Origin of the sequence: Streptococcus infantis (assembly GCF_047464215.1) — a bacterium.
GTDB lineage: Bacteria > Bacillota > Bacilli > Lactobacillales > Streptococcaceae > Streptococcus > Streptococcus infantis_P.
On the sequence record NZ_JASHCG010000018.1, the window covers coordinates 1 to 40,950 of the forward strand.

A 40,950-nucleotide genomic window follows, 5' to 3' on the forward strand; every position below is an offset into this window, starting at 1 on the left:
TTCACCAGATTTGAATCCTATTGAGCAGGCTTGGGCTATCTTGAAAAAGAAAGTGACAGATTTATTAAGGGAAGTCCCCAATATCTTTGAATCATTAGAGTGCTTTTTTAAAACTAAATAACTATATCAAGCATATGGCAAATTCCATTTTGCCTACTATTAGCGAAAAAGTTTGGTTTTTCTACTAGTCTTATGATAAATGGTTTACTAGGTGTTGTACTTGGAATTATGTTTTCTGCTGGAGATTATTGGTTGTTTTCCCCATATAGTTGGAGTATAAGAGCTATGGTTCCAATGCTGAAAATTATGCCAAATGGACTACCAGCAGATGCAGGAAATATGATGTTAAACACATCAATTTTGCTTCCATGTATCTTCTCAATTCTGTTATTTCTTCTATTATCTTACTTATCATCTATTTGGTTTGCAAAACAGGAGGTGGGATAGTGATAAATATTTTAAAGTCTGAACTATATAAGATAAAACATACTTGGTTACCCTGGTTATATCTGTTTCTCCCAATACTATTTGTGATTATGATATATGCTGGTTTTAAATTTACGAGCCTAAGTAGGTATTCAATTGAGGATGTCACATTAAATTATTTGATTACGTTAGGTGCATTGTTCCCGATTATTATTGGTTTTATTACTGCAAAGGTAATAGAAATGGAAGCAGAAGCAGGTTGTTTTCAGATAATGTTAACTGGTTCGCAATCAAGAACTAGTATGTATATTGGTAAGTTATTATCCTTATTGTTGTGTGCATCTCTATCACTTGTTTTACTCCAAAGTAGTTTTTTGATGTTTTTTAATTATCAAGAATTTTATGATTTGATATTGGAATTAGTCTTAATGATTATCGGAGTTGTTCCGTTATATTTAATACATCTGGTTATTAGCCTCAGATTTGGGAGTGGTGCCTCTATTGGTCTTGGTTTCTTTGAAACATTGATAGCTCTGCTTGCTGTTACAAGTATGGGGGATAAGATTTGGTATTACATACCAAGTTCTTGGTCTTCAAGACTTTGTGGTCTTTACTTTGTAGATAAAATATCTGGTGAAAACTTATTTTATTATGAATTTTTTAAATGGTCTTTAGTTGCAACACCAATGATAGTTGTAATTTTATTTGTAAGTTTGATTTGGTTTAATAAATGGAACGGCAGAACTAATATGGAATAGAAATGAAGGTGGTAATAGGATGGTGAAAATATTAGCTATAGATGATGAAATGGATCTTTTGATCTTAATCAAAAATATTTTAACGCAAAAATTATATCATGTAGATATTTTTCAGAATCCAACAGAAGTACCTATTTCTAAATTAACAGAGTATGATTTAATTTTATTAGATATAATGATGCCAAAGATAGATGGTATATCTTATTGTAAATCTATTAGAGATAGAGTAGACTGTCCCATCTTATTTTTAACTGCAAAATCTTTGGAAAGTGACATTGTTTCGGGTTTATCAACAGGAGCTGATGATTACATTCTAAAACCTTTTGGAGTAAATGAATTAATTGCGAGAGTTGATGCCCATTTACGTCGAGAAAACCGAGAGAGACATTTAAGTTTAAATCTTGGAGAAATTAGATTTGATTTATCAGCAAATATAATTTATGTGAATGATAAGAAAATTCCTTTTACAAAATCTGAGTATCGAATTTGTGAACTTCTAGCTCGTAGGCGTGGGCAAGTATTTTCAAGAGAACAGATTTATGAGATGATATTTGGATATGATGGAATAGGTAATTCTTCAGCTATTTCAGAACATATAAAGAATATTCGCGCAAAATTACAGAAGGAAGGTGTATCTCCAGTTGTAACTGTATGGGGGATTGGATATAAATGGGAATAAAATTAAAAGGGCAATCGCTAAAAATAATATTTTTAGAATATCTAATAAGTGTAGGAATTGTACTGTTTCTTTCAGTTGGTTTAGTAATTCTGATGTTCACCACCATGTATTCATTAGGATTTATTTTACCTGCCGATTACACAGAAAATCAAATTTATGAGAGGAAGAATGCGATAGCCAATACAGAGACTTTTGATAAAAATCTTATACCAGATAATGCTTCATATCTATTAATTTCAAAGGATGGAAATATCATTTCTAGTTCAATGAGTAAAGATGAAGAAGATAGAGCAATTCGATACTATAATAATGAGAAAGTATATAATACCCCATCTTATAGCTATATAGAAATTTTACGAAATGACGGTTATTGTATTATTCAATATTCAGTAAAACCCTATTTTACAAATAACTTCATGGCAAAATATTTTCCTAATGTCAATACAGTGTATGTCAGTATTCTTATTTTAGTTAGTTTACTAAATACATTGATTGTTACAATAGTATGGGCTAAATATCTTGTAAAACAGCTTTCACCTATATTAGCCGCTTCCGAAAAAATATCAGAACAAACTTTAGATTTTGAACTGCATTATTCAAGAGTCAAAGAATTTAATGAAGTTCTATTTAGCTTGGAGAAAATGAGAAATGCTTTGCAAGAATCATTAATCAAAGAGTGGATACAGGAAGAAAATAAGCAAAAACAGATTTCTGCCTTGATACATGACTTGAAAACCCCAGTATCTATTGTTCAAGGAAATGCTGAGTTGCTTAAAAATACATCTGTAACAGCGGACCAGAGTATTTATATAGATTATATATTGAGGAACAGCAATAGAATATCTGAATATATAAAAACACTTCTAATCATGAATAAGAATTCTAATGCCACTGAATATCAGCCGCAATTGTTGGTAGTAAAAGCTGTATCAGAACAATTGGTAACAGTTTCTAAAGAATTAATGTCAATTAATTCTAACAATCTAAAAACTAATGTAGTAGTTGAAGATGGTATAATGAGTGTAGACATGAAACTCTTAGAGAGAGCTTTACAAAATGTCTTAACGAATTCAATTGAAAATAATAATGGAATAGTTACATTGGAATTGAATATAAAAACTGTAGATAAATTTTTAGAAATATCAGTATTAGATAACGGAAAAGGTTTTTCTGATATCGATTTAATTCACGCAAAAGAACAGTTCTATCGTGGAGATTATAGCAGGCATTCTGCAACCAATTATGGTATTGGACTATTTATTACTGAACAAATAATTAAATTACATGGTGGATCAGTAATCTTGAAAAATAGAGAAGATTGTTGTGGTGCTGAAGTTAAATTTAGATTACCGATACAGAATAATAAATAAGCCAGTTTAACATTTAACTTATGTAATAATTAATCTAACAGCCACTAACATCAAACTTTATAACATGTTCATAACTGTATTTAACATCAATTTGTAAATGTTAACTTCGAAGTTTCACCACAAATTACACTAGGATAGAATATTATCTAGTATTACTCATACGGTGCACAGAGTTTGTTAGTCTTAATATGTCGGAATAAGGGAAATATTAAAAAATTAATCAATAAGTATTAAACTTTCTAAAAAAAGCAAATAAATGAGGTTAGTGGAAAAGTCTTTAAAATCACAAAAACGCATAATCGCAAGATCTTTAGATACTTGTTATTATGCGTTTTATCATGAAATTTTACTTGATTTTTTAATAAAATTGAAAGTTTGACATTATAAACTTGTTGAGTGTTTTGGTTGAACTTTTTGTTCTGGGTCAATGTAGTTAATGGCATTGTTGACAGCAGTTGGTGCTTCCCCAAGACCTGTCGCAATCAAGTCAATCTTACCTTCGTAGTAGCAGCAGTCACCGATAGCGTAAATTCCAGCTTGGCTTGACTCTTGCTTGCTATTGACGATAATCTTGTGGCGGTTCAGTTCTAATCCCCATTTTTTAAGATTACCTACAGAAGATTTAAAGCCATAGTTGACAAAGAGGTGGTCCAATTCAATGCTTTCAGTCTCATCGAATTTAACTTTTGTAATTTCAAGCTTGTCTAAAGTTTTTCCATCTCCAAGAAGTTGACTCGGCACAAATGGTGTTTTGATAGTCACAGAAGACTCTTGCAAGGCTCGGACGCTATGCTCAAGTGCACGGAAGTTATCGCGACGGTGAACAAGTGTAGTTGGAGCAATCTTTTCAAAAGCTAAAGCCCAGTCAACGGCTGAGTCACCACCACCCAGAATGGTTACCTTCTGACCAGCATATTGTTGAATGTTAGAAACGTGGTAGTGGATATTGTCATAGCCTTCAACACCTTCTAATTCGAGTGGACGTGGTTTAAAAGCACCACCACCCATAGCAATAATAACGGTTTTAGAAGTATGATTTCCCTTATTAGTTGTAATCTTAAAAACACCATCCTCTTTTTCAATCTCAAGAACAGTTTCATTGAGGTGAACAGGTGTCTCAAACCCTTCAAGTTGTTCCAAAAGGCGGTTAGTCAATTCTTCCCCTGTGAGGTTTGGAAAACCTGGAACATCGAGAATTTGTTTTTCAGGATATAGGATGGCAGGTTGACCACCTAGTTGAGGAAGAGAATCAATGATTTGTACTTTGGCTTGACGAAGGTGAGCATAAAAGGCTGCGAAAAGACCGACAGGTCCACCTCCTACAATGGTAATATCATATAGTTCAGACATGGTTTCTCCTTAATTCATTTCTATCATTTAATTTTATCATATTTTCTACCAATTTAAAATGAAGTAGGGGGAAGAAAATTTTCATAGAAAATGATATAATAAAGAGTAGCTTTTTTATGGAGAGGAGGCCTAGAATGAATTTTCAGCAATTATCTAATCTTCAATACTGGTCTAGTTTGTTTTCCAGTCCTTGGAGTATTCTGATAAATGTGATTGATATTCTTATCGTTGCCTATATCTTATACCAATTTACAAAATCAATTGCAGGAACCAAGATTATGATCCTGGTTCGAGGTGTTTTAGTGTTTATCTTAGCTCAGATAGCAGCAAATACCCTAGGCTTAACAACTATTTCCTGGTTGATCAATCAATTGATTACTTACGGTGTTATCGCAGCGGTTGTTATTTTCTCTCCAGAAATTCGGACAGGTTTAGAGCGATTAGGACGTGCGACTGATTTCTTTTCAAGTACACCAATGAGCTCAGAAGAACAGATGATTCAGGCCTTTGTTAAAGCAGTTGAATATATGAGCCCGCGAAAAATTGGAGCACTTGTATCAGTTCAGCGTGTCAGAACCTTGCAGGAATATATTTCCACGGGGATTCCTTTAGATGCTAAGATTTCTGCAGAACTCTTAATCAATATCTTCATTCCAAACACACCTTTACATGATGGTGCAGTCATTATAAAAGGTGATCGAATAGCTGTAACATCTGCTTATCTTCCACTTACTGAAGACACTGGTATTTCTAAGGAGTTTGGAACGCGACACCGTGCAGCCATTGGTTTATCTGAGGTTTCTGATGCTCTCACTTTTGTGGTATCAGAGGAAACTGGAGGTATTTCCATTACCTATAATGGTGTCTTTAAGCATGATTTAACGATGGAGGAGTTTGAGGAAGAACTACGTCGTATACTGATTCCGGAAAATTCACAAGAGCCAAGCTTAACAGAGCGTATATTAGGAGGATGGAAGAATGAAAAAAAATAGTTTATATATCATCTCTTCACTCCTCTTTGCTTGCGTTTTATTTATCTACGCTACCTCTATAAATTATCAAAATAATAATAATGCAAGACCGGCTCGAACAGAAACCTATACCAATACGGTCGTAAATGTACCGATTGATATTCAGTACGATAGTGAGCAGTATTTTATTAGCGGTTTTAGTTCAGAAGTTACAGTATTTTTGACTGGATCCAATCGAGTAACCTTGGCTAGTGAGATGCAAGAAAGCACTCGTAAATTTAAGGTTACTGCAGATTTAACACAAGCGACAGAAGGAACCGTTGAGGTTCCCTTGACCATTGAGAATCTACCGAGCGGTTTAACAGCCCTAGCAACACCGCAGAAAATCACCGTTAAAATTGGGAAGAAAGCAACAAGGGATAATTTACCAGTCACTCCACAGATTGACTCTGGTAAGGTTGATGAACGAATTCTCATCGATAGTGTGACTGTTTCAGATGAACGCGTTTCGGTTACTAGTGATGCTGATACCTTATCCAAGATTGATAAGATTGTGGCTGTTTTACCAACTAGTGAAAAAATTACAGGAAATTATACGGGTTCAGTTCCTCTACAAGCTATTGATAAGAATGGAACAGTTTTACCAACGGTGATTACACCGTATGAAACAACCATGAAGATAACAACGAAACAAGCTCGATCAGCAAGTAGTTCTAGCTCAGCAACGACAAGCTCATCTTTGGGCAGTTCGTCTTCAACTAGTTCTGAAACCAAGTCAGACTCTTCAAAAAAAGATTAATAAAACAATAGAAAAGGATAAAAAAATGGGTAAATATTTTGGAACGGATGGAGTCCGTGGAGAAGCAAACGTAGAACTTACGCCAGAATTAGCTTTTAAATTGGGACGTTTTGGAGGTTATGTTCTCAGTCAACATACGACTGAAGCACCAAAAGTTTTTGTAGGACGTGACACTCGTATCTCAGGTCAAATGCTAGAAGCGGCTTTGATTGCTGGTCTCCTTTCAGTCGGAATTCACGTTTATAAACTAGGTGTTCTTGCAACACCAGCAGTAGCTTATCTTGTTAAAACTGAAGGTGCAAGCGCAGGTGTTATGATTTCAGCAAGTCATAACCCAGCCCTTGATAACGGAATTAAATTCTTTGGTGGTGACGGCTTTAAATTAGACGATGACAAAGAAGCAGAAATCGAAGCCTTGCTTGATGCAAGTGAAGATACTCTTCCACGTCCAAGTGCAGAGGGCTTAGGTACGGTTGTAGACTACCCAGAAGGTTTGCGTAAATATGAAGCCTACCTCGTTTCAACTGGAACTCCTCTTGAAGGGATGAAGGTTGCCTTGGACACTGCTAACGGAGCAGCTGCAACAAGTGCTCGTCAAATTTTTGCAGACCTAGGTGCTCAATTAACAGTCATTGGAGAAACTCCAGATGGTTTGAACATCAACTTGAACGTTGGTTCAACTCATCCAGAAGCTTTGCAAGAACTTGTAAAAGAAAGTCAATCTGCCATTGGTTTAGCCTTTGATGGTGATAGCGACCGTTTGATTGCAGTTGATGAAAATGGCGAAATTGTCGATGGTGACAAGATTATGTACATTATTGGTAAATACCTTTCTGAAAAAGGTCAGTTGGCTCAAAATACGATTGTGACAACAGTTATGTCCAACCTTGGTTTCCATAAGGCCTTGGATCGTGAAGGAATCAATAAAGCAGTTACTGCTGTTGGAGACCGCTATGTCGTTGAAGAAATGAGAAAATCTGGCTACAATCTCGGTGGTGAGCAGTCAGGTCACATTATCTTGATGGACTATAATACTACTGGTGATGGGCAACTATCAGCTGTGCAATTGACGAAAATCATGCAAGAAACAGGTAAGAGTTTGTCTCAATTGGCCTCAGAAGTGACCATTTACCCACAAAAATTAGTCAATATTCGTGTGGAAAATGCCATGAAAGAAAAAGCCATGGAAGTGCCAGCTATCAAGGCTATTATTGAGAAGATGGAAGCAGAAATGGCAGGTAATGGTCGCATCCTCGTTCGCCCAAGTGGAACGGAGCCACTCTTGCGTGTCATGGCAGAAGCACCTACTACTGAGGAAGTAGACTACTATGTAGACACTATTGCTGAAGTTGTTAAAACTGAGATTGGTATTTAGTAACTCTAGCAGAAAATAAAAAAATATGGTACAATGGCAACTATATTGTACTAATGGAGATGAAAATGAATTTAAAACGTGAACAAGAATTTGTCAGCCAGTATCACTTTGATGCGCGTAACTTTGAATGGGAAAATGAAAATGGAGCACCTGAAACTAAGGTTGATGTAAACTTCCAGTTGCTTCAGCATGATCAAGATAATCAAGTTACTTCTTTGGTAGTTGTTTTGAGCTTTATGATTGTCTTTGATCGATTTGTCATTAGTGGAACGATTTCTCAAGTCAATCATGTTGAAGGTCGTATTATCGATCAACCAAGTGATTTCAGCCAAGAAGAGGTTGAGACACTAGCTCGTCCATGTTTGGATATGCTTAATCGTTTGACTTATGAAGTAACAGAAATTGCCCTTGATATACCGGGAATTAATTTGGAGTTTTAAGAAATGAAATTAGCGGTCATAACAGACTCGTCTGCTTTTCTACAAGCGGAAACCTTGCGGAAAGAAGATTTATTTGTGCTAGACATTCCTGTGAATATCGATGGACAGGAGTATGTTGAAGGTGTAAATCTAACCGCTCAAGAATTTTATGAAAAAATGGCTTCAGCAAGCGAATTGCCAAAAACGAGCCAACCAAGTATTGCCAAGTTAGATGAAATTTTATCATCATTAAAAGCTAAAGGCTATACACATGCCTTGGGTCTTTTCCTATCTTCTGGAATTTCAGGGTTTTACCAAAATATCCAATACATGAAGGATGAGTTTGAAGGTTTGACCATTGCTTTTCCAGATACTCGAATTACAAGTGCTCCTTTAGGCTATATGGCTGAAAGTGTCTTTAAATGGGTAGAACAGGGAGATGGTTTCGAGTCTATCTTAGATAAAGTAACTGAACAGATTGAAAATACCTCAGCCTTTATTATGGTGGATGATCTTGACCATCTAGTTAAGGGGGGACGTCTTTCAAATGGTGCGGCCATTTTAGGGAATCTCCTTAGTATCAAGCCAATCCTATACTTCAATGACCAAGGTGTGATAGAAGTATATGAAAAGGTTCGTACAGAGAAAAAGGCTACCAAACGCTTGGTTGAAATTGTTAAAGAAGCAACAGCTATTGGGAATTACCAGATTACTGTCATTCACGGGAATGCTCCTCAAAAAGCAGCAGATTTACGTCAACTTTTGATTGATGGTGGAGTGGCTACAGATGTTTCAATTGCAACCTTCGGTAGTGTTATTGGGACTCACCTGGGAGAAGGAAGTATTGCTTTGGGCTATACACCCATAATCTAGACTATTTTTTAGGGGCAACTAAGGTCCTTTGTATCTTGAAATTCAACACGTCTGGAACCCAGTGTGAAAAAGATAGTTCTTCCAAGGAGTAGATACTCCTTGCTCAGACCTCCTATTTTCACTTTGTGTTCTTACAGGCTTTGTATCTTAGAAATTGAACACGGACTACCTGCCTCTTGAAAAAAGATGCCTGTCTTGCCTTTCGTGGAAACTCAGCGCCATTCCCTATTTTTCATGGGCAGCTAACGTCCTTTGTATCTTAAACAGGAGTAGAGATTGAGATGAGTATTCGAGTAATTATTGCTGGTTTTAAGGGAAGAATGGGCCAATCTGCTTGTCAAATGGTTTTGTCTGATCCTGAACTTGAACTAGTAGCAGTTGTAGATCCTTTCGAGTCTGAGACCCAATGGCAAGGAGTTCCTGTTTTCAATGATAAGAATGACTTGGCAGGTTTTGAGGCAGATGTATGGGTTGACTTTACAACGCCAGCTGTTGCCTATGAGAATACACGTTTTGCTCTTGAAAATGGCTTTGCTCCAGTGGTTGGTACAACAGGCTTTACTAGTCAGGAAATCGAAGAATTAAAAGATTTTTCTCGTTCACAAGACTTGGGTGGCTTGATTGCTCCCAACTTTGCTTTGGGTGCTGTCTTGCTCATGCAATTTGCGGCACAAGCTGCAAAATACTTCCCAAATGTAGAGATTATTGAGCTTCACCATGACAAGAAAAAAGATGCTCCGAGCGGAACAGCTATCAAAACAGCGGAATTGATGACAGAAGTTCGTGAGTCTATCCAACAAGGTGCTAGTGATGAGGAAGAACTCATTTCAGGGGCACGTGGAGCCAACTTTGATGGTATGCGAATCCACTCAGTCCGTTTGCCAGGTTTGGTAGCTCATCAGGAAGTTATATTTGGAAATCAGGGAGAAGGATTGACTCTACGTCATGACTCCTATGATCGTAGCTCCTTCATGACAGGGGTGAATTTGGGAATCAAAGAAGTTGTCAAGCGTCATGAGCTTGTCTATGGATTAGAACACTTATTATGAGATTAACACAAATGCCTTCTGAATTTCAGAAGGCTTTACCAGTATTAGAAAAAATTAAAGAAGCAGGCTTTGAAGCCTATTTTGTTGGAGGCTCTGTTAGGGATGCCCTACTCAATCGTCCCATCCATGATGTGGATATTGCGACTTCATCTTATCCAGAAGAGACCAAGCAGATTTTTCCACGGACAGCTGACATTGGCATTGAGCACGGAACAGTTTTGGTTTTAGACGGAGATGAAGAGTACGAAGTAACCACTTTTAGAACTGAGGATGTCTATGTAGACTACCGTAGACCAAGTTCAGTTTCTTTTGTTCGTTCGTTAGAAGAGGACCTCAAACGCCGTGATTTCACAGTCAATGCCTTTGCCTTGGATGAGATGGGAAAAATCATTGATTTGTTCGATGGTTTGAGAGATCTAGATAATCAAGTTTTACGAGCAGTTGGTGTAGCTAGTGAGCGTTTCAATGAAGATGCTTTGCGGATTATGCGTGGTTTCCGTTTTCAGGCCAGTCTTGGCTTTGAGCTTGAGCAAGAAACCTTTGAAGCTATGAAAGATCTGACACCACTATTAGAGAAAATTTCTGTGGAACGTACTTTTGTTGAATTTGATAAACTTCTATTAGCTCCTCATTGGCGAGTAGGTCTGTCTTCTATGATTGCAAGTAAAGCTTATGATTATCTTCCGGATATGGCTGGTAGTCAGGAGAACCTCCAATCTTTATTTGACTTAGATGCTGATTTTACTTTTGAATCTTCTGAACAAGCCTGGGCTGCACTTTTATGGGTTTTAGAAGTGGAAGATGCTCAACAATTTTTGAAACATTGGAAAACTTCGCGTCAATTCGCTAAGCAAGTTCAAGATTTACTTACGATCTTAGAACTTCGTGAAGAAGGGGAACTAAGCAAGCGCGATTGTTACCGTTTTGATCTAGATTTGCTTTTACAGGCTGAAAATCTTCGTCAGGCTCAAGGAAAAGAAGTCAATCCACAGGCTATCGAAGAGACTTACCACAGCCTAACCATCCATGATAAAAAAGAAATTCAAATCAATGGTGGGATTTTGATCAAAGAATATGGCTATCAACCAGGACCAGAAATGGGAGAAATTTTAGCAGAGATTGAGTATGCTATTGTAGATGGAGATTTGGAAAATAACTTGGAAGCTATTCATGCCTACTTGAGGGAGAAAAAATGAGTGATTTTATCGTTGAAAAACTAAGTAAATCTGTCGGTGACAAGACCGTTTTTAAGGATATTTCCTTTATTATCCATGACTTGGATCGAATCGGTCTTATCGGTGTCAATGGGACAGGGAAGACAACTCTTTTGGATGTCCTTTCGGGAATCTCTGGTTTTGATGGTGACGTAAGCCCTTTTTCGGCAAAAAATGATTACAAGATTGGCTATTTGACTCAGGACCCAGATTTTGATGATAGCAAAACTGTCTTAGATACTGTTCTATCGAGTGATTTGAAAGAAATCCAGTTGATCCGTGAGTATGAATTGCTTATGCTCAACTACAGTGAGGATAAGCAGGCCCGTTTGGAACGTGTCATGGCCGAGATGGATTCTCTCCAAGCTTGGGAAATTGAGAGTCAGGTTAAGACCGTTCTCAGCAAGTTGGGAATTCAGGATTTATCAACTCCCGTTGGAGCCCTATCAGGTGGTTTGCGAAGAAGGATTCAGTTGGCGCAAGTCCTTCTGGGCAACCATGACCTCTTGTTACTAGATGAACCAACCAACCACTTGGATATTGCCACCATTGAGTGGCTGACACTCTTTTTGAAAAATTCCAAGAAAACAGTGTTATTTATCACCCACGACCGTTACTTCCTAGATGCGCTTTCAACGAGAATTTTCGAGTTGGACAGAGCTGGTTTGACCGAATATCAAGGAAATTACCAAGACTATGTTCGTCTCAAGGCTGAACAGGATGAGCGCGACGCAGCGCTTCTTCACAAAAAGGAACAGCTTTACAAGCAAGAATTGGCCTGGATGAGACGCCAACCGCAGGCTCGTGCAACCAAGCAACAGGCACGCATCAATCGATTCCATGACTTGAAAAAGGAGGTTTCTGATACTAGTGTTGAAACAGACTTGAGCATGAATTTTGAAACTAGCCGTATCGGTAAAAAGGTCATCGAGTTTAAGGATGTTTCCTTTGCCTATGATGACAAACAGATTCTGCAACATTTTAACCTTTTGGTTCAAGCAAAAGACCGTATCGGAATCGTCGGGGATAATGGTGTTGGTAAGTCAACTCTTCTCAATCTCATTGCGGGAAGTCTTGAGCCAACGGAAGGAGAGGTTATTATTGGTGAAACAGTTCGCATCGCCTATTTCTCTCAACAAATCGAAGGTCTGGATGAAAGCAAGCGAGTTATCAATTACCTGCAAGAAGTAGCAGAAGAGGTTAAAACTAGCAGTGGCTCTACGACATCTATCGCGGAGTTATTAGAACAGTTCCTTTTCCCACGTTCAACGCACGGTACCTTGATTGAGAAACTGTCTGGTGGAGAGAAGAAACGTCTGTATCTCCTCAAATTGCTCTTGGGAAAACCCAATGTGCTTCTCTTGGACGAGCCGACAAATGATTTAGATATTGCGACCTTAACTGTTCTAGAAAATTTCTTACAAGGTTTTGCAGGTCCAGTCTTAACAGTTAGTCACGACCGCTATTTCCTTGATAAGGTTGCGACTAAGATTCTTGCTTTTGAGAATGGTAGCATTCGTCCTTTCTTTGGGCATTATACCGACTACCTAGATGAAAAAGCCTTCGAAGCAGAAGCGACAAATCAAGTTCAAAAGGTTGAGAAGGAAAAAGTCGTCAAAGTTCGTGAAGAAAAGAAACGCATGACCTACCAAGAAAAGCAAGAGTGGGCAAGTATTGAAGGTGACATCGAAGCCTTGGAAAATCGCATCGCAGCTATTGAAGAAGAAATGCAGGCCAATGGCTCGGACTTTGGGAAGCTAGCTACTCTTCAAAAAGAGTTAGATGAGAAGAATGAAGCCTTGCTTGAAAAATATGAACGCTATGAATATTTAAGTGAGTTGGCTTAATGGAAGAGAAAATCATCAAATGGAGCAGTAAGAAAATCATTTGGACTATTCTTCTCTGCTTCCTTGAGTTAGCTTTTCTTCTTTGGATTCTATCTTTTATGATGACCTATCCCAAGGAGGCACCTGTGGGATTGGTGGCATTAAGACTCTTTGTCTTATTCTTAATCATCATTGTTGGATGGATTTTGTATGAACGTTTGCGACTTCTTTTTTCAGATAAAGAGTATTTGAAATGTACGGCCCAAGGTTTTTCCTATAAGCCATATCCTCAAAAAGATTGGCAGTTTTATTCCTGAGGGCAAGTAGAAACATTTTCTCTAATGAGAATCAAGGGTGGTAGAAGTTCAAGGGATTTTTATACTATTGAAGTTCATTTTTATGACAAGGATTTTATAAAACCCAACTCTTTATGGAATCGTCTACGAAGTAGATTTTTGACTGCAAAGCAATCAAATGTTTTGAAAATCCCAATCTATTTGCTAGATGTCGGTTTACCACGCAGAGTATTTGAAACCATGTCTTACTTTGAGCGAGAGTGGCGCATCGAACAAAATCGTCAACGAAACCAAAACTCTAAAAGCAAAAAGAAGTAAGTACTTCATTCAGCGAATGCTAGCAACAATTGAAGAAAAAATGAGAAGTCTTGTACCAAGTATCAAGGCTTCTTTCTATTTTGCTTTTCTAGGAATTATGGTATAATAGGGAGTAAAAACTTTAAAAGAAAGAAACGCTATGAACTTAAAAGATTACATTGCAAGTATTGAAAATTATCCGCAAGAAGGAATTACATTCCGTGATATCAGCCCTTTGATGGCTAACGGCAATGCCTACAGCTATGCTGTTCGTGAAATTGTTCAATATGCTACTGACAAAAAGATTGATATGATCGTAGGGCCAGAAGCGCGTGGATTTATCGTTGGATGTCCAGTTGCTTTTGAGTTGGGAATTGGTTTTGCACCTGTACGTAAACCAGGGAAATTGCCACGCGAAGTCATTTCAGCTGACTACGAAAAAGAATATGGTGTTGACACTTTGACCATGCACGCAGATGCTATCAAACCAGGTCAACGTGTTCTTATCGTAGATGACCTCTTGGCAACAGGTGGTACTGTTAAAGCGACAATCGAAATGATTGAGAAATTAGGCGGTGTCGTAGCTGGTTGTGCCTTCTTGATTGAGCTTGACGAGCTAAAAGGTCGTGAGGCAATCGGAGATTACGATTATAAAGTTTTGATGCATTATTAATGAAAAACAGTCCCTAGGGCTGTTTTCTCTTAATGATGATATAAAAAAAGGCTATATCTAGTTAGAGAAAAACTATAATTGAAAACTATATCTTCATACAGTATAATAAAGGGAAAGAGAAACGTCAGCATTTTTCCCCGTTGACGATACCATGTTTACTTGAGTCCAATATGATACAGTAAGGAGATTTCTATGCCGATTCGAATTGATAAAAAATTACCAGCAGTTGAGATTTTACGAACGGAAAATATTTTCGTCATGGATGACCAGAGGGCGGCTCATCAGGATATTCGACCACTGAAAATTCTGATTTTAAACTTGATGCCACTGAAAATGGTTACAGAAACTCAGCTTTTACGCCATTTAGCCAATACTCCTTTGCAGTTAGATATTGAATTTTTATATATGGAAAGTCATCAGTCGAAAACAACTCGTTCTGAGCATATGAAGACTTTTTATAAGACCTTCTCAGAAGTTCAAGACCAGTATTTTGATGGCTTGATTATTACAGGTGCTCCAGTTGAACATCTCCCTTTTGAAGAAGTGGACTATTGGGAGGAATTTACTAAGGTTATCGATTGGTCTAAGACTCATGTCTTTTCAACCCTGTATATTTGCTGGGGGGCACAGGCGGGTCTATACTATCGCTATGGCGTAGATAAATACCAGATGGACCAGAAGCTTTCTGGGATTTATCCTCAAGATGTTTTGAAAGAAGGTCATCTCCTATTGAGAGGATTTGATGATTTATATGTATCTCCTCATTCTCGCCATACAGAAGTCCACAAAGAAGATATCCTGAATAAAACAAATCTAGAGATTTTAGCATCAGGAAAAGAGGTGGGAATCTCTATCCTTGCGAGTCGAGATTTGAGAGAAGTCTATAGCTTTGGGCATTTAGAGTATGATCGTGATACCCTAGCGAAAGAATATTTTAGAGATCTAGATGCTGGTTTAGATCCCCATATACCAGAAAATTATTTCAAAAACGATGACATCCATGAACTTCCTTGTATGCGTTGGAGTTCCTCAGCAGCTCTCTTTTTCAGTAACTGGGTAAATTATGCAGTTTACCAAGAAACGCCTTTTGAGTGGAAGAGTGCAGAAGAAGATGTATCTCATTTTGGATATTTATAAGAGGAATTATGACATATTTAGATGCTTTCAAATCAGGCAACTTGGTGCTACCAAGTGCTCTGCTCTTAAACTACAATCAACTGTTCTCATCAAGCGATGATTTCTTAGTTTGGCAATTTTTTTATCTACAAAATACAACAGCTTTAGGGGAATTGTCCCCAAGTCAAATCGCAGAGAAAATTGGAAAGCAAGTCTTTGAAGTCAATCAAGCGATTTCGCGCTTGACAGAAAAAGGCTTACTTCAATACCGAACCATTGAACTCAATGGTGAGATAGAAGTGATTTTTGATGCGACTTTAGCTTTAGAGCGCTTAGACCAACTTTTTGAAAAGCAAGAACCTAGCCAAGTGGCACCTGCTAAAAATGATTTAAAAGACTTGGTGGAAACCTTCCAACAAGAGCTAGGTCGTCTCTTAAGTCCTTTTGAAATCGAAGATTTAGAAAAGAGTTTGAAAGAAGACGGGACCAGTGCGGACCTGATCAAAGAGGCCCTACGTGAGGCCGTTTTGAATGGAAAACCAAATTGGAAGTATATCCAAGCTATCTTACGAAACTGGCGTCATGAAGGCATTAAGAGTGTAGTCCAGGTAGAGGCGAAGCGTCAGGAGAGAGAAGCGACTAATCCTCAAAATGTTCAAGTTTCATCTGATTTTAAAAATGCCATGGATCTTTGGAAAGACTAATTTAAGTATTGATAATAGAAAAAAATGCCTACAGGCTAGAAAGAAAATCTGGCTTGTGGGCATTTTTCTATAAGAACTTAGTTAGCCAGTCCCCATACACTAAGAGAGCGTTCTGTAACTGGGAAATCTCCATAACCTTCAGCATTAATCGTTACTTGGTCAGGATGATTTGCTAGTAAATCAACAAAGGTTTGGTCAGCCCATTCTTGACCGACGAACATGGTTTTAGAGTTTGCTTTGGCATTAGAAATTACGATGGCAAGTGGTGATTGATTGTCAGCTCCTGAACGGACCCAACCGATACAATTAGGGTCATCAAAGTAGTCGGTTTGCTCTCCATAAGCCAACTCTTTTCGGATAGCTAGCAAACGGTCAAGAACATCTTTGAAATCTTGCTGAGCATATTGACCAGAAATACCGTAGTAGTCTCCGTAAAAGACACATGGGAGGCCCTGCTCTCGCAAAAGAATGAGGGCGTAGGCTGCTGGTTTAAACCATTCTTCAACAGTGGATTCAAGAGCTTGGCCACGTTGAGTATCATGGTTTTCGACAAAGGTTACAGCTCTGTCTGGATTGAGTTGTACTAGACTATCCTCAAAGATGGTTGTCAAATCATAGTCTGCACCAGCTTGGCTTGCTTCAAAGAGATTCATATGGAGGCGGACATCGACTAAGTCGAAGCGTTCTTCAATTTTATCAAGGTATTCTAGGTTAGCTTCTTTGTCTGGGTTCCAAAATTCACCAAAAACATAAAAATCTTGACCATATTTTTCCTTCATGTCACGGATAAAATTCCCCATAAAGAAGGAGTCGATGTGTTTAACTGCGTCTAGACGAAAACCAGCTACACCAGTCGTTTCCATGAACCAGTCAGCCCAATCATAGATGTTTTTGATAACTTCAGGATGTTTGAAGTCCAAGTCAGCATACATGAGATAGTCATAGTTACCATTTTCGTTATCGACTAATTCCTCGTTGGCCCAACCCTTATTATCTCCCTGGATAAGGTAAATACCAGACTTCCGTCTTTTGGCATCATAGTCAGTCCCAGTGAAATGGTACCAGTGCCAGTGGAAATCATTGTAGGTGTTTTGTCTTCCATCAAAAGTAAAGTTTGTCCAACCATTGATGGTAAAAGGTTCGCCTATTTCAACAGTTCTATCTTCTGGGTCGACTTCAATAACCTGGAAGGATTCTAAACGGTCTGCAGCTGCCTTGTGGTTTAAGACGACGTCAGCCATAGGTCGAATCCCATGTGATTTAAGTGTTTGAATGGCTTGAAGATAGTCTTCTTTGAAACCGTATTTGGTACGAACAGTGCCTTTTTGGTTAAATTCTCCAAGGTCAAATAAATCATAGACGCCATAACCGACATCCTTTTCATTGGTTGCCTTGAAAGCAGGTGGCATCCAAATATGACTGATTCCCAATTCTGCTAGGTGTTCAGCGTCATCAGCAAGTCGTTTCCAATGTTTTCCGTCGTGTGGTAGATACCATTCAAAATATTGCATTAGAGTTTGATTTTTCATAGATAGTCCTCTTACTTAACAGTGATGAGAATTATTGTAGCATAAAGTCAGTTTCTACGCAAACGTTTGCGCTAAAATTAAACTCTTTGAATGTTCTGTCTATTTTTGAAGAATGGGCAGAGACCTGCAAAAATTGAAATATTATAAAAGAATTATAGAAAGATGTACATCCTGCTCTTGTCATGAAGAGTGATGGGATAAAAGCTGTAAATGGTTTCTATTTTGTGAATTGTCACAAAATTTGTTATAATAGTATTTATGAATAAAGTATTCGTCAGTAGACGTGTTGAAAAAAAACTAAACCAAGGTCTAGTACTTTTGGAGGAAATTGATTTTCCAGAACTATCTGAAACTGATCAGGAAGTCGAGTTATTTAGTCAAAACAAGCAGTTTTTGGGCAAGGCCTATTTATCTCGTCAAAATAAGGGGATTGGTTGGTTTGTAACGAACCAGAAGCTTTCTTTTAACCAAAAATTCTTTGAAAGTTTGTTTGAAAAAGCCAAACAAAAACGTTCTTCTTACTATCAAGATGAGTTGACAACTGCCTTTCGTTTGTTTAATCAAGAAGGCGATGGCTTTGGTGGAATGACTTTGGATCTCTATGGAGATTATGTTGTTTTCTCCTGGTATAACTCCTATGTCTATGGGCTTCGCCAACAGATCCTAGCAGCCTTTGCTCAGGTTTTCCCTGAAGTCTTAGGTGCCTATGAAAAGATTCGTTTTAAAGGTCTAGACTATGAGTCTGCCCATATCTATGGTCAAGAAGCACCAGAAAATTTTACAGTTCTTGAGAATGGCGTCCTCTATCAAGTTTTTATGAATGACGGTCTTATGACAGGCATCTTCTTGGACCAACATGAAGTGCGTGGTAGCTTGGTTGATGGTTTAGCTATGGGGAAATCCTTGCTTAATATGTTTTCCTACACAGCAGCTTTCTCAGTTGCTGCAGCAATGGGAGGCGCTAGTGAAACAACCTCTGTAGACCTAGCCAAACGTTCAAGAGAACTGTCAGAAGCTCATTTTCATGCCAATGGACTCAGTCTTGACAATCATCGTTTCATTGTTATGGATGTCTTTGAATACTTTAAATACGCTAAGCGTAAGGGCTTGTCTTACGATGTCATCGTTCTTGATCCGCCTAGCTTTGCTCGTAATAAAAAACAAACCTTCTCTGTAGCTAAGGATTATCACAAATTGATTTCCCAAAGTTTAGAGATTTTAAATCCGGGAGGTACGATCATTGCTAGCACCAATGCTGCCAATGTTTCCCGTCAAAAATTTATAGAACAAATCGATAAAGGATTTGCAGGAAGAAAGTACCAGGTTCTTAATAAATATGGACTTCCAGCAGACTTTGTCTACAATGAAAAAGATGAAAGTAGTAATTACCTTAAGGTGATTAGCATGAAGGTAACTAAATGAAATTAGTCGTTTCAGTAATGCCAAAGAGTTTAGAAGAGGCGCAAGAAATCGATGCAATGCGGTATATCGATGCTGATATCATTGAGTGGCGTGCCGACTTCCTACCAAAGGAAGCTATTTTACAGGTAGCTCCAGCTATTTTTGAAAAATTTGCAGGCCGTGAACTCCTCTTTACCCTACGTACTCGTGCTGAGGGAGGCGAGATCGATTTGGATTCGGCAGAGTATGTACAAATTATCAAGGATGTAGCTCAACTCTATCAACCTGAATACCTTGATTTTGAGTATTTTGGTCACAAGGATGTTTTTGAAGAGATGCTTGATTTTCCAAATCTGGTCTTGAGTTATCATAATTTCCAAGAAACTCCAGAGAATATGATGGAAATCTTATCCGAGCTTACCAGCCTAACGCCCAAAGTGGTTAAAGTATCTGTTATGGCTCATACAGAACAAGATGTATTGGACCTTATGAACTTTACGCGTGGCTTTAAAACACTGAACCCAGAACAAGAATATGTGACGATTTCTATGGGGAAAATGGGTAAGGTTTCTCGTATCACTTCAGATGTGACGGGTTCTAGCTGGTCTTTTGCGAGTCTGGACGAAGCCAGTGCTCCAGGACAGATTTCACTTTCTAGCATGAAAAAAATTCGGGAGATACTAAATGAAGATTGATGGCTACACACGTTTAGCAGCTGTAGTCGCCAATCCTATCAAACACTCCATTTCACCCTTCATTCACAACAGAGCTTTTGAGGCAACCAATACCAATGGGGTTTATCTTGCTTGGGAGGTAGAAGGAACTGACTTGGCAGAAACAGTTGCCAACATTCGTCGTTTCCAGATGTTTGGAATCAATCTTTCTATGCCCTACAAGGAACAGGTGATTCCTTATTTGGATCAATTGAGTGAAGAAGCTCGTTTGATTGGTGCTGTCAATACAGTGGTGAATCGAGAGGGAACTTTAATTGGATATAACACAGATGGCAAGGGATTCTTTAAGAGCTTGCCTTCTTTTAAAATATCTGGGAAAAGAATGGTCTTGTTAGGAGCAGGCGGTGCAGCCAAGGCAATTTTGGCGCAGGCAATCTTGGATGGAGTAGACCAGATTTTTGTCTTTGTACGTTCGGCTTCAATAGAAAAAACAAGACCTTACTTAGAAAAACTGCAAAATGAAACAGGGTTTAAAGTAGATTTATTTGCTTTAGAAGATGTTTCTGAACTGCAAGCAAGGATAACTGATTCGGATTTACTGGTAAATGCGACTAGTGTGGGTATGGATGGAGTATCTCTGCCAATCCCAGCAAGTGTCCTTTTACCAGAGAAGCTTTTGGTAGCTGATGTGATTTATCAACCCTTTGAGACACCATTTTTATATTGGGCAAGAAACCAGAGCAATCAAGCTATCAATGGTCTTGGCATGTTGCTTTACCAAGCAGCTGAAGCTTTTCAGTTATGGACCGGCAAGGAGATGCCAACCGATCAAATCTGGGAATTACTAAAACAAAAGTATCAATAAAGAAAAAGGAGAACTGCTATGAAAATCAGAATAGACCTTCCCCACCATCCTTATGATATTCAGATTGAAAAAGGATGTTTGTCTCAAGCAGGAAAATGGTTGCGGGAACTTTGGCAACCGCAAAAAGTCGTTATCATTACCGATAACCATGTAGCTTCTCTCTATGCAGAAAAAGTTAAATTGAGCCTAGAGGATGCTGGTTTTCAAGTGGCAGTTTTTGACTTTCTAGAGGGTGAAGAGCGAAAAAATCTAACCACAGTTCAAAAGGCTTATGAATTTCTAGTTAAGCAAGACTTGACTCGCAGTGACGGCATCGTAGCTTTAGGTGGTGGTGTAGTTGGTGATTTGGCTGGCTTTGTAGCCTCTACCTATATGCGAGGTATTCACTTTGTTCAAATTCCGACCAGTTTGACTGCTCAAGTCGACTCTTCAATCGGTGGTAAGACAGGAGTGAATACTCCTTTTGCCAAGAATATGGTTGGAACTTTTGCTCAGCCGGATAGTGTTTTGATTGACCCAACGGTTCTTGAAACCTTAGGTAAGAGAGAGTTGATTGAAGGAATGGGTGAAGTCATCAAGTATGGCTTAATTGAAGATCCAGAACTCTGGGACTTGTTATCTGAAATGGATGGTTCTGTGGATAGTATTTGGGAGCATTCAGAAAGTTTGATTGAGCATTCTTGCCAGGTGAAACGCAAGATGGTAGTTGAGGATGAATTGGACAATGGCATTCGTCTATATCTCAACTTTGGTCATACAATCGGCCATGCTATTGAAGCAACTGCTGGTTATGGACGTGTCATGCATGGTGAGGCAGTAGCGATGGGAATGGTTCAGGTCTCTAAAGTAGCCGAACAAAAAGGCCTTATGCCAGCTGGAATCACTCAGTCTATCCGAGAAATGTGTCAGAAATTTGGGCTTCCTGTGGATTATGAAAACTGGGATGTTGATAAGCTTTATCAGGCTTTGACTCATGATAAAAAAGCGCGTGGTAACACTATGAAATTAGTCTTGGTACCAGAACTTGGTTCAGCTACTATTCACCCCGTCTCACTCGAAGAAATGAAAGATTACTTGGTAAAATAAGGAGAATGTATGAGATATTTAACAGCAGGAGAATCACACGGTCCTCGTCTGACAGCAATTATTGAAGGAATCCCAGCAGGTCTTCCTTTGACTGCCGATGATATCAATGAGGATCTCAAACGTCGTCAAGGTGGTTACGGCCGTGGTGGACGTATGAAGATTGAGAGTGATCAGGTTGTCTTTACTTCTGGTGTCCGCCATGGAAAGACGACAGGGGCTCCCATTACCATGGATGTCATTAACAAAGACCACCAAAAATGGCTTGATATCATGTCTGCCGAGGACATTGAAGACCGCCTTAAAAGTAAACGAAAAATCACTCATCCTCGCCCAGGTCACGCTGACTTGGTAGGAGGTATCAAATACCGCTTTGATGATTTGAGAAATTCCCTGGAACGTTCATCTGCCCGTGAAACGACTATGCGAGTAGCAGTTGGGGCTGTGGCTAAACGACTATTGGCTGAGCTTGATATCGAAATTGCTAACCATGTTGTTGTTTTTGGTGGCAAAGAAATTGATGTTCCAGAAAACTTAACAGTCGCAGAGATAAAAAAACTAGCTGCCCAGTCAGAAGTTTCTATCGTCAATCAAGAACGTGAGCAGGAAATCAAGGACTATATTGATCAAATCAAACGTGATGGAGATACCATCGGTGGTGTTGTCGAAACAGTTGTCGGTGGTGTTCCGGTTGGTCTGGGTTCTTATGTTCAATGGGATCGAAAACTAGATGCAAGATTAGCTCAAGCAGTTGTCTCCATCAATGCCTTTAAGGGTGTGGAGTTTGGACTAGGCTTTAAAGCAGGTTATCTCAAGGGTAGCCAAGTCATGGATGAAATTCTCTGGTCACCAGAAGATGGCTATACTCGTCGGACCAATAATCTTGGAGGTTTCGAAGGTGGTATGACCAATGGTCAACCGATTATTGTTCGTGGGGTTATGAAACCAATTCCAACTCTCTATAAACCATTGATGAGCGTTGATATTGAAACCCATGAGCCTTATAAGGCAACGGTGGAGAGAAGTGATCCAACCGCTCTTCCAGCAGCAGGTGTTGTTATGGAAGCAGTCGTAGCAACAGTTTTGGCCCAGGAAATTCTAGAGAAATTCTCTTCTGATAATCTGGAAGAATTAAAAGAAGCTGTTGCTAAACATCGGGAGTATACAAAGAATTATTAAGGAGTTCTTATGGCTAAAACCATCTATATCGCAGGACTGGGTTTGATTGGTGCTTCCATGGCACTCGGAATCAAGCGGGATCATCCTGATTATGAAATTTTAGGATACAATCGTAGTCAAGTGTCTAGAGATATTGCCTTGGAGAGAGGAATGATTGACCGAGCGACGGATGATTTTGCTAGTTTTGCTCCACTTGCAGACGTCATCATTCTTACCCTGCCAATCAAGCAAACTATTGCCTTTATTAAGGAATTGGGCAACTTGGACTTGAAAGATGGTGTCATTATTTCTGATGCTGGATCGACCAAATCAGCTATTGTGGCTACAGCAGAGAAGTATTTTGCTGATAAGCCTGTTCGCTTTGTTGGGGCTCATCCTATGGCAGGTAGTCATAAGACAGGAGCAGCTTCTGCCGATGTTAACCTTTTTGAAAATGCCTACTATATCTTCACACCTTCGAGCCTAACGGCTCCAAATACGCTTGACGAAATGAAAGACTTGCTGTCAGGTCTGCACGCTCGTTTTATTGAAATCGATGCTACAGAGCATGACCGAGTGACTTCTCAGATCAGTCATTTTCCGCATATCTTAGCATCAGGATTGATGGAACAAACCGCCAGTTATGCTGAAGAGCATGAAATGGCACGACGTTTTGCGGCAGGTGGTTTTAGGGATATGACTCGGATTGCCGAAAGTGAGCCTGGTATGTGGACTTCTATCCTATTATCTAATCGAGAGACTATTATTGAACGCATCGAGGATTTTAAGCGACGTTTGGACGAGATTGAGCAAGCAATCAGCAAGGGTGATGAAAACCAAATCTGGAACTTTTTCAATCAAGCTCGTGAGCAACGCCAAGCTATGGAAATCCATAAACGAGGAGGAGTAGATAGCTCATTTGACCTCTATGTCGATGTTCCCGATGAGGAAGATGTTATCTTGCGCATCTTGGAATTGCTAAGAGGAACTTCCTTGGTCAATATCCATATCAATGAGGAAAACCGTGAAGATATTCACGGGATTCTGCAAATTTCCTTTAAGAATGCTCAGGATTTAAAACGTGCTGAGCAAGTCATTACAGAAAATACGAACTACACAGTTGTTATTAAATAAGGAGGACAATTATGTCAAATATTTATGATAGTGCAAATGAACTTAGTCGTGGACTACGTGAGTTGCCTGAATACAAGGCGGTTAAAGAAGCTAGAGATGCTATTCAAGCCGATGCAGAAGCTAGCAAGATTTTTGCGGATTATATTGCTTTTCAACATGAAATCCAAGTCATGGCCCAAACTGGTCAAATGCCCGACGCTTCTTTCCAAGAAAAAATGGAAAACTTTGGTAAGTTGATTCAAGGCAATGCTCTCTTGTCAGAATTCTTTGCAAAACAGCAACAACTTTCTATTTATCTATCTGATATTGAAAAAATTGTTTTTGAACCAATTTCAGAACTTTTACAATAAGAATTTACCTCATAAAGTCAGGAATTTTTAAGAAATTTCTGACTTTTTATGATAAAATAAGAAAAAGTATTGTCAGTATGAGGTCTAGTATGAAGTTAAAAACAAACATTAACCATTTGAATGGTAGTATTCGAGTACCAGGGGATAAGTCCATCAGTCATCGCTCTATCATTTTTGGGAGCTTGGCTGAGGGTGAGACTAAAGTTTATGATATCTTACGTGGTGAAGATGTTTTGTCAACCATGCAAGTTTTTCGTGACCTCGGTGTTGAGATAGAGGACAAAGACGGTATCGTTACCATTCAAGGTGTTGGTATGGATGGATTGAAAGCCCCTAAGAATGCTCTCGATATGGGGAATTCGGGGACCTCTATTCGTTTGATTTCAGGCGTCCTTGCTGGTGCAGATTTTGAAGTGGAGATGTTTGGAGATGATAGTCTTTCCAAACGTCCTATGGACCGTGTGACCCTTCCTTTGAAAAAAATGGGAGTTAGCATTTCTGGTCAGACAGAGCGAGACTTGCCACCGTTGCACTTAAAAGGTACAAAAAATTTAACACCTATTCATTATGAATTGCCGATTGCCTCTGCTCAAGTTAAGTCAGCCTTAATTTTTGCAGCTTTGCAGGCTCAGGGTCAGTCTGTCATCATTGAGAAGGAGTGCACTCGTAATCATACAGAAGATATGTTGCGTCAATTTGGTGGAGACTTGAGTGTCGATGGTAAGAAAATCACAGTTCAGGGGCCACAGAAACTAAGTGGGCAAACAGTTGTCGTACCTGGAGATATTTCCAGTGCAGCCTTTTGGTTAGTCGCAGGTTTGATTGTTCCAAATTCTCGTGTGGTACTTAAGAATGTTGGTATTAATGAAACACGTACAGGGATTATCGATGTTATCCGTGCTATGGGTGGCAAATTAGAGATTATTGATATTGATTCAATTGCTAAGTCTGCAACCTTGACTGTTGAAACTTCAGATTTAAAGGGAACCGAGATTGGTGGAGCCTTGATTCCACGTTTAATTGATGAATTACCAATTATTGCGCTCCTTGCTACCCAAGCTCAAGGTCAAACAGTCATCAAAGATGCAGAAGAACTCAAGGTCAAAGAAACGGATCGCATTCAAGTTGTTGCTGATGCCTTAAATAGCATGGGAGCAACTATTACTCCTACAGCAGACGGCATGATTATCAAAGGGAAATCTGCTCTCCATGGATCCAGAGTCAATACCTTTGGAGACCACCGTATCGGCATGATGACAGCCATTGCAGCGCTTTTAGTGGCAGATGGGGAGGTTGAATTGGATCGGGCAGAAGCCATTAATACTAGCTACCCAAGCTTCTTTGATGATTTGGAGACTTTGATTCATGGCTAAGGTTTTACTTGGATTTATGGGGGCAGGAAAATCTACTATTGCTAGAGGATTAGATCCTGACTTTGTAGACATGGATGCCTTGCTTGAAGACCGACTGGGGATGCCAATTGCTCGTTTCTTTGAAGAAAAAGGAGAAGCAGCCTTCCGTCAGATAGAAGAAGAAGTTTTGGCTGACCTACTAAAAACGGACCAAGTCGTGTCTACTGGTGGTGGAGTGGTCATTTCTCAGAAAAATCGTGCCTTGCTCAAGCAAAATTCAGAGAATATCTACCTAAAAGCAGATTTTGAGACCCTTTACCAGCGAATTTCAGATGATAAGGACAATCAACGCCCGCTATTTCTAAAAAATAGTAAGGAAGATTTGGCAGGGATTTTTAATGAAAGACAGGCTTGGTATGAGGAAGTGGCTAGTAAAGTTATCGATGTGTCCAAGCTAAGCCCAGAGGAAATTATAGAGGAATTGACATGAAAATTGCCTATCTAGGTCCCAAAGGATCTTTTTCGCACCATGTGGTGCAAACGGCTTTTCCTCATGAGGAACTGGAGCCATTTTCAAATATTACAGACGTTATTAAGGCCTATGAACAGGGATTGGTAGACTATTCAGTAGTGCCAGTTGAAAATTCCATTGAAGGTAGTGTTCATGAGACACTAGACTATCTTTTCCATCAGGCTCGCATTCAAGCTGTGGCAGAGATTGTTCAGCCAATCCACCAACAATTGATGGCAGTGCCAGGGCAATCTAAAATTGAGAAAATCTTTTCTCACCCACAGGCATTAGCACAAGGGAAGAAATTTATTGACGAGCATTATCCAGATGCGCAACTAGAAGTCACTGCCAGTACAGCCTACGCTGCGCGCTATGTTTCTGAGCATCCTGATCAACCATTTGCGGCAATTGCCCCAAGAAGTTCTGCAGAGGAATATGGTTTAGAACTCATCGCTCAAGATATTCAAGAAATGGAAGCCAATTTTACTCGTTTTTGGGTTTTGGGAACTAAATTACCACAAATCCCCTTGAGTCCAGGTTCTGAAAAGATGAGTCTAGCTTTGACCTTGCCAGATAATTTACCTGGTGCACTTTACAAGGCACTCTCGACCTTTGCTTGGCGAGGGATTGACTTAACCAAGATAGAAAGTCGTCCCCTTAAAACTGCACTTGGAGAATACTTCTTTATCATTGATGTTAACTATAGAGATAAAGAACTGGTCCACTTTGCTCAAAAAGAATTAGAAACGATTGGAATCCAGTATAAAGTACTAGGTGCTTATCCTATCTATACCATACAGGATAAAGGAAAGGAGAAGGAATGACTAGAGAGAATCCTTTGACACACCATGAAAAACTGAGATATGACTATCTTTTGAAAAATATTCATTATTTGAATGAGAAAGAAAAGAGGGAATTTGACTTTTTACATGCTAAGTTAGAAGGTCAAAAAGGTACAGAGGAAGTTTTCAATCCAGAAGCCAAAGAACAACTTCTTTCAGACTCTGGTATCGACCTACCAACCTATGCTAATCGTAGCCGTTCTAGCCGCCGTAGTGGTGGAGCTCAACTGGAAACGAAGGTTCCAAAAGCTAAGAAGTCAAAGAAAAAAAGAGGTTTTCGTTTTAAACGCTTATTTGCTTGGTTAGGGATGTTATTCCTTTGTGTAGCAATTGGAATGATCGTCATGTTCTTAAAGGGATTCCAATCGGCGAATCCTAATAGCTCAAATGGTCCCAAAGATGCCAAAGCTGCTCAGGTTGAGGTTTTTAATGGACAAGATACGCGTGATGGGGTTAATATTCTTATTTTAGGAACAGACGGCCGTATTGGACAGAATAGTGCAGAAACACGGACAGATTCCATTATGGTTCTGAATGTAAGTGGCAAAGATAAAAAATTGAAGCTCGTTAGCTTTATGCGTGATAACTTGGTCTATATTGATGGATATAGCCAAGTCATCAATGGTCAAAAACAGACCGACCATAAATTAAACTTAGCCTACGAATTAGGGGAACAAGAAGGTAAACAAGGAGCCGAAATGGTCCGCAAGGTCCTCAAGGATAATTTTGATCTAGACATCAAATATTATGCCCTTGTCGATTTCCAAGCCTTTGCGACAGCCATTGATACGCTTTTCCCTGATGGTGTGACCATTGATGCTCAGTTTTCAACTCTAAACGGGGTCCCAGTGACAGAAGCGACTGTAGGAGATGACTTGCACGCAACGGAAACTGAGTCACCGACTCAAACCATTCGAGCTGGGAAACAACAGATGAATGGTTCGACTCTTCTCAACTATGCACGTTTCCGTGATGATGATGAGGGGGACTATGGCCGTACTCGTCGACAACAGCAGGTCATGACAGCTGTCTTGCAGCAGATTAAAGATCCGACAAAACTTTTCACGGGCTCAGAAGCACTAGGAAAAGTATTTGCCATGACCTCTACAAACCTTCCATATACTTTCTTATTGACCAATGGCTTATCAGTCCTTGAAGGAGGTCAGAATGGTATTGAAAGATTGACAGTTCCAGAACTTGGAGACTGGGTAGACGACTTTGACGTATACGGTGGTCAATCCCTTCGAGTGGACCAAAAAGCTTACCAAAATAAACTGGCCCAGATGGGATTTAGGTAGACTGAAAAAAACGAATCAGAGCTTGGTATACCTATGGCAACAGGTGTCTCGGACTTTGATTTTTCACATGGTTAGATGGATTTATAAACTGTTTTTATGGTATAATAGAATGATGTATTCTATCAGGAGAGGAAGAGAATAAGATGAGTGATTTAAAGGCAATTCAAACTCGTAGCTTAGAGATGGCTGAATATTTTGTCGCCTTTTGTAAAGAACACGATTTACTCTGTTATTTGTGTGGTGGAGGAGCTATTGGTGCTCTACGAAATAAAGGTTTTATCCCTTGGGATGATGATTTAGACTTCTTTATGCCCCGCAAAGATTATGAAAAACTAGCAGAGCTATGGCCTCGTTATGCGGACGAGCGTTACTTCCTATCAAAAAGTGATAGAGACTTTGTTGACCGCAACCTCTTTATCACTATTCGAGACAAGGAAACAACTTGCATCAAGCCTTACCAACAAGATTTGGACCTCCCACACGGCTTGGCTCTGGATGTTCTACCCTTGGACTACTACCCTAAAAATCCAGCTGAACGTAAGAAACAAGTACGTTGGGCTTTGATTTATTCCCTCTTCTGTGCACAAACCATTCCAGAAAAACATGGAGCCCTCATGAAATGGGGCAGCACGATTTTATTAGGATTAACTCCTAAATCCCTTCGTTATCGTATCTGGAAAAAGGCTGAGAAAGAAATGACCAAGTATGGTCTAGCAGAAAGTGATGGCATCACGGAATTATGCTCAGGTCCAGGCTACATGAAAAAGAAATATCCAATTCAAGCCTTTGAAGATAGCATTTTCTTACCTTTTGAAGGAACAGAAATGCCTATTCCAGTTGGTTATGATGCCTATCTCAGCACAGCTTTTGGTGACTACATGACACCACCGCCGGCAGACAAGCAAGTGCCTCACCACGATGCCCTTATAGCAGATATGGATAAGAGTTACACTGAATATAAGGGAGAATATGGAGCATGATGAAAGAAAAAATTAGCGTTATTGTTCCAGTCTATAATGTAGAAGCTTATTTGGAACGATGTGTTGAGTCGATTTTAAAGCAGACTTATAAGAATTTTGAATTGCTTCTTATTGATGATGGTTCGACAGATCAGAGTGGTGCCTTGTGCGATCAGTTGGCATCTAAAAATGAAAATATCAAAGTTTTTCATATTAAGAATGCAGGAGTCTCGAATGCTAGAAATATAGGTATTCAACATTCAAGAGGAGAATGGATTACTTTTATTGATAGTGATGATTTTATTACACCAGATTACTTGGAAACTTTAATAAGTGTAGTTGACAGTGACGAGTCTATAGGGTTTAGTATAGCACGTCTCCATCATATAAAAAATGGTCAAATTACAGAATTACCGGATTTTTCAGGAAAAGAAGAGAAATGGTCGACAGAGCAGACGATGAGAGAATTATTGACGACAACTAGAACTTCTTTTTTCCCTGTTGCAAAATTATTTAAAAGAGAGATTGTTTCAAGTTTTACATTCAATACAGACTATCATTTGGCTGAAGATGCTTTATTTTTAACAGAAGTTTTACTAAAAACCAGATGTACTAGTGTATTTGTTGATAAACCAATCTACTATTATGATCATCGTCAGGGAAGTGCAACAACTTCTGTCAACGATCATGTATTTGATACCATAGAGGTCTATAAAATTATTATTTCTGAAGTTTTTCAAATATTTCCAAAACTAAAAACTGAATTAGTGAATAGAGAATGTTGGTCATATATCACAGTGTACGATAAAATAATCTTTACAGAATCGGATCAATATCCAACAGAAAAAATTAAGTTGAGAAAGTGGATTATTAAACATTTATCTGAGATATTAAAAGATCCTTATTTTACTAATTTTCGAAAAATAGCCGTTTTGTCCCTCCTTGTTTCTCCATGGATCTATAGACAAATCGTCGGCTTAAATCAATAATGTCATTTAAAGGAGTTGAAGATGAATTTTTCAAAAACGAATGAATGCTTTGAAAAATCAAAATTTTGGATTTCATATCTGTTTGTTTTTATTTCGATTTTAAGCATGAGTTCCCTAGTGTATAAAGTAACAAGTCCTATTTATAAAGGATTGTCAGCAATTGTTGTTCTTTGTATTTGTTTAACCTTATTTTTAAATTGGAAACGAATAGAAATTGATAAGAAATATCTAGGTTTATTTGGACTCTTAGCAGGTAGTCATCTAGTAGCAACAGTGGTTAATCGTTCGGGTCACTTGCTTGGGAATATGATTGAAATCTTCTTTATGATAGCCTACATTTTGCTATTTACTATGGTGAATTCAGAATATCTTAAGAAGTTAATTCGCTTGATTGCTGGAACGGTTCAATTTGTTTCTTTTTTCTCTGCTATATTTGCCTTTGTTCTTTTAATATTTAGAATTTTAATATTATTTAAAATTGGAGAACACTCCTATTATTATGGTGTTATGAATGGTCGTTTATGGGGAGTTGTTAACCCAAATGCAAGTGCTATTTTTTCTTATATTAGTATTGTTTTTGCTTTGTATCTCATCCACAAAGGAAGTAAGTACTCGGTTTATCTGAAGATAAATAATGTAATTCAATTTCTAAATTTTGCGGCTATGCAAAGTAGAGGTGCCTTATTATCAGCCGTTTTAATGCTGGGATTTTATTCGCTTTTTATTGCCAGAGGAAATCTACTGAAAAAATGTCTCACATTTCTGGTTGCTGGTACCTTAATTGTAGCTAGCAATATTGGTATTAGTTATGTAACTTCAGTATATATTTTAGCTGCTAAGGCAACAGTCATTGACTTAAATAAAGGTGAGTCTTATTCTGAGACAGATTCGGACGTAGCTAAGAAAAATGGTGAACTTCACCTAATCGAAACAACTCCAAGCGGACGTACTTATATTTGGGAAAATGCTATTAAAATGGGAAGTGCAAAACCATTATTTGGATATGGTGTTCGAAACGTCACTGATTATTATACAGAGTACTTTAGCAAATTTGAAATTCAAAATTCACTAATTGGTGGTAATTTCCATAATATATTGATTACAATTTTTGTAAGTTCTGGATTATTAGGACTCATTTCTTTCATACTCATAATCGCTTATGTAAGTTTACGTTTTATAACTTATTTAGTTGTGACTAAGAAAAATGATGAAAAATTAATTATAATTCTATTTTTTGGGATTTTATTTGGTCAATTATTTGAAAGTCAGATCATCTACTCCACAAATTTTATCAACATAATTTTCTGGTTAGTAATTGGTTATGGTTTAACGATTTGTTTGAAAGAAAAAAGTATCCGCTATGAGGAAGTAACAGATATTTCCGAAATTCAAAAAATGGAATTAGGAATTATGGAGTACATTCATGAAGTTTGTCAGAAAATTGGTGCCAAATATTTCTTAGCTTATGGTAGTCTAATTGGGGCAGTTCGTCATAAAGGTTTTATTCCTTGGGACGACGATATGGATATTTGTATGCTTCGAGATGATTATGAAAAATTACAAGATTATCTGATTGCACATCCAGATGAACGATATGAACTCATGTCTTATAAAAATAATATCAATTATGTTTATCCTTTCATGAAGATCAAAGATAATCAGACCTATCTAGTCGAGGAGGATGTGCGAATTGATTCGAATATGGGGATCTATGTAGATATTTTCCCTGTAGATGGTTATGAAGATGATCAGGCGTTTAAGGATAAAATGACCAAAATCATTAAAAAACGTCAATTAAGTTGTTATACTTTCAAAGGAATTACGAATACTAAAAGTGTAGTCAATTCAATGATTCGCTATATTTCTGTTATGATCTTTTATTTCACAAACACAAATAAGTATGTTTCTCAAATCGATGAATTAGCAAAATCTAGAAAAGTAGAGGATTATGAACAAGTAGACTACCTTATTTATAAAGATATGAATAAACCTGTTTGGAAACGCGAATGGTTAGAAAATGTTGAAACTGGCAATTTTGAAGGTAAGGAATTCATGATACCAAACCACTACCATGAAATTCTCACTTCAGATTATGGGGACTACATGCAGTTGCCACCAGTAGAGCAACAAGTTTCTCACCATGATTTCAAACTATGGAAAATTATAGAGAATGGATAATTTTTTTCGTCTTAGAAAAGAGCAAAAATTAGGAGTGACAAAGATGTCTGAGAGAATTTTAAGCTTAGAAGAAATCAAGCAAGTAGAACTTGATATTCTAGAGTATTTACATAAAATCTGTGAAAAACATGATATTAAGTATTTCATCGATTTTGGAACCTTGCTAGGAGCTGTACGTCACCAAGGTTTTATTCCTTGGGATGATGATACAGATATTTCCTTAGCTCGGGATGAATTTGAAAAACTTTATAAGGTTTTAAAAAATGAAAATCATCCATACTATAAAATGATTTCCTTTAGAGAAACAAAGGGCTATCCATATAGTTATATGAGAGTCTATAATATAAGAACACGTAGAGATGCCAATCTTAGAGATTCTACGGTTGTGTTAGGAACCTGTGTTGATGTATTTCCGTATGATGGTGTTGCAACAGAGAAAAGTGACCGTAAAAAAATGAAACTCTACCAATATCTTATTCGCCTCTCTTCTTTAAATTTTAAGGGGATTAAGTCTGAGAATGGGGGACTTAAAAATCTACCTCGCTACATTGGGTCAGCTATTTTTCAACTAAGTTCCCCACAAACTTGGAATCAAAAACTAGAGAATCTGGCTTTGAAATATAGTTTAGATCAATCTAAGTATCTTGCTTGTACGATATTTGATCCTAGCTTTCCAGAGGGAATCAAAAAAGAATGGCTCTATGATCTGATTGATCTACCATACGAAAACATCGTAGTAAAGGCTCCTAGAAAATACCATGAAATACTTGTTTATGAATTTGGAGAAAACTATATGACTCCACCCCCTATTGAGCAACAAGTTCCAGGAGGAGATAAGAATTATTGGATTGATTAACGAAAAAGTCTAGAAGAAATAGAGAAAGTTTGATGTATTATGAAATCTATTAAAAAATCAATATTATTTAGTGCCTTGTTCTTAGCGGCATCAATCATTCAAGCACCGACAGTCAATGCAGATACTATCTCAGCAGGTGCAGGGAATCGAATCCATTTTATCAATACAAAAGCTAAATCTGGAAGTGATGCTATCCTACTAGAAAGTAATGGTCATTATGCCTTGATTGATATGGGAGAAGATTATGATTTCCCGGATGGTTCGGATCCACGCTATCCAATTCGCTGGGGGATATCCATTCGAAATTATCAGGTCATGGAAGATCGTTTGATTCGCCACCTTGATCAGTTAGGTGTAAAGAAATTGGATTTTATACTAGGAACTCATGTTCATAGTGACCATATAGGTGGAGCAGATGAAATTCTTAATCGCTATCAGGTTGATAAATTTTATTTGAAAAAATATTCGGATAAACGAATTACAAGTACTTGGGGATTGTGGGATAATCTTTTCAATTACGATAATGCTCTCCGCGCTGCACAGAACAAGGGAGTTAAACTTATTCAAGACATAAAGGATGAAGATAGCCATTTTAAATTTGGGGATATGGATATTCAACTTTATAATTATAAAAATGAATATGATGCTGATGGAAACCTAAAAAGAGTTCTTGATGATAATTCCAATTCAATTGTTGCAGTAGTGACTGTAGCAGGAAAAAAAATTTATCTTGGTGGTGATTTGGATAATGCTGAGGGAGCTGAAGATAAATTAGGACCTGTTATTGGAAAAGTGGATATGATGAAATGGAATCATCACTACGATGCCAAGATTTCCAATACAATTGGATTTATAGACCATCTCTCTCCTAGTATGGTCATCCAAACAACTGGAGGAGATATTAACCTCGCTTCAACGAGAGACTATCTTCAAAAGAAAAATATCCAAGTGATTCACGCATCTAGTCAAACTCAGGATGCGACTGTGTTTGATATTAGTGATAAAGGATTTACAAACGTTTCAGGGGATTTTCCAAATATTCCTACTGTTGATGAGAAATGGTATCAAGAAGATGGCCATTGGAAATATCGTTTGAAAGATGGTCAGATGGCTATCGGTTGGAAAGAAATTTCTGGAGCAACATATTTCTTTAATGGAAAAGGTCAAATGCAGTCTGGTAGATGGGTGCATGTAAATGACGGCTGGGATCCACATAGTGACGGCGACTGGTATTATCTTAATACAGATGGTAAAATGCATATTGGTGGTTGGTTCTATCATGATAATACTTGGTACTATATTCAGTCGAATGGTGCAAGACGATACAATGAATTAGCTGAAATTGGTGGGCAAAAGTATCTGTTTGATAAAGATGGTAAAATGCTTACTGGTTTACAAGTCTTCAAAGGTAAGAAGATGCTCTTTGCAAGTAGCGGTGCTTTGCAAACAGAAGGGACAGCTTCAAGCTGGCAAAAGCTAGGTTCAAACTGGTATTATTATGATGAAGATGGTCTTCGAACAGTGGGCTTGAAGAAAATCAATGGACTAACCTACTATTTTGATAATAATGGGATCATGCAAACTGGTTGGGCCATGATTGAAGGTCATTGGAATTATTTTGCAAGTTCTGGAGCGATGAAAACAGGCTGGATTAAGGATGGTGACACTTGGTATTATCTAGATAAAGATGGTGTCATGCTAACGGGTCTTCAAGAGATTGATGGCACTCGTTATTACCTCAATGCAAGTGGTGCTATGCAAACTGGTTGGGCCATGATTGAAGGTCATTGGAACTATTTTGCAAGTTCTGGAGCTATGAAAACAGGTTGGATCAAGGATAAGGATACTTGGTACTATCTAGATAAAGATGGTATCATGCTAACCGGTCTTCAAGAGATTGATGGCACTCGTTATTATCTCAATGCAAGTGGAGCCATGCAGACAGGCTGGAAATGGTTTGACAATCATTACAGTTATTTCACAAGTAGTGGAGCTATGAAAACAGGTTGGCTCAAAGATAAGGACCGTTGGTACTATCTCAAACCTGATGATGGTGTCATGGCAACAGGTCTTCAAGAAATTGATGGCACACGTTATTACCTCAATGCAAGCGGCGCTATGGAGACTGGTTGGAAATTGCTAGATAACCAATATTACTACTTTACAGAAAGTGGGGCCATGAAGACAGGTTGGTTCAAAGATAAAGGGCTTTGGTACTATCTCAAACCTGATGATGGTGTCATGGCAACAGGTCTTCTAGATGTCGATGGCGCTCGTTATTATCTCAATGCAAGTGGTGCTATGGAGACTGGTTGGAAATTGCTAGATAACCAGTATTACTACTTTACAGAAAGTGGAGCCATGAAGACAGGTTGGTTCAAAGACAAAGGGCTTTGGTACTATCTCAAACATGATGATGGTGTCATGGCAACAGGTCTTCTAGATGTCGATGGCGCTCGTTATTATCTCAATGCAAGTGGTGCTATGGAGACTGGTTGGAAACAACTGAATGGCAATTGGTATTATTTCCAATCAAATGGTTCACTTCTAAGAAATGGTATAACACCTGATGGTTACAAGGTCAATCAAGATGGCATTTGGAGCTTGAATCCTGATAAAGTAGAAGTTCAGGGAAGTCAAGAAGAACCTAAGAAGGATTCTGATAAGCCAGTTGAGAAAGAGAAGCATTCAGCAGAAGACAATAAAAAAGATGAAGCTGCTGAAACAAAACAGACTTTGAAGGCAGATAAAGAATAATCTTAGTTGCTTTGCTAGAAAGTTGATTAGGTGCTGTGTTCAGACCTGTCAGATACTTTTCTTTTAAAATAGTATTTATATACATCTCAGAGAATCGATCAATGTTTTTTGGATAAGAAACTTGATCTGCTCTGAGATGTTTTCTATTTCTCACACACTAAATGATTGAGAATAGCCCTCTCGTCTTCAAATAGAAATATTTTGATAAGAAATTTTAAAAAACACCGATTAGATAAATAAGAAAAATTATGGTATAATAAAACGATACAAAAAAGGAGTATATATGGACATTTCAGAAATTCGTCAAAAAATTGACGCCAATCGTGAAAAATTAGCTTCTTTTAGGGGGTCTCTTTGACCTCGAAGGGTTAGAAGAAGAAATTGCCATTTTGGAAAACAAAATGACAGAACCTGATTTTTGGAACGATAATATTGCGGCCCAAAAAACGTCGCAAGAATTAAATGAACTAAAAAATACCTACAATACTTTCCATAAGATGGAGGAGTTGCAGGATGAAGCTGAAATCTTACTAGACTTTTTAGCAGAGGATGAGTCTGTTAAAGATGAGTTGGTGGAGAAGTTAGCTGAGCTAGATCAGATGATGACTAGCTATGAGATGACTCTGCTCTTGTCAGAGCCTTATGATCATAATAATGCTATTTTAGAGATTCACCCAGGATCTGGTGGAACAGAAGCCCAAGACTGGGGAGATATGCTTCTTCGTATGTACACTCGTTATGGTAATGCCAAAGGTTTCAAGGTTGAAGTCTTGGATTATCAAGCAGGTGATGAAGCAGGTATTAAGTCAGTGACCTTGTCTTTTGAAGGTCCAAATGCTTATGGACTTCTCAAGTCAGAAATGGGAGTTCACCGTTTGGTACGTATCTCACCATTTGACTCAGCTAAGCGTCGTCACACCTCGTTTACTTCTGTAGAAGTTATGCCAGAGTTGGATGATACTATTGAAGTTGACATCCGAGAAGATGATATCAAGATGGATACTTTCCGCTCGGGTGGAGCAGGTGGACAGAATGTCAACAAGGTTTCAACGGGTGTCCGTTTGACCCACATTCCGACAGGGATTGTCGTTGCATCAACCGTAGACCGTACTCAGTATGGAAACCGTGACCGTGCGATGAAGATGCTCCAGGCAAAACTCTATCAGATGGAGCAGGAAAAGAAAGCTGCTGAGGTAGATGCCCTTAAGGGGGACAAGAAAGAAATCACATGGGGAAGCCAGATTCGCTCCTATGTATTCACCCCTTATACCATGGTGAAAGACCACCGTACCAGTTTTGAAGTTGCGCAGGTAGATAAGGTCATGGATGGGGACTTAGATGGTTTCATCGATGCTTATCTAAAATGGCGTATTAGTTAAAAGAAAGGAAGTCACATGTCGATCATTGAAATGAGAGATGTTGTCAAAAAGTATGACAACGGGACAACAGCCCTACGTGGCGTCTCTGTGAAAATTGAACCAGGAGAATTTGCCTATATCGTAGGTCCTTCGGGTGCAGGTAAGTCAACTTTTATCCGTGCCTTGTACCGTGAAGTTAAAGTTGAAAAAGGAAGTTTGCAGGTTGCAGGTTTTAATCTTGTTAAGATTAAAAAGAAAGATATTCCGCTTCTTCGTCGAAGTGTTGGAGTTGTCTTTCAGGATTACAAACTATTGCCAAAGAAAACCGTTTATGAGAACATCGCTTATGCAATGGAGGTTGTCGGTGAAAGCCGTCGCAATATCAAAAAACGTGTTATGGAAGTTTTGGATCTTGTCGGCTTGAAGCATAAGGTTCGTTCATTCCCTAATGAATTGTCAGGTGGTGAGCAGCAACGTATCGCCATTGCTCGTGCTATCGTAAACAATCCTAAGGTATTGATTGCCGACGAACCGACAGGTAACTTGGATCCAGATAACTCATGGGAAATCATGAACCTCTTGGAGCGCATCAATCTCCAAGGTACGACTGTTTTGATGGCCACCCACAACAGCCAAATCGTAAATACCTTGCGCCACCGTGTCATTGCCATCGAGAATGGTCGTGTAGTTCGTGACGAAGCGAAAGGAGAGTACGGATACGATGATTAGTAGATTTTTCCGCCACCTGTTCGAAGCTTTAAAGAGTTTAAAGCGTAATGGGTGGATGACCATTGCTGCTGTCAGTTCAGTAATGATTACCTTGACCTTGGTTGCTATTTTTGCCTCAGTTATCTTTAATACTGCAAAATTGGCAACAGATATCGAAAACAACGTCCGCGTCATGGTTTATGTTCGTAAGGATATTGAAGACAATAGTGAAACCATTGTCAAAGAAGGCCAGACAGTCACTAATAATGACTACCACAAGGTTTATGATGCTCTCAAGGCTATGCCAGCTGTTAAAAGTGTAACCTTCTCAAGTAAAGAAGAGCAGTACCAAAAGCTGACTGAAACCATGGGTGACGATTGGAAGGTTTTTGAAGGAGATGCCAATCCTCTTCATGATGCCTACATTGTCGATACCAATTCACCAAGTGATGTGAAACCAGTCGCTGAAGAAGCTAAGAAAATCGAAGGAGTTTCTGAGGTTCAAGACGGTGGTGCCAATACGGAGCGTCTCTTCAAGTTGGCTTCCTTCATCCGTGTTTGGGGATTGGTCATTGCAGGACTCTTGATTTTCATCGCAGTCTTCTTGATTTCAAATACCATTCGTATCACTATCATTTCACGTAGTCGTGAAATTCAAATCATGCGTTTGGTTGGTGCTAAAAATAGCTACATTCGTGGTCCATTCTTGCTAGAAGGTGCCTTCATTGGGCTATTAGGAGCAACTATTCCATCAATCATGGTTTACTTTATCTACAACCGAGTCTACCAATCAGTTAACCCATCTTTGGTTGGACAAAATCTATCTCTGATTGTCCCAGATGCTTTTATTCCATTGATGATCGGTCTTTTGTTCCTCATCGGAATCTGTATCGGTTCACTTGGTTCAGGAATCTCAATGCGTCGATTCTTGAAAATCTAAGTAAGATAGTTTACTAAAATCTATAAAAGTAGGATACCATCAGGCTTGACCGAGTCAGATGGTCCTACTTTTTATGTGGAACTTATAAATCATACTCTTCAAAAATCTCTTCAAACCACGTCAGCTTCCATCTCCAACCTCAAAATAGTATTTTGAGCTGACTTCGTCAGTTCTATCCACAACCTCAAAACAGTGTTTTGAGCAGCCTGCGGCTCGCTTCCTAGTTTGCTCTTTGATTTTCATTGAGTATCAGTTGCTTGCCAATTTTTGGGAAACAGTGTATGATAGGAAAGGACCTTTTTGCTAAAAGAGTGATAGGGACTAGATGAAAGAAATCTTTTATTTCTACAGTAATATCTAGCTCTTTTGACTTAACATAAATAATGAATGAGGATAAAATGAAACAATTTTTGGAAAAAGTGAGTATACTTTCCCTGTCGTTAGTATTAATCACATCATTTTCAATATCAAGTGCCCTCCCTGCTATGTTTGACTATTATCAGGGCTACTCGGCAGGTCAGGTCGAGCTCTTGGTCAGCCTCCCTTCCTTTGGAATTATGGTAATGCTCCTCTTAAATGGAGTTTTAGAACGACTTTTTCCAGAACGTCTCCAATTAACCTTGGGACTCTTGATTTTATCAATCAGTGGAACAGCTCCTTTCTGGTATCAGGGTTATTACTTTGTTTTTGCGACACGCTTGCTATTTGGGATTGGTGTGGGGATGCTAAACGCCAAGGCTATCTCTATCATCAGTGAACGATACCACGGCAAAACTCGTATCCAGATGCTTGGTTTTCGTGGCTCAGCTGAGGTGGTGGGAGCCTCTATCTTGACCTTGGCAGTCGGTCAACTTTTGGCCTTTGGGTGGACCGCAACCTTCCTAGCCTATGCAGCAGGTCTAGTGGTTCTTGTACTCTTCCTTCTCTTTGTCCCTTATAACAAAGAAGAAGTTCATGAGTCTAAGCAAAAGACAGAAGAAGTAGTAAGATTGACTCGCTCTATGAAACAGTTGATTTTCTTTCTAGCCATCGGGGCTGCAGTCATTGTATGTACCAATACAGCCATTACCTTCCGTATTCCTAGTCTCATGATTGAGGCAGGCTTTGGAGATGCTCAATTGTCAAGTCTGGTACTCAGTGCCATGCAGTTGATTGGGATTCTGGCGGGAATTAGCTTTTCTTTCCTCATCTCTGCCTTTAAGGAAAAACTTTTATTGGTTGCGGGTGTAACCTTTGGTATCGGGCAAATCATCATTGCTCTCTCACCTTCACTCTGGGTAGTCGTTGCAGGTTCAGTCTTAGGAGGATTTGCCTACAGCATCGCTCTTACGACAGTCTTTCAATTGATATCTGAAAGAATCTCAGCAAAACTCCTCAACAAAGCAACTTCCTATACTGTTTTGGGATGTAGTTTTGGTGCTTCGTTAACACCTTTTGTTCTTTCAGGAATTAGCTTAGTAACAACGAATGGTCGAATGACCTTTATCATTCTAGGAGCATGGATGATCGCGACCTCAGTCCTTGTTTCTCTCCTATTGAAAAAAGAAGGTTAACAAAAAGAGGCTGGGCAAAAAGTTTTTAAAATCAGAAAAGCGCATACTATCAGGTGTTGATGTACTGACCCCAAAAAGTTAGACAATTAATTTATTCAAAGGATTTAGTTCTGTATTGCACAGGACTGAGTCCTTTTAGTTTTACCTTAATTCGTTTGTTGTTGTAATAATCAATATAGTTTACAATAGCTTGTTCCAATTGCTTAAGCGACTGAAATGACTTCTCATAACCATAAAACATCTCCGATTTCAGAATCCCA

At 38.6% G+C, this 40,950-nt stretch carries 38 protein-coding genes; 35 read left to right on the top strand and 3 right to left on the bottom strand.

The genetic code is table 11. The features are described 5' to 3' along the window. Nucleotides 1-446: 446 nt before the first annotated feature. From QM469_RS09205 to QM469_RS09215, 3 genes are read left to right on the top strand one after another with little or no spacing between them, the layout of a single operon-like run. A complete protein-coding gene (locus QM469_RS09205; RefSeq protein WP_194251825.1) occupies nt 447-1,184 on the top strand; it encodes a lantibiotic immunity ABC transporter MutG family permease subunit in 738 nt (245 codons plus the stop codon). A 19-nt stretch (nt 1,185-1,203) separates the two neighbouring features. Continuing rightward, on the top strand, nt 1,204-1,863 hold the full coding sequence (locus tag QM469_RS09210; protein ID WP_075229881.1) for a response regulator transcription factor: 660 nt from the start codon (nt 1,204-1,206) through the stop codon (nt 1,861-1,863). After that, nucleotides 1,854-3,233 (top strand): sensor histidine kinase, encoded by a 1,380-nt coding sequence (locus QM469_RS09215; RefSeq protein ID WP_414276635.1) that lies wholly within the window; start codon nt 1,854-1,856, stop codon nt 3,231-3,233. The genes QM469_RS09210 and QM469_RS09215 overlap by 10 nt, the downstream gene beginning before the upstream one ends. A gap of 381 nt (nt 3,234-3,614) precedes the next feature. Here the strand turns inward: QM469_RS09215 and QM469_RS09220 are convergent, their stop codons facing one another. Further along, nucleotides 3,615-4,583 carry an NAD(P)/FAD-dependent oxidoreductase gene (locus QM469_RS09220; RefSeq protein WP_414276636.1) on the bottom strand — a complete coding sequence of 323 codons (969 nt, stop codon included), beginning with the start codon at nt 4,581-4,583 and terminating at the stop codon, nt 3,615-3,617. A 134-nt stretch (nt 4,584-4,717) separates the two neighbouring features. Between QM469_RS09220 and cdaA the strand changes: the two genes are divergently transcribed. The 12 genes from cdaA to QM469_RS09280 all read left to right on the top strand — a co-directional run bounded on the left by cdaA (nt 4,718) and on the right by QM469_RS09280 (nt 16,195). Beyond that, entirely contained in the window at nt 4,718-5,575 is an 858-nt protein-coding gene (cdaA, locus tag QM469_RS09225) for a diadenylate cyclase CdaA (protein WP_045763531.1), read from the top strand. After that, the gene (locus QM469_RS09230; RefSeq protein WP_371607502.1) at nt 5,562-6,353 is read left to right on the top strand and encodes a YbbR-like domain-containing protein; all 792 of its coding nucleotides are present in this window, start codon (nt 5,562-5,564) and stop codon (nt 6,351-6,353) included. Before cdaA ends, QM469_RS09230 begins: the two co-directional genes overlap by 14 nt. A gap of 25 nt (nt 6,354-6,378) precedes the next feature. After that, nucleotides 6,379-7,728, top strand: a complete 1,350-nt coding sequence (gene glmM, locus QM469_RS09235) for a phosphoglucosamine mutase (protein WP_371607501.1) — start codon at nt 6,379-6,381, stop codon at nt 7,726-7,728. A 65-nt stretch (nt 7,729-7,793) separates the two neighbouring features. Beyond that, a complete protein-coding gene (locus tag QM469_RS09240) occupies nt 7,794-8,168 on the top strand; it encodes a DUF1149 family protein (RefSeq protein ID WP_075232111.1) in 375 nt (124 codons plus the stop codon). A 3-nt stretch (nt 8,169-8,171) separates the two neighbouring features. Next, nucleotides 8,172-9,020: a DegV family protein gene (locus tag QM469_RS09245; RefSeq protein ID WP_075232110.1), complete on the top strand. Its 849-nt coding sequence runs from the start codon at nt 8,172-8,174 to the stop codon at nt 9,018-9,020. A 281-nt stretch (nt 9,021-9,301) separates the two neighbouring features. Then, on the top strand, nt 9,302-10,069 hold the full coding sequence (gene dapB, locus QM469_RS09250; protein WP_414276637.1) for a 4-hydroxy-tetrahydrodipicolinate reductase: 768 nt from the start codon (nt 9,302-9,304) through the stop codon (nt 10,067-10,069). After that, entirely contained in the window at nt 10,066-11,265 is a 1,200-nt protein-coding gene (locus QM469_RS09255; RefSeq protein WP_414276638.1) for a CCA tRNA nucleotidyltransferase, read from the top strand. Before dapB ends, QM469_RS09255 begins: the two co-directional genes overlap by 4 nt. Continuing rightward, the gene (locus QM469_RS09260) at nt 11,262-13,130 is read left to right on the top strand and encodes an ABC-F family ATP-binding cassette domain-containing protein (RefSeq protein WP_414276639.1); all 1,869 of its coding nucleotides are present in this window, start codon (nt 11,262-11,264) and stop codon (nt 13,128-13,130) included. Before QM469_RS09255 ends, QM469_RS09260 begins: the two co-directional genes overlap by 4 nt. Further along, nucleotides 13,130-13,426: a hypothetical protein gene (locus QM469_RS09265; RefSeq protein WP_414276640.1), complete on the top strand. Its 297-nt coding sequence runs from the start codon at nt 13,130-13,132 to the stop codon at nt 13,424-13,426. Before QM469_RS09260 ends, QM469_RS09265 begins: the two co-directional genes overlap by 1 nt. A 436-nt stretch (nt 13,427-13,862) precedes the next feature. Next, the gene (locus QM469_RS09270) at nt 13,863-14,375 is read left to right on the top strand and encodes an adenine phosphoribosyltransferase (RefSeq protein ID WP_001049312.1); all 513 of its coding nucleotides are present in this window, start codon (nt 13,863-13,865) and stop codon (nt 14,373-14,375) included. Between the two features lie 192 nt (nt 14,376-14,567). Beyond that, the gene (metA, locus tag QM469_RS09275) at nt 14,568-15,512 is read left to right on the top strand and encodes a homoserine O-acetyltransferase MetA (protein ID WP_414276641.1); all 945 of its coding nucleotides are present in this window, start codon (nt 14,568-14,570) and stop codon (nt 15,510-15,512) included. Between the two features lie 8 nt (nt 15,513-15,520). Then, nucleotides 15,521-16,195 (top strand): DnaD domain-containing protein, encoded by a 675-nt coding sequence (locus QM469_RS09280; protein ID WP_414276642.1) that lies wholly within the window; start codon nt 15,521-15,523, stop codon nt 16,193-16,195. Nucleotides 16,196-16,272: 77 nt separating this feature from the next. On the opposite strand, the gene QM469_RS09285 is transcribed toward QM469_RS09280, so the two are convergent. Further along, nucleotides 16,273-17,724 carry an alpha-amylase gene (locus QM469_RS09285; RefSeq protein WP_414276643.1) on the bottom strand — a complete coding sequence of 484 codons (1,452 nt, stop codon included), beginning with the start codon at nt 17,722-17,724 and terminating at the stop codon, nt 16,273-16,275. A gap of 258 nt (nt 17,725-17,982) precedes the next feature. Here QM469_RS09285 and QM469_RS09290 point away from each other — a divergent pair, with 258 nt between their 5' ends. The 20 genes from QM469_RS09290 to QM469_RS09385 all read left to right on the top strand — a co-directional run bounded on the left by QM469_RS09290 (nt 17,983) and on the right by QM469_RS09385 (nt 40,690). Next, entirely contained in the window at nt 17,983-19,146 is a 1,164-nt protein-coding gene (locus QM469_RS09290) for a class I SAM-dependent rRNA methyltransferase (RefSeq protein WP_414276644.1), read from the top strand. After that, entirely contained in the window at nt 19,143-19,820 is a 678-nt protein-coding gene (aroD, locus tag QM469_RS09295) for a type I 3-dehydroquinate dehydratase (RefSeq protein WP_414276645.1), read from the top strand. Before QM469_RS09290 ends, aroD begins: the two co-directional genes overlap by 4 nt. Continuing rightward, complete coding sequence (locus tag QM469_RS09300; RefSeq protein WP_414276646.1) at nt 19,810-20,664, top strand: shikimate dehydrogenase; 855 nt, start codon at nt 19,810-19,812, stop codon at nt 20,662-20,664. Before aroD ends, QM469_RS09300 begins: the two co-directional genes overlap by 11 nt. Nucleotides 20,665-20,682: 18 nt before the next feature. Further along, complete coding sequence (gene aroB / locus QM469_RS09305) at nt 20,683-21,750, top strand: 3-dehydroquinate synthase (protein WP_414276647.1); 1,068 nt, start codon at nt 20,683-20,685, stop codon at nt 21,748-21,750. A gap of 9 nt (nt 21,751-21,759) precedes the next feature. Then, nucleotides 21,760-22,926 carry a chorismate synthase gene (gene aroC, locus QM469_RS09310; protein ID WP_414276648.1) on the top strand — a complete coding sequence of 389 codons (1,167 nt, stop codon included), beginning with the start codon at nt 21,760-21,762 and terminating at the stop codon, nt 22,924-22,926. 9 nt (nt 22,927-22,935) lie between these two features. Continuing rightward, complete coding sequence (locus QM469_RS09315) at nt 22,936-24,039, top strand: prephenate dehydrogenase (protein ID WP_414276649.1); 1,104 nt, start codon at nt 22,936-22,938, stop codon at nt 24,037-24,039. Nucleotides 24,040-24,050: 11 nt separating this feature from the next. Next, nucleotides 24,051-24,389: a YlbF/YmcA family competence regulator gene (locus QM469_RS09320; protein WP_414276650.1), complete on the top strand. Its 339-nt coding sequence runs from the start codon at nt 24,051-24,053 to the stop codon at nt 24,387-24,389. A gap of 89 nt (nt 24,390-24,478) precedes the next feature. Continuing rightward, the gene (gene aroA, locus QM469_RS09325) at nt 24,479-25,762 is read left to right on the top strand and encodes a 3-phosphoshikimate 1-carboxyvinyltransferase (RefSeq protein WP_414276651.1); all 1,284 of its coding nucleotides are present in this window, start codon (nt 24,479-24,481) and stop codon (nt 25,760-25,762) included. Beyond that, nucleotides 25,755-26,231: a shikimate kinase gene (locus QM469_RS09330; RefSeq protein ID WP_281334674.1), complete on the top strand. Its 477-nt coding sequence runs from the start codon at nt 25,755-25,757 to the stop codon at nt 26,229-26,231. The genes aroA and QM469_RS09330 overlap by 8 nt, the downstream gene beginning before the upstream one ends. Beyond that, nucleotides 26,228-27,076: a prephenate dehydratase gene (pheA, locus tag QM469_RS09335; RefSeq protein ID WP_414276652.1), complete on the top strand. Its 849-nt coding sequence runs from the start codon at nt 26,228-26,230 to the stop codon at nt 27,074-27,076. The genes QM469_RS09330 and pheA overlap by 4 nt, the downstream gene beginning before the upstream one ends. Then, on the top strand, nt 27,073-28,392 hold the full coding sequence (locus tag QM469_RS09340; protein WP_281334672.1) for an LCP family protein: 1,320 nt from the start codon (nt 27,073-27,075) through the stop codon (nt 28,390-28,392). The genes pheA and QM469_RS09340 overlap by 4 nt, the downstream gene beginning before the upstream one ends. Nucleotides 28,393-28,535: 143 nt before the next feature. Then, the gene (locus QM469_RS09345) at nt 28,536-29,372 is read left to right on the top strand and encodes a LicD family protein (protein ID WP_414276653.1); all 837 of its coding nucleotides are present in this window, start codon (nt 28,536-28,538) and stop codon (nt 29,370-29,372) included. Then, nucleotides 29,369-30,340, top strand: coding sequence for a glycosyltransferase family 2 protein (locus QM469_RS09350; RefSeq protein WP_414276654.1), 972 nt, complete (start codon nt 29,369-29,371; stop codon nt 30,338-30,340). The genes QM469_RS09345 and QM469_RS09350 overlap by 4 nt, the downstream gene beginning before the upstream one ends. 21 nt (nt 30,341-30,361) lie before the next feature. Continuing rightward, nucleotides 30,362-32,518 carry a LicD family protein gene (locus QM469_RS09355; protein WP_414276655.1) on the top strand — a complete coding sequence of 719 codons (2,157 nt, stop codon included), beginning with the start codon at nt 30,362-30,364 and terminating at the stop codon, nt 32,516-32,518. 43 nt (nt 32,519-32,561) lie between these two features. Beyond that, on the top strand, nt 32,562-33,374 hold the full coding sequence (locus QM469_RS09360; protein WP_414276656.1) for a LicD family protein: 813 nt from the start codon (nt 32,562-32,564) through the stop codon (nt 33,372-33,374). 39 nt (nt 33,375-33,413) lie between these two features. Continuing rightward, complete coding sequence (locus tag QM469_RS09365) at nt 33,414-36,131, top strand: MBL fold metallo-hydrolase (protein WP_414276657.1); 2,718 nt, start codon at nt 33,414-33,416, stop codon at nt 36,129-36,131. 283 nt (nt 36,132-36,414) lie between these two features. Further along, nucleotides 36,415-37,510 (top strand): peptide chain release factor 2 gene (gene prfB / locus QM469_RS09370; protein ID WP_148131633.1). Its coding sequence is split into 2 segments (ribosomal slippage): nt 36,415-36,486 and nt 36,488-37,510, totalling 1,095 coding nucleotides; the frame shifts between segments, so codons are not numbered across the junction. 15 nt (nt 37,511-37,525) lie between these two features. Next, entirely contained in the window at nt 37,526-38,218 is a 693-nt protein-coding gene (gene ftsE / locus QM469_RS09375; RefSeq protein WP_049548597.1) for a cell division ATP-binding protein FtsE, read from the top strand. After that, nucleotides 38,211-39,137 (top strand): permease-like cell division protein FtsX, encoded by a 927-nt coding sequence (gene ftsX, locus QM469_RS09380; protein ID WP_414276658.1) that lies wholly within the window; start codon nt 38,211-38,213, stop codon nt 39,135-39,137. Before ftsE ends, ftsX begins: the two co-directional genes overlap by 8 nt. A 398-nt stretch (nt 39,138-39,535) precedes the next feature. Then, nucleotides 39,536-40,690 (top strand): MFS transporter, encoded by a 1,155-nt coding sequence (locus tag QM469_RS09385; RefSeq protein WP_414276659.1) that lies wholly within the window; start codon nt 39,536-39,538, stop codon nt 40,688-40,690. Nucleotides 40,691-40,781: 91 nt separating this feature from the next. On the opposite strand, the gene QM469_RS09390 is transcribed toward QM469_RS09385, so the two are convergent. Further along, nucleotides 40,782-40,950, bottom strand: a 169-nt coding sequence (locus QM469_RS09390; protein WP_414276660.1) for an IS3 family transposase, incomplete at its 5' end; no start/stop codon positions are given.

Excerpts from the sequence above, each read along its gene's own strand:
- QM469_RS09210 (WP_075229881.1), top strand. The coding sequence starts at position 1,204 with ATGGTGAAAATATTAGCTATAGATGATGAAATGGATCTTTTGATCTTA.
- QM469_RS09215 (WP_414276635.1), top strand. The coding sequence starts at position 1,854 with ATGGGAATAAAATTAAAAGGGCAATCGCTAAAAATAATATTTTTAGAA.
- QM469_RS09220 (WP_414276636.1), bottom strand. The coding sequence starts at position 4,583 with ATGTCTGAACTATATGATATTACCATTGTAGGAGGTGGACCTGTCGGT.
- cdaA (WP_045763531.1), top strand. The coding sequence starts at position 4,718 with ATGAATTTTCAGCAATTATCTAATCTTCAATACTGGTCTAGTTTGTTT.
- QM469_RS09230 (WP_371607502.1), top strand. The coding sequence starts at position 5,562 with ATGAAAAAAAATAGTTTATATATCATCTCTTCACTCCTCTTTGCTTGC.
- glmM (WP_371607501.1), top strand. The coding sequence starts at position 6,379 with ATGGGTAAATATTTTGGAACGGATGGAGTCCGTGGAGAAGCAAACGTA.
- QM469_RS09240 (WP_075232111.1), top strand. The coding sequence starts at position 7,794 with ATGAATTTAAAACGTGAACAAGAATTTGTCAGCCAGTATCACTTTGAT.
- QM469_RS09245 (WP_075232110.1), top strand. The coding sequence starts at position 8,172 with ATGAAATTAGCGGTCATAACAGACTCGTCTGCTTTTCTACAAGCGGAA.
- dapB (WP_414276637.1), top strand. The coding sequence starts at position 9,302 with ATGAGTATTCGAGTAATTATTGCTGGTTTTAAGGGAAGAATGGGCCAA.
- QM469_RS09255 (WP_414276638.1), top strand. The coding sequence starts at position 10,066 with ATGAGATTAACACAAATGCCTTCTGAATTTCAGAAGGCTTTACCAGTA.
- QM469_RS09260 (WP_414276639.1), top strand. The coding sequence starts at position 11,262 with ATGAGTGATTTTATCGTTGAAAAACTAAGTAAATCTGTCGGTGACAAG.
- QM469_RS09265 (WP_414276640.1), top strand. The coding sequence starts at position 13,130 with ATGGAAGAGAAAATCATCAAATGGAGCAGTAAGAAAATCATTTGGACT.
- QM469_RS09270 (WP_001049312.1), top strand. The coding sequence starts at position 13,863 with ATGAACTTAAAAGATTACATTGCAAGTATTGAAAATTATCCGCAAGAA.
- metA (WP_414276641.1), top strand. The coding sequence starts at position 14,568 with ATGCCGATTCGAATTGATAAAAAATTACCAGCAGTTGAGATTTTACGA.
- QM469_RS09280 (WP_414276642.1), top strand. The coding sequence starts at position 15,521 with ATGACATATTTAGATGCTTTCAAATCAGGCAACTTGGTGCTACCAAGT.
- QM469_RS09285 (WP_414276643.1), bottom strand. The coding sequence starts at position 17,724 with ATGAAAAATCAAACTCTAATGCAATATTTTGAATGGTATCTACCACAC.
- QM469_RS09290 (WP_414276644.1), top strand. The coding sequence starts at position 17,983 with ATGAATAAAGTATTCGTCAGTAGACGTGTTGAAAAAAAACTAAACCAA.
- aroD (WP_414276645.1), top strand. The coding sequence starts at position 19,143 with ATGAAATTAGTCGTTTCAGTAATGCCAAAGAGTTTAGAAGAGGCGCAA.
- QM469_RS09300 (WP_414276646.1), top strand. The coding sequence starts at position 19,810 with ATGAAGATTGATGGCTACACACGTTTAGCAGCTGTAGTCGCCAATCCT.
- aroB (WP_414276647.1), top strand. The coding sequence starts at position 20,683 with ATGAAAATCAGAATAGACCTTCCCCACCATCCTTATGATATTCAGATT.
- aroC (WP_414276648.1), top strand. The coding sequence starts at position 21,760 with ATGAGATATTTAACAGCAGGAGAATCACACGGTCCTCGTCTGACAGCA.
- QM469_RS09315 (WP_414276649.1), top strand. The coding sequence starts at position 22,936 with ATGGCTAAAACCATCTATATCGCAGGACTGGGTTTGATTGGTGCTTCC.
- QM469_RS09320 (WP_414276650.1), top strand. The coding sequence starts at position 24,051 with ATGTCAAATATTTATGATAGTGCAAATGAACTTAGTCGTGGACTACGT.
- aroA (WP_414276651.1), top strand. The coding sequence starts at position 24,479 with ATGAAGTTAAAAACAAACATTAACCATTTGAATGGTAGTATTCGAGTA.
- QM469_RS09330 (WP_281334674.1), top strand. The coding sequence starts at position 25,755 with ATGGCTAAGGTTTTACTTGGATTTATGGGGGCAGGAAAATCTACTATT.
- pheA (WP_414276652.1), top strand. The coding sequence starts at position 26,228 with ATGAAAATTGCCTATCTAGGTCCCAAAGGATCTTTTTCGCACCATGTG.
- QM469_RS09340 (WP_281334672.1), top strand. The coding sequence starts at position 27,073 with ATGACTAGAGAGAATCCTTTGACACACCATGAAAAACTGAGATATGAC.
- QM469_RS09345 (WP_414276653.1), top strand. The coding sequence starts at position 28,536 with ATGAGTGATTTAAAGGCAATTCAAACTCGTAGCTTAGAGATGGCTGAA.
- QM469_RS09350 (WP_414276654.1), top strand. The coding sequence starts at position 29,369 with ATGATGAAAGAAAAAATTAGCGTTATTGTTCCAGTCTATAATGTAGAA.
- QM469_RS09355 (WP_414276655.1), top strand. The coding sequence starts at position 30,362 with ATGAATTTTTCAAAAACGAATGAATGCTTTGAAAAATCAAAATTTTGG.
- QM469_RS09360 (WP_414276656.1), top strand. The coding sequence starts at position 32,562 with ATGTCTGAGAGAATTTTAAGCTTAGAAGAAATCAAGCAAGTAGAACTT.
- QM469_RS09365 (WP_414276657.1), top strand. The coding sequence starts at position 33,414 with ATGAAATCTATTAAAAAATCAATATTATTTAGTGCCTTGTTCTTAGCG.
- ftsE (WP_049548597.1), top strand. The coding sequence starts at position 37,526 with ATGTCGATCATTGAAATGAGAGATGTTGTCAAAAAGTATGACAACGGG.
- ftsX (WP_414276658.1), top strand. The coding sequence starts at position 38,211 with ATGATTAGTAGATTTTTCCGCCACCTGTTCGAAGCTTTAAAGAGTTTA.
- QM469_RS09385 (WP_414276659.1), top strand. The coding sequence starts at position 39,536 with ATGAAACAATTTTTGGAAAAAGTGAGTATACTTTCCCTGTCGTTAGTA.